Consider the following 54,974-nt stretch of genomic DNA (forward strand, 5'->3'; position numbering starts at 1 on the left):
GGCCCAGGTCCACCAGATGACGCCGAAGACGGGATCCCCCACGAGGGTGAACTGGAGGGCGCCTATCACCACGGCACACGTCGCGACGAACAGCGAGAACCAGCCCAGCCCCTCGCCACTGATCCCGGTGATCTGGAGGATGCCTACGTACAGGTAGGTGAACCCGAAGAGATACAGGCCGGCCGCACCGAAGATCGTCGGGAGGTCGTTGTCGGCCTGTACCAGGATGATCGTCGGGAAGACCACCTGCATCGTCCCGACGAAGAAGTTGAGGATGGCCGCTGATCTGCCGGGGACCACCCCGATGAGCATGAGCCCGTTGATGAAGAGGACGGCGCCGACGTACAACAGACCAACACTGCTCATGGTCGCTCCATTGCGAAACGAAGAGTGGGAAAGTGACACGGGAAGGCTGTCTCCGACTGCACCTGTGGGCGGTGCGGGAACAGCGGTCGGGATCACCGGCGTTCGGTTGTGCGGCGAGCCTAGCCCCGGGCAATTTCGCTGTCAACGGGGCGGTCCGGGTCACGAAGCCGGCCGGTCCCAGCAGGGCCGAGGGGTATGACTCCGCAGGTTTCAGATCTTCCATGTGGCCCACCTTCCACAGCATGTCGTCATGGAAACTCTCGTTGTAGTACGCGATCACGCGTCATTCGCTTCGGACTGGCGCGAATTGAACGATGGATCAGACCTGGACCTTGCTCTTGATCTGTGCGAATTCGTCAGCGCTGATGGCTCCAGAACCCAAGAGGGCTTCAGCTTTCGAGAGCTCCTCGCTGGGACTGACTGTAGCGACCTGCCTGATATACGCCTGGGCAGATTCATACTGTCTTTCTGATGCCTCGCGAGAGCGCTGTGCCATGCCCTTGCCACGAACGACCATGTAGACAAGCGCGGTCAGGAATGGGATGAAGATCATAAGAACGACCCACACGGCCTTCATCAATCCGCTCACCTCGTGGTCGCCGAAGAGATCCCGCATCACTTCGAACAGCACAAATAGATAGACGATGAAGAAATAGGCCATGAAGAACCACCAGATAATGTCCCAAAAACTTTCCCAAAGACTCATGTGAACTCGCTGCTTTCGAATCGCGCAGCCACTTTCGTCGCTGCTTCAATTGCGTGAATGAGCTTGAAAGCGATCCGGCGTTGCTCTCCGAAGTTGTCCAGGCTCCGTTACGAACGCAGCCACTGTTGCGTTCGTACGACGCCGGCGGCTGCCGGTGCCGGTCGACCACAAGGCGTAAGGACATGATCTGCCTGCACACCGGACGGCACCTCACCTATCGGGGGTTAGATTGCTCTACAGCTGAGTTCCAGGCCGGCGGTAAGTCCTAGGCGGAACGAGCATGTTCGAGGTGTGCGCCGTGGATCTGAATGGCCTCTTCGTCGGAGAAGGGTGGGGAGAAGCAACGGCCAGGACCACCCGGACCAGGTGATCCCACCATGCCCCCGTCGTGGTGCCATGGGCTCGGAAAGGACGACCCATGTGCCGATGGCTGGCGTACTCCGGAGGTCCTCTGAACCTGGGAGACCTACTGTACAAACCCGCCCGATCAATCGTGATGCAAAGCAAACACTCGCGGATGGGTGCCGAAACGACCAACGGGGACGGATTCGGGGTCGGGTGGTACTCGAAGCTACCCCGTCCCGGCGTTCTCCATAGCACCGAACCAGCGTGGAGCGACCACAACCTGCGAGCGCTCTCGGAGCAGGCGTGGCCCACCCGTGTCAGCGTCGATACCGCGAGCGCCAGGAGGACAACGCCCGCCGCGATGATCACGACGTTGCCGGCCCATGCTGCTGCGGCCCTCACGCCCCTGGGCAGCATGGGGACCCGGCAGGCGGCGCAGTGGGGGTGATGTCGGTGGGCGTGATGTCGGTGGGCGTGCCGGCGTGCTCGTCCGCGATCCCCTGTCTGACACGTTCCGGCATGGCCGGGTGTCGGCCAGCTGTGTTGTCGTGCTCCGGTGGGATCATTACGGAGTGTCTGTTCCCGAACTGCGTCCGCTGCCGGCAGGCGAGGTGGAGTTGCATGACGCTCGACGTCGACGCAGGTGGTCCGTGCAGCTCGAACCGTACGAGATCGGGGCCTTCCCCGTCTCCGAGGCCCAGTACACGCACGTGATGGGAGGTGCTGGATCGGCGGTGAGCTCGCCCATCGTGGACCTGAGCTGGCTGGACGCCGTCAGGTTCTGCAACGCGGCGTCGATTCACGCCGGGCTCCCACCCGTTTATGTGCTCGATGAAGGCACTGTGACGTGGCAGACCGAAGCTTCGGGGTACCGGCTGCCGACGGAAGCCGAGTGGGAGTATGCCTGCCGTGCCGGCACGAAGGGGCCGCACTACCAGTCCCTCGAGCGCATCGCGTGGACCGCCGATGATGAGGTGGACCGGCCGCAGCCCGTCGGGTCGAAGCAGGCCAACGCCTTCGGGCTGTACGACACCCTCGGCAATGTCTGGGAGTGGTGCTGGGATCTGCTCGATCCAGCGCGCTACGGAGACTACCGGGTCTTCCGCGGAGGTGGATTCGCTGACGAACGGTGGAGCGTCCGCGCATCGACCCGGCGGGGCGGAGCGCCTGGGATGAGTCATCCCGACGTCGGCCTGCGGCTGGCGAGAGGCACGCTCGATGCAGGCCAGGCAGCACAGGGCTGGTCAGCAAGGACAGATGCCGAACGAGGAGCCATCAGCGGAGCGTTGCCGTCAGGTTGGACCCCCCGACGGTCCTGACCCGGACGAGCACCGCCCAGCAGCCGAGTGGCGTCGGTCGTGGGTCGTGCGTCGTGCGTCGTGCGTCGAGTGATCCTTCGGCGTCCGTCAGTCGGTACCTGCCGATGGGCCGGCAGTCGTCCTTGGAGGAGCCTTCACGGACCACGGCGGTCCTATCGCCGGAACGGGCGGATGGACGGGATCGAAGGCGGGCCGTCATGGTCCGAAAATGAAAGAGTCGACGATCGGGCCTGCACCGGCCTGGTCGAGGTACTCGTTGAGGGTGTGCGGCTGGAGCAGGGCGGTCACCTCGATCGCGACGTTCCCGCCCTCCCAGTCAAGGAGGATGAGGCGCATTTCCAGGGGGATGCCGATGACGTGATGGAAGTCGGAGATCCCGCCTCCGATGAGGACGGGAACGGCGTCGGTGGCACCGGGCGGACAGGAGTTCTCCCATCCATCGTCGACCCTGAGGTCGAGCGCCACTCCGGTGAGCCCGCCCACTGTCACCGGAACGTCCCGCCCGATCTCGAGGCCCGGTATCGAGCGGTAGTAGGCAGCGAGTTCCTCGGCGCTCGCGCCGATTCCGGGTTGCGCTTTCTCACCGCAGGGAGCCGGTGCACGGACGTCCTGGTAGATGCCGATGTAGCTGCCACCCCAGGTAGCCTCCTCAGGATCATCGACCCTGCTCAGCAGCACCTGACCCGGTAGGTCCTCACGATTCGTCCAGCCCTCGGCCACCGTGTACGCGAGCGCTGGTTCGAAGGACGTCGTCGCATAGTCCCCCGCAGCGAGAGTGCCCAGGCACACACCACCGTGTGAATCCGGACATACGAACGCGTCGGATTTCTCCGGTGTGTCCAGCGTGGCTCCCGCGGGTGCCGCGGTCCGAGCGGCAGCGGCAACCTCGTCATCGTCCAGGGGACGAGGCCATGTCCGCACGTCCGTGATGATCCCGTCGAAGAAGTCAGAGGGCTGTCTGCGCGTCTGGGCCCGGCCGAACAGCAGCGGACCGCCTGCCTGGTACACACGGTCCGTGGCGATACCCTGGTCACTCACCGGGTAGCCGTTGAGGAAGAATCGAGCCCGTCCACTGTCGGCGTCGTAGACCCCGGCGAGATGCACCCACGTGTCCGGTTCCACGCTCACCCGGGTCTCCCGATCCCTGTTGGTCACGAAGTCGTCTCCGTTTCCATCGTCGGGCTTGACCGAGAAGGACCAGAATCCTTCGGCGACGCCCAGATAGAACGCACCGGCGACGTCTCCCGCCTGGCTGAGGACCACCGAGTACTCGGCGGGTTGCCCCACCGGGCGAGCCCACGCGCTGACGGTGAAACTGGAATCCGTGGCGATGGGGCCAGGCGGGGAGGTGCTGGCGTAGGAGGTACTGCCCACCCGCAGGCCCTCGCCTGTCCATCGGGCTCCGTTCTCGGCGGATAACGCTCGATCTCCGACCGACGGATCAGGGCTCGTCAGCGACCAGACATTCTCGGCCCCCGATTCCTCGGGGGCGCCACAGGCGTTCAGGGTTCCGACCAGGATCCCGACGAGGAGCATCACGACGGCACGCGGCCGACCGTGAACTCCTGATCGCGAGGACGCGGCCCGTCCCGCGGTGATATCCCTGCTGAACATGATGATCTCTCGTCATTGTGGGAAGGCTCGAGGAGAACGTCCGATGATGCGGACGACGAATCAGGTGCGTCCAGGAGACCATGACCGGGTCACCGACAGGATGAAGGCGGGCTGTCAGGGTACGCCTGACGCACGACCATGAACAGGGCGGAGCGCGCAGCAGCCATCATCGTCGCTTCGTCGCGCGCCCGGTCCCATCGGGCACGCCAGATCGGTGCCGATTCTATGTCTGCGTGGAGGACGCGGGTAGGGTTGCGGCAATGTCGTTAAGCAGTGGCGGCGGAGCTGGCCCGGGCAGTGATGCGCCCGGTTCTGCTCCAGCTCGGTGTACGAGCTCAGTGCACGCGACGACCGAGGTGGCATCCCTCATGACCTCGAACAATGAAGCTTTTTTCGAGACGGCGCAAGCCGGATTCAGCACACGTCACGAACACCATGCACAGCAATGGTGGCAGGGCCGTGAGACTGGTGGCCCCGAGGTGGAGACGGCGGCCATCCTGCAGGACCTCGTGCTCGACAGCGCCGATGTGACGGAGTTCCTGACCGGGCTCGCAACCCTCGCCGCCACGCGCCTCTCAGGCCCTGGGGACCCTGGCCACGGGATCGCGTGCGGGGTGACGCTGCTGCGACCCCGCAAGCACGGGACGGTCGCCAGCAGCAGCCCATCAGCCCACTCGATGGATGAACTCCAATACGGATTCGGTGACGGCCCCTGCCTGACAGCTGCACGCACCAGGACGACGGTGTACGTCGAGGATGTGTTGTCGGACAACCGGTGGACGGACTACTTCCAGGCAGTCGTGGCTCACAAGGTCCGGTCCATCCTCGCTGTGCCGATCCTCCTCGACGGTGAGGCCGCAGCGGCCCTGAACCTCTACGCCCCCACAGCGGATGCGTTCGACGCGGGGAGCATCGACGATGCGCAGCAGTTCGCCCGGGAGGCTTCGCAAGGCCTCCGGCTTGCCGTGCGGGTCGCGCACCTGACCGACGCCGGCCAGAACCTCACGACGGCGATGCAGTCACGGACAACGATCGATCTTGCCGTCGGCATCATCATGGGGCAGAACAGATCGAGTCAGGAACAGGCCATGATGATCCTGAAAGCCGCTTCCAGCGCCCGAAACATGAAGTCGCGCGACGTCGCCGCCGCCGTCGTGCGGTCCGTCAACGCCAAGGACCCGACGACGCACTTCGACCAGTGACGCCGAAGACAATGCCCCGTCATGTAAACAATTCTTGACACAGCTCAGGGGTAGGCATAGCTTGACCGTGTCAAATAATTTTTACATGGGAGTGGCTGTGTCGGCACAGGAGAAGAGCGCCTGGATCCTCGGGATCGTTGCGGTACTCGGGTACTCGATCTACCTCGGTCTACTGCTCGGCAGCGGCTTCGGCGCACTGACGGACCGCCCCTACGCGCCGATCATGCTCTGGACCATCGGCGGCGGAATCCTTGCCGGCATCGTGATCAACATCCTCGTCGGCATCGTCTCCGGCATGTTCCGCCGGGATGCCCGACGCGTCGATCAGCGGGACCGGCAGATCACGCGATTCGGCGACCAGGTCGGCCAGTCGTTCGTCATCCTCGGCGCTGTCTCGGCGCTGTTGCTGGCGGTGCTCGAGGCGGACTTCTTCTGGATCGCGAATGTCATCTACCTGGGGTTCGTGCTGTCCGCGATCCTCGGATCGATGACCAAGGTCGTAGGGTACCGGCGAGGGCTGCCGGAATGGTGAAGCCCACCCGCGTACGCAACAGGATCCGCACCCTGCGCGCGACCTACGGCGAGATGACGCAGGCCGAGCTGGCCGACCGGATCGGCGTCACCCGCCAGACCGTGATCGCCATCGAGCAGGGCCGCTACTCCCCCACCCTCGAGCTCGCGTTCCAGATTGCGCATGTCTTCGGCGTCGGACTCGATGCCGTCTTCCAATATCCGGACACCGACGAAGGAGCATCCACATGAGGGCGATCACGCAGGATCGATACGGAGACGCGGAGGTGCTGCGCCTCGAGGAGGTCGAGCGGCCGGAGCCCGGACGCAAACAGGTCCTCATCCGCACCCGGGCGGCGGGCGTCGATCCCGGCGTGTGGCACGTCATGGCGGGCCTGCCCCTCGGCGTGCGGCCGGCCTTCGGCATCCGCGGACCGCGCCAGCGCACCCGCGGAACGGATGTCGCGGGAATCGTGGAAGCCGTCGGCCCCGAGGTCAGCCGGTTCACGCCGGGCGACGAGGTCTTCGGCGTCGGATCCGGCAGCTTCGCAGAGTTCACGCTTGCTTCGTCGGAGAAAGGGCTGGCACGCAAGCCTGCCGGGCTGAGCTTCGCCGAGGCGGCGATTATCCCGGTCTCCGGCTGCACAGCGCTTCAGGGTCTCCGCGCGGGCGGCGTGGCAGCAGGCACACGCGTGCTCGTGCTCGGCGCTTCCGGCGGCGTCGGATCGTTCGCGGCACAGGTGGCGAAGGTGTTCGGCGCCCACGTCACCGGAGTTGCAAGCACGAACAAGCTCGACTTCGTCCGCGACCTCGGCGCTGACGAGGTGCTCGACTACAAGCAGCAGGACCCTGTGGACGGCACACGCCGCTACGACCTCATCCTGGACACCGGCGGCAACCGCCCGCTGCGGAACCTGCGGCGGGCCCTCGCCCCCGATGGAACGCTCGTCATCGTCGGCGGTGAGGGCGGCCGCGGATTGCTTGGCGGTTTCGAACGGGCGATGCTCGGCGCGCCGGCTCTGTCGCTCGTCACACGTCAAAAACTCCGGGGTCTCATGGCGACCACGAGCCACGACGATCTCGTCACACTCACCGAGTTGGTCGAGGCGAGTGGGCTTCGCGCACCACTCGATCGCACCTTTCCCCTCGAGGAGGCTCCGGACGCCATCCGCTACCTGCATGAAGGGAAGGTGCGCGGCAAAGTCGCCATCACGATCTGACTCCTTGACCGCTGTCGTGGTTTGCGTTGCCCGGGCCCGCTCTCGGGGAGCTGATCCATGAGTTAAGGCGTTGCGAGGACGAGCGCCATGCTGAGAAGGCCCATGATCAGCGTCGTTGCAGTGACCAGTCCGGGGAGCACTCCATCTCGTCGGCGCAGTGGCGCGACCGATCCGGTCACCGGGCGGTGATGGGGCGGGTATCGTCGTCGCGCCTCGGCGAGGAGCAGGAGGGAGGAGATCACGCCCAGGAGTGAGGGGGCGAGCATCCAACCCCCGAGGACCTCGGGCAGTACCCGTAGTGAGACGAGTGAGGCTGCTGTGAGCACGAGTGCGGTGCGCCACCAGGCCATCACGGTGCGCTCGGGCTGGAGACCGCCGTCAGCGTCCTGCGCGCCCGGGGGTGTGCTGCTCATGCAAGGATCACGCCGAGGAACACGAGCAGCCCGCCCGCAATGGCCGCGATGCTCATCGGCAGTGCGAGGAGTGCCGGTGGCAGGGGGTCTTGCTGACGGATGGCTCGCTCCGCCCGGTACCAGCCGAGCCAGGCCTGGAGGGAAGCCGCGATGCCGGTGAGGATCAGGAGCAGTGCTGCCGCTAGTTGCAGGTCCGGCTGTAGGCGCAGGTTCAAGGCGCCCAGAGCGACGCCGCCTGCAAGGAGTGCCAGTGAGGTACGAATCCAGGCGAGGAAGGTGCGCTCGTTCGCGAGCGAGAAGCGGACGTCGGGTTCGATGCCGTGGCCGTACACTCCTGTGGGGAACCGCTTCATCGAGTGCTCGCAGCCCGGGCGAGGGTGATCGCGGTTCCTTCCTCGCACACGGCACCGTGGAAGGCATCAATCACACTGCGGTCGATGTCACGGCTACGGGAGGCGTGGCTGAGCACTTCCAACGGCGCGATTCTCACGGGATCTTCCTCCTGGGCCAGCAGCTCCTCATCCGGAAATCCTCTCATCGACTGAAGCTGGACAGCTTCACCCCAGAGGAGTGACATGCCCCAGGCGAACCGCCCCCGGAACGGTGGAGAACGCCCTTGCCATGATTGCAGTCGACGACAACCGATGATCAGGGCCGCGGAAGTGTGAGTCCGATAGAGCGCACGGGTAGCGATGTCAGCCCCACCATAGGGTTCGCTTCCCACTTGCTCGCGGGCTTTCATCCGGAAAAGGTGAGGTCCTCACTGCCCGGCGGACGGTCGCTGCAACAATTGCCGCAGCGGCCGTCCGCCGGGCAGTGACGCCGGCAGACGTCAGCGATACGGACGTAGACCTACGAGGGAGCTTCCAGTGTCACAATCACACCCTTTCCTTACCTGCCTCGCTGCGACGGGAGTAGTGGTCATGGCGCTGACGGGCTGCGGGTCCGATGCGCCAAGCAGTACGCCGACCAGCACTGAAAGTCCCAGCACCAGCCCGAGCCCGAGCAGCAGCCCGAGCACCAGCAGCAGTCAGGATCAGGCCGACGAGGAACGTCTCTGTGAAACCGCTACGGCTTTCGACGGCGCGGTGACCGATTTCGTGACGATCCTTACCCCGGAGGTCACGATCGAGCAGCTCCGGGAGGGTCGGGATGAGGTCAAAAGGACCTACACCGACATGGAGAGGGCCGCGATGGACGTCGCCGCGGACCGCCTCGCCGACGTCACTGCTGCTGAGAAGCAGCTTGAGGAATCCGTCGCGGATATCCCTGATCAGGCCACGGTGCGTCAGGCGGTCGGTTCGCTCCGAGACGAAGCAGCCGAACTTCGGGCTGCCCTTGGTGGTCTCATCGAGGAGGTCCAGTGCCAGGACCCGGCTGCTTGAGGCAAAGTTGCACACCCCGAATATCGACCGGATTGCCGATGAAGGGGCTCGCTTCACCGCTACTACGGGGAGCAGGGCTGCACAGCCGGCCGCCGCCTTCATCTGCGGGCACAATCCCATCAGGACAGACCTGACGAAGGTAGGCATGCCCGGAGCTGCGCTTGGCCTGCAACCGGAGGATCCGACAATCCGTCAGCGCCGTCCTGGACCGGGACGCAATGAGCTTCGATGGATGGCGAAAATAGGCCTTTCCGCGAACGCACGCGGCATGGAAGACCAGTCGGATGCCCGGAGCCTCGCGTTCGAGCCGGACGGGTTCGTTGCTGACCCCTCAGCGGCGCGGACGTTCAGCGACGGTCACCGATGAAGCCCCGCCGCTCCATCTGGCGGTCGGGCTACTGGATAGTGCTTGTGCTCCTGGCACTGTCCTACACCTTCTGCGCGATCCAGGGTTCGCAGTATCCGAGCGTCTTCGCCCTGTTGTGGCAACTCGGCACCGTCGCCGCCACACTCAAGGTCGCTGAGGTCAGTGCGCGAGCCCGGTACACCGGATGGGTGGCACTGGCGGTGACCGGGCTGGCTCTGGTGGTGGTGTTGACCGAGGGCCTCGAAGGACGACTGCTCAACGTGTTGCTCACGTCGGCATCACTGGTGGCCTATCTCCTCGCGCCGGCGATCATCATCTCCCACCAGTCAGGACGAAAGCAGGTCGACGGCCAGACGCTGCTTGCTTCCATCGCTGCGTACATCATGGTCGGCATGTTCTTCACCTTCGTCTACAACCTGATCGGGCTCACGACCACAGAACCCTTGTTCGGCGTCGGTAATGACGATTCGCTGAGCAGCCAACTGTTCTTCTCCTTCACCACGCTGACGACGACGGGTTACGGCAATCTGGTTCCGGTCGGGGCCCTTGTCCAGACCGTCGCTATCGCAGAGGCGATCACGGGTCAGCTGTTCCTCGTGATAGCGGTCGCGGGAGTCGTCTCCGCCTGGCGGCCACCGGCGCGGGGCTCAGCGTAGAAGCCAGTCGGCGCTAACCGGACCAGAGGCTGACCGATGAAGAGGAGGACGTAGGTCAACGAGTCGATCGCGACCGCGATTGTCAGGATCAGAGGAACATCCTCACCCGATGCGATGGAGATGCCGTAGGACTCACGCACACGGAACCACTTCTTGGATACGGTCGCGACTGGTCGATTGTCACGCTCGATCTGGTACTCGTGGTCGACAACGTTCCCGGGCGCCTTCATCTCGGCGCCGCTCCTCACCTGGATCGAGAAGCGATCCCGGATCCCCACCAATGCTTTGTGGATCGTCGCGGCTTGGCAGAGTTTCGATGCAACGCCTGACCAACGACAGCAACGGACCCGTCGACAGCAGTTCCGGCACGTAGCGGCAGGGGATTCTCCTTCGCCGTCGTCGCCACCGAAGGACGCTGTGCAGGCGTCGGGTGATGATGGCCTGTCAAATGGTCAGTCGATGCGCTTCCCGGTCTTCAGGACGCCGGCAAGGATGATGACGAACAGGCCGGCAAACGGTACGACGAGGAGCCCGTAGCGAAGGTCGGTGGCGTCGGCGATCGCGCCGACGATGGGTGGCGAGATCAGGAATCCTACGCGAAGCAACCAGCTGAGGATGGTCAGTCCGGCACCCGTTCTGAAACCGGGCAGCTCATCGGCAGCTTGCATTGCGGCCGGTATCAGGGTGGCGACGCCCAGACCGGCGAGGCCGAATCCGATGATGGTCGACGGGATACTCGGCACGAGGAGGGCTGTGCCCATGCCGGTGAGGACGATGATCCCGCCGAGGCGGGCGATGAGTTGTTGGCCGAACCTGTCGACCAGGCGGTCGCCGAAGAGCCGGCCGATGAACTGCATGCCCTGCAGGGCGATGAATCCGAGTCCGGCCGCGAAGGACGAGGCGGCGAGAGAACCGCTGAGATAGATCGCGGCCCAGGAACTTCCCGCGTCCTCTACCAGGGCTCCGGAGGAGGCGAGGATCACCAGTGCGGCCAGGACCGCGTACTTGCTGGTTGCAGCACGTCGTTTACGGACGCCTGGTTCCGTGGTCGTCGCCTCGCGGTGCGTGATGCCAGCGGCGGTTTCGGCGTGGAGGGGCTCAGGCCCCTGCAGCAGGAGACGGTAGATGCCGGCAGCTGCGGCACTGAAGATGAGGGCGGTCAGCCCCAGGTGCAGAGCGCGAGCCACACCGACTTCCGCGGCCAACGCGCCGAGAGCACCGCCAGCGACTGCTCCGATACTCCAGACGGCGTGGAACGAGTTCAGGATGGACCGCTTGTACAGTTTCTGTACGCGCAGCCCGTGTGAGTTCTGGGCGACGTCGGTGATCGAGTCCATGGCTCCGGCGATGAAGAGCCCTCCAGCCAGGACGGCCCAGCTCTGGCCTGTGGCTGCGACGAAGATGCCCGCCGCGGCCGCGAACGTCGCAGCGATGGCCACTCTCGAGGAACGGTACCGCCGAATCAGGACACCCGCGGTCAGACCTGCCAGCAAGGCCCCCAACGGGTACGCCGCGACCGCCGCACCGAACGCAGTATTCGTCAGCCCCAGCGCCTCCTTGATCTCCGGATACCGCGGAAGGATGCTGGCGAAGATGGCGCCGTTGGTGAAGAACAGGACGGAGACAGCGAACCTGGCCCGTGAAGCATCACGGGTGGGAGCAATCTGAGCGGGACGTGCGAGGACCATGAAGGGCCTTTCCTATGACAGGTCTGTAAGGGCGGGACGGAAGGGCAGGGGCGTCAGGCCCCCTACCTCACGAGCGGGCTCCGGAAACCAGCTGGATTCGACCCGGAGGGCTCGGCCGCAGGGTCCCTGCACCTGTTCGAGGTGAATACGGCGAACCTGATGCACCGCCCTGGCACGGTGCTGTCGACTCAGCGAATACGTGCGAGATCCCGCCGGATATAGCGCAAGTGCGCCCACTCCTCCTCCAGGATCACGCGAAGGCAGTCACCGACGGTGGGCCGCCAGTCACCGCCGCCCCACGGGTCCGCGCGTTCCTCCGCGAGCACCTCCGGCGAGGCTGCGGCCAGGAAGCCGGTCACCTGCAGCTGCCGCTCGGCCCGCACGTCGAGTATCTCCTCGTATGTCGGCGGGTCGACGCGGAAGACCGACAGGTCGAAGCCCATCTCGCCCGCACCCGTGAAGGGCTGCCCGATCTCGTGGAACGGCTGCTCCATCCGAAGGATTCCACCGCGGAGCCACGCATCGGTTGCCAGAACGAGGTGTCGCAGGGTCTGGGCCAAGGACCACTCGTCCTCCACGCAGGCATCCACCAGCCCCGGCGGCGTACCCGTCACCGTGTCCTGCCACGCGGACTGCACAGCGACCCACCCCTCCCGTAGGCCTTCGGGCGTCTGCGCCTTCTGCAGCTCGCGGCCGGGGAACTGCCGGTTGAGTTCGGCATCCACAAGTGGCACCACGTCGACCCCGTTGACGAGAAGGCTGCCGAAAAACAGGTCGTGGCTGTCGATGTCGAGTCCGTCGACGTCGACGCCGCGCATCACCATGCCGCTGACATCGGAGAATCGGAGGGTGGCGCCCTTGAAGCTCGCCCTGACGAAGGTCGCGCCTTCGAAATCTTTCGTGCCGGAATAGGTCGTCATGGTCCCAGTATCACCGCTGTCGGGGACCACCCCTCGGGTCCCACGCGGGGACCACGGTCCGGCATCAAGCATGATCGGTTCGAGGGCTGCGGGTAACTCGAAGCCGATGAGAGGGGCGGGGTGCAATCGGTGCGGCCTCAGTACATGGCTCTCCAGGAGAGGACCGATGCTCCTGCTTTCAGTGCTGCTGCGGCGGGCACAACTCTGATCATGGTGTTGCGGACAGTGATGCTGATCCTGCTTTCGAGGCCGGCCCCCACTCGCCCAGCGCTTCGTGACTGTCGGGCTATCTTCTGCGTGCGGGGGCGGCGAAGTGCGTCGAACGTGCTCAATGCGGCCTGCAGGGACGCTCCCTCGTTGACGGGTCGTCCGATCAGAAGTCCGATGCATGCGCCGTCCTCCAGTGAAGAGTTCGCTCCCTGTCCCATCGTGGGGATCATGGCGTGTGCTGCGTCGCCGATGAGCACCACGCGTCCAAAGACATAGGTCCTGAGATCAGGGGCGAGGTCATGGACGTCGTGTCGCATGACCTGGTCGCTCGGCGTGTGATCGATGAGAGGTTGCACGGGGTCTGCCCATGTCCTGAAATGATGCAGAGCCGCGGTCTTCTCATCGGGCCAGCGATGGCCTTCCTTCGAGGAGGTGTACCCGTACCAGTACACCTGTGCAGGTCCGATACGTACGGCCCCGAACTCTGTTCCCGGACCCCATCGGACAGTGAAATCGTCGGTGACGAGCGCCGAGTCGGCGACGATTCCCCGCCACGATGATTTGCCACTGAACCGAGGCACCGTGGTGGGAGCAACGAGGCCCCTGACCGCGCTCCGAAGACCGTCGGCGCCGATGACAAGGTCGGCATCGTAGGACACGGCACCCTTCGCGCTCACACAGTTCACTCGCGCCCTGGCTCCGCTCGGTGTACCCGGGGTGACGCTGATCACCCGGGCACCAGTCACCAGCACGGCCCCTTGAGCCGCAGCAAGCAGCAAGCCATGAAGGTCCTGTCGGTGAATCCCGTAGATCTCCTGGCTCGAGTCCGATGGACCGGCGAGTGGAACGCGCAGCAGCCATGAGCCGTGTTCATCGGTGGTACCGGCCATACGTACCCGATGACCGGAAATGCGGACAGCGGCGTCAACACCAAGAGCTGCCAGAGCCGACATCCCATTGGGAGTGATGGCCAGGCCTGCACCGACCTCCGTGAAGGCCTGAGCCCGCTCGAGCACGGTCACCGTCCAGCCCTCACGTACGAGCGAAACCGCCGCAGCCAGACCGGCAACGCCCCCGCCGACAACTACTGCGTGGTGCTCGACCGTCATGACAACACCCTTTCACTGCCTCGCTGCCCGAGCCTACGCCGAGCAGCACCGATTGATCGCCGCCGTCGGGCCGTGACCGCTCGGTTCGTGAGTGGGCTCCTCTGATCTGGTTCGCCTACGTGCCCGCCACCAGCAGGGCAGTATCTGCGCGGCCGGCGGCGGACCACCATGGACGCTCCTGATGTCTGAAAGGGAAGATCCGCTCGGGTTTCTAGCGGGTAGTGCGGCCTTGAGTGGCGGAGGTGACGAGGTCGCTCCTGGTCAGCGTCGCGCCTGTGCGTAGTGCTGCGGCCCAGGTTGCGGTGTCGGTGACGGCGGCCCAGTTCGAGTGCAGGACAGCCATGAGGGTTTCGTGGACCTGGCGTGCAGGTGCGGTACCGGCGTCGTTGGCGAGATCGATTGCTCCGGTTGCATCGGAGAGGACCTCGACGGCGAAGCCGAGGGGCTCGGCGGCCGCAGCGGAGGCGATCACACAGTTGTTGGTCATGTAGCCGACCAGAGTGATCGTGTCGATAATCTGGTCACGCAACCAGGCCTCGAGGTCTGTGTCCGCGAAGATGCTGGAGAACTGCTTGCTGATGCGCTTGGTTGCGGCGTCCTCGTAGACGGCTACCGTGGGATGGTTCTGCCAGGTCGACGATTCGGAGGCGAACACGGGTGCTCCTGCCGGGAGTTCGTGCTGGACGAGCACCACAGGCGTGTCTGTTTGCCGGGCCGCGTCGACCACCGTCTGGATGCGGGCGATGGAGTCCTCGCGAGCCGGGAACTGGATAGGGAGTAGTCCGTCGAAGTATTCCTGCTGGGCGTCGATGACGATGAGGGCTCGGCGTGGTGCGGTCATGAGGACCTCTTTCTGGGGGGCTGATCGGGAATGCGGGATGTGCAAACTGTGTGTGATCCGGGAAGTCGGCTCTACTGCACGGCCAGACGCGACGACCACTCCTCACGGCAAAACAGATTGTTTGACATGATGCGAGCCTAACACCCATCTCATGTTTAAAAGTCACTGATAACATGAGAACCATGTCTGAATCACTGCTGGCTGCCGCCCCGGGCGCGCAGGATCATCCGAGCCTCGCTCTGGTCAACAGCGCAGGCGATGTGGCGGGCGGCAAGGGCTACGACGAGATGAGCACCCCAGGGGCCGCAACGGGCTGGCTGATGGCACGTGATCTCGTCGGACCGGAAGCCGTGCTGCACGAGCATTGCCACGGCCGGCTCGTGGCGCTCCGCTCGGATCTGCGCGATCTTTTCACCGCTCACACCACCGGGGACGTCCCGACGACGTCCTCGGTGCAGGCTCTGAACTCTGCCCTGACCTGCGTCCCCGGCGCTCTGCTGTTGCGGTTCGATCCACAGGCGGGATTCACCCGTCGCGCCGACCATCCCGTAACTCAGGTCGTGGAACACGTCATGGCCTTGATCGCCGACGATGCAGCCTCGCTGCTCAGCGGTGACCAGGCCTCGCAGCTCGCGTCCTGCGATGCAGACTCCTGCCGGCGGTTCTTCGTTCGCACCCACGCACGACGGCAGTGGTGCTCAACGCGGTGCGGCGACCGGGTCCGCGCCGCGCGTGCCTACTCACGCAGACGTTCAACCTCCAGCGCGTAAACGGTGTGATGCACCCCGCTCAGCGGTGGCGTCCTCCCGGATCTCCGCTCATGCCTGTCTCACGTGGGGGCTCTCCTCCGAGACGAGTCGGGTGGCTCACCCGTGCTCGTCCGATCACGAGGCGATCCGGCCGAGCCGCCCCAGGAGCCGAGTCTGTCGGTCGGCATCCTGGGGAACGGGTACAGCCGGCCCGCAGATACCGTCCATGTGCAACGCGCTCCCGAAGCTGTCAGCGCCGGCCTCGATGCGTTCCATCTCGTCGCGGGTGAGAACCTCCGTCCTACCTGTGGCTCGCGCAATATCCCAGCGGTGAACGAGCATGTCCCACACATAGAATTGTTCCAGGGTTGCTCCAACGGTGGTGGGCCCGAAGAAACCCTCGTACGAGACATCGACGATGTGGTCGCGGCTCACCAGGCTGGACACCCGGTCTGTGTGGTCTCGGAATCCGCTGGCAGGATCGGTCAGGTCAGGGGCCGGCCCGAGGTCGTGCCCATGTTCCGTCAGCAGGTTCCGCTGCGTGTCGATCATGTGCGCGACGACGTCACGCGCGGTCCATCCCGGGCAGGGGGAAGGGTTGGCCCATGCTTCGGCCGGAACAGCGCTGAGAAGAAGAGATAGAGGGCGGAGGGAGGTCTCGTAGGCGAGTGAGGTGGAATTCATGTGCTCAATGGTGTCGTGTACGGCATTCTGGGTCTTGATGGAACCCGACACAGCACCGCATGCTCTGAACGAGATCGAACGGGCGCACCTCAAGGCTCCCGACGACACATCGCACGTGATGTACCGGTATCCGGCTCCGTCCGAACTGGCCGGCCTGGTGCAGCGGTTCTGGATCCCGGTGTGGGCCGTTCCTGCGGGGGAACAGTCCGTGCAGCAGGTTCTGCAGTACCCGGTGTCGTTGCTCGTCATCGCATCGGATTACGCCCGCTTCTACGGTGTCACGACCGGGCTGTCGCGAACTGTGCTCGCCGGCAACGGGTGGGCCGCCGGCGTCATGTGCACTCCGGCCGCCGGCTCACTCATCTCCCGGGGTTCGATGGCTCGCTTCACGGACATGCACGTCGATGTTTCGGACGTCCTCGGCCAGGCGGGCACGGACCTGACCACCCGTGTCCGAGCAGCGATGCTCGACGACCCGCACCTCTCCAGCGCGCACCAGGCCGTGATGAACGCGTTCAGTGATGCCCTCCGGCCTCTGCTGCCCGTCGATCCGGAGGGTGAACTCGTCGACCGCGTCGTGGCACTCGTAGAGGAACGCCCCGACGTGCTCACGGTCGCCCAGCTGTGCGCCGAGATGAAGCTGCCCGAACGCGCCCTGCAACGCCTCATCCGTCGACGACTCGGGTTGACCCCGAAATGGCTCATCCAGCGGCGTCGCCTCCAGGAAGCCGCGGAGCGACTGCGCACCACGGAGGGAACCCTGGCCGGCACGGCTGCGATGCTGGGCTACGCCGATCAGGCCCACTTCACCCATGATTTCTCCCGCGTCACTGGAACCACGCCAAGCAGGTTTGCCGCCGAGCACCGAACGACGAGCACCCTTCCATGAAGAAGGAATCGCTGTGCGTCAGGTGCGCCGATGAGCTGGATTGCTCAGACGGTAGTGCTCATCCGCCCTGCCGCAGCTGCTGATCGCGCCGCGCGCTCCGCCACCCGGAATCAGCTGGTTGCGCGGCTCGGAGGATAGCTTCCGCCGTGGGGCCCCTATCTGCGTCTCCCCTCGACGGACTCCGGCGACCCTTCCCCTGACGGCGCTGGGGGCTGTTGTTCCCGTTTAGGGTTGAAGCATGGCTGCCGTGGGGGAAGTGCTTGAAGCTGATGATCTGCTGGTCGGCTATGCCGGCACTCCTGTGTGCGGTGAGGTCTCCTTCGTCATCGGTCCGGGTGAGATCCTCGGGGTGGTGGGCTTCAACGGCGCAGGTAAGTCCACTGTCGTCCGGACCCTCGCGGGTCGTCAGGATCCGCTGGCGGGTGACGTGCGGATCCACGGACTACCGGTGATGCCCGACGCTCTGGTGTTCCGCCGGCAGGTGGCCGCGGTGTTCGACGAGGACGTGTTCTTTCCGTCGTTGACGGTCCGGGAGCACCTGCTCCTAGTGGCTCGGGGTCATTCGGTGGCTGCTCCTGAAGAAGCAGTGGATGCGGAGCTGGACTTCTTCGGGATCGCGGACAGAGCCCTCGCGGTCCCTGATGCGTTGTCCTCCGGGCAGCGCCGGCGCCTGCTTCTAGCCGCCGGGTTCATCCGGCCGTCGTCACTGTTGTTCCTCGACGAGCCCGAGCAGCGCCTGGACCCGGTGATGCGTGACGCACTGTCCCGGCGGATCCGGGAGCGCGCTGCTGCCGGGACGGCGTGCATGCTGGTCACTCACGACCCCCAGTTGCTGGTCAGCACGGCGACGTCGTGTCTGGTCATCGACGAGGTGTGCGCGACGGTGGGTCCGGAGCGGGGAGCGCAGATCATTGCGGGTTCCTGACCCGGTGCGGGCTCCGGCGTCAGGATGGTCGGCGCCGGACCGGGAAACGGCGCGTCTGGCCCGGGACGTGGTCGCCTTCACGCGGCAGGCATCCCGCCAGTACAACAGAGCCCGCTCATCAGTGCGCGATCTTTTCGTCGATGTGTACTCGAACGCGTTGGCGGGCGTCTGCTTCGCCATGATGGTGGCGTCGCTCGTTGTGGCGCTTCGGGACGAGATCGCACACAGGAACATCGGCGGAGCGAGCCTCGTGGCCGCGCACTGGCAGGTACTACCCGCCGGCATCCTGTGGATGGTTCTGACCTACCTGGCGTTGGTCGGAATAGTGCTGTTGGCTCGCAGGCTCGGGCCTGTCGTCGTGGGTCAGGCGGAAGGAGCGTGGTGGTTGCCGCTGCCGGTCGATCGCCGACCGATGGTCCTCCCGTCGTTCCTCCGCCGGCTGGTCGGCGTCGGTGTTGCAGCCTGCATCTCCTATGTGCCGTTCAGTCTCCTGACCGCGCTCGACCGGTCACCCGTGGAGCATGCGAGCTCGGCAGTGACCTTCAGCGGAACCGCTGTCGTGGCTGTTGCCGGCGCGGCTGTCCTGCAACTGCGACCGGCGTACAGGCCGTACCGGGTAGGGATCCTCCTGGGCCTTCTGCCCCTGGCAGTCCTGCCGTTCCTTGCTCCCGCGATATGGCCGCTCGTCCTGGTCTTCAGTCTCGCGGTGGTGCTCGGTGCGTACGTGGCCCCTCGCGTCGGTGACGTCCATGGCGTCGAGTTGCAGCGCGGCGGCGCTGTCTCGGGCCACGCGGCTGCGTCCATCTTCTTCATCGACATCAACGAGCTGCGCCGCTCACTGGTAGCCGCACCCTCGGTGCGTCTCAGCCGCCGCGGCTCGCGCTACTACGGCCGCCCTACCCGCCGGGCCTACACTGCGATGCTGCGCGCCGACGTCGTGGCATACCTGCGCCTGCAGCCATCGCCCACGGTCGCCCTGGTGTGGTTCGGAATCTGCGTCAGCGTCACCCTTGTCACCCCAGCCCTTCCCGTGGTCCTCCAGCTGGTCATGATCCTCATCGCAGGCTGTGCTACGACAGCAGGAACGGGGACCGTTGCGCGACGGACGGCAGTCGTTCCCGAAGTCGACGCGCTTCTACCTGTCAGCCCGGTTCTGGTGCGGTGCAGCCGGATGCTCATGCCCGCGCTGACCATGGGTGCGTGGATGGGCGGCCTCACCGGAGTGCTGATGGTGCTGGGGGCCGGCCCGCCGAGCCTCGCGCTCCTCGGCGCCCTCGCGGGCCTGGGGATGGGGGCCGGCGCTGTCCGCGCGGCAACACGTCCCGCTACGGACTGGACCACACCGCCGGTAGAGACTCCTTTCGGCCCCGTACCCAGAACCCAGATGTCCTCGCTCCTGCGCGGAACAGACACGACAGTGCTCGCGATGGCCCCGCTCCTCCTCACCCTCTACCTGGGCGCGGTCCACCCTTGGCTGATCCTCGCCCAGATCATCGCCAGCGCCACCGCCATCATCGTGCAGACGTCGACCCCAGCCGTGCGCTGAAGAATCGCCCAGCGGGACATTCCGAGTTCTACGTGCCGGTGTTCGCGCCCGGGCCGGCAGTCGCAGGGTCGTGTGGTTTCCGGGCGATGATCGTGTAGGTGCACGGAACGAGGTCGCGCTCCGGCTCTGGCCAGGCGAAGCCGTCGGGTACTTCGACCATACGGGGTGAGAACCTCCACGGGAGTGTCGTGCCTTCGTCGACGCGAAGGACCTGCAGGCCTGCTCCGATGAGGGAGTTCAGGATCTCGGACAACAGATGCGGCCACTGGTAGGTCCGGGTATGGGCAACCGTTCCGTCTCCTGCGTAGGTGGTTTCCTCATCCCATACCTGAGCCTGACCGGTGCTGAAGTACGGGTACCGAAGGTGCAAACCGTCGGCGTTCTCGTCGAGTGCTTCGAGGAGAGGATGCCCGTCCCGGATGTAGAAGGTGCCGCCGGCTCGGAGGAGTCCGGCTACCTGTGCCGCCCAGCGGTCCAGGTCCGGTAGCCAGGTGATGGTCCCGATGCTGGTGTACACGAGGTCGAAGTCGCCCGAGACAGCGGCGCGGGCATCCAGCACATCGGTCTCGACCCACGTCGCATCCAAGCCCAGCCGCTGCGCCAGGCCGGCTGCGGAGGCGAGGGCGCCGCGGGAGAAGTCGACGCCGGTGACGCGGGCTCCTGCCCGGGCCAGGGACAGCGTGTCGGTCCCGATGTGACACTGAAGGTGGCAGACATCCAGTCCTGTAACTGTGCCCTTCGGGAGGAAGGGCGCCAGAGCGGTCAGGTCTATTCGGACGACCGAGCTGAGATGGTCGGGGTCGTCGAAATCGCTGATCTCGTAGGCCTTCTCGTGCAGAGGTACCCTGTCTTCCCAGTTCTCCCTATTGCTTGTGCGTGCGTCATCCCAGTCGATCGAGGTCCGGTCATCGCCCATGAAGCGAGCCTAAGTGAGGGAGCCCACGATAGCGTGGCACTGATTGCGGGTTCTGGTCAGCCACGTCAAGCCCAGGCCCCACAGGGCCGGGAGGCCGGCGCTGGATGCTTCGAGCGAAAGCCGGTACTCCGGAAACGTGATCATCAACGCAAGCAGGACGGCTCCCGCACAGCAGTCCAGGGCCGCACGCCAGGGACGGCGGGAGTAATGATCCAGCAGCAGGAGAACGGCGGGCGTGATGACGCGGGCCTTTACGTCCTCCGCCGCGGCGTTACGAGCAGGACTCCCCCACGACGAATCCGATACTGCGTCTAGCGAAGCCGGCCCCATACGGCCATCATTCCACCGGCAGACCGAACCTGGCACCCTGCCCACTGCGGCCGGACAAGCGTCCGCGAACGACCGCCGTTGGTGGTTGCTCGTGGGGTTCGATGTCACCTTTGGGCGCGCCGTGACGCTCTCGGGCCCGGTGCGGGGTCAGTCTGGTGCCAGGATCTTCCGAAAAAGAAGGGGAGAACCATGAACTTCTCGAAGTGATCGGGCATTACTGAGTGTGAACACAGACGCGGAGATAGTTGAGCGGTCACGCTCCGGCCCGACAGCTTTTGGGGAGCTCTACGACCGGCACAGCCCGGACATCTACCGGTACGCCGCCCGTCGAGCCGGTGATTTCGTGGCGGAAGACGTCATGTCGGAGACATTCCTGATCGCCTTCGAAGGGCGTTTCGAATTTGTCGGACCGGCGGGTGCGGTACGGCCGTGGTTGTTCGGAATTGCCACGAACCTGCTGCGCAGACACCATCGGGCAGAGGCACGCGTGCTACGGGCCCTCGTAAAGCTGGGCGGACGCGCTGAGGAGCCCGATCTGCTGGGCGCCGTCGACGAACGGCTTGATGCCCCCGGCACCCAGGCCCGGATCGCCCAGGCCTTGCAGGATCTTCGCGCCATCGACCGGGATGCGATCCTGCTGCTGGTCTGGGCGGGCCTGTCCTACGAGGACATCGCCACAGCTACAGCTGTGCCTCTGGGAACGGTCCGTTCCCGTATCAATCGTGCCCGGCGCAAGCTCCGCGAAAACCTCACTCTTAGCGATCAGGAAGACGGTCATGGACGATCTGCAGTTGCTCCGCAGCACGCGTAACGACGTTGGCACCATCCCCACCGCCACGCTCGCTCGAGGACGTGAGTGCCTGATGCGCGCAGCCCACAGCGAGGAGGCCCTACAACCGCACCAGGAACAAGCTGCCGCGCATGCCGCCTCTCATGTTGCCCGTCGGAGGGTCAACCCGTTGACGGTTCGTCGCGGCTTCGCCCTGGCAGCGGCCGCCGCGGTCTTCCTCACAGGAGTGCTGGTCGCCTCTGATGTCGCTCTACCTGATCGGCAGCCCTCGAGCGCTGCCGCAGCAGTACTCGAGGACGCAGCCGCCGCAACAATCCGGACGTCGGACCCCGTCGTCCTCCCCGGCCAGTACCTCGAAGTCGAAACCGAAGCCCTCACCGGGGCCAGTAGCGTCGCGGACGGCCGGCAGGTGTCCTGGTACAACACGACAACGGACAAGCTCTACATCCCCGCGGACGCCGACGGCGAGTGGATCTGGAACAGGCAGGCACCCGTACCCACCGAATCGGCTCCCGAGGTTGTGAAGGAAGCAGCCCGGCTGCAGCCGACCGTGGACCCTGCGACATACGCGGCACTCACCGGAGTCTTCCGCGCACCCGGTGGAGCGTTCGGGAGCGGAGAGCAGTACACGATCATCGGGACGCCCCTGACGGAGACCGGTGATCTACCCCGCGACCCGCAGGCACTGCTGGACAGGATCTACGAGCACACGAAGGGAGCCGGAAAGAATCCGGACCTGGAGGCCTTCGAAACCATCGCGGAGTCCCTGCGCACCGGCATCATTCCCGCCGACCTACGGGCGGCCTTCTACAGGGCCGCGGCACTCATCCCCGGGGTCGAGGTCATGGACAGGCAGGCGACCATCGATGGCCGCGCAGGCATCGCGATCGGCAAAGCAGCCCCTGGGGGCGGGTCCCGCCAGGACATCATCATCGACCCGACATCAGGCCTGGTCATCGGCGAACAAATCGTCATCCTCAAGGACTATCCGGGGACACCTGCCGGCACCGTGGAGTCCTGGACCTCCGTCCAAACCTCCGTCGTGGACTCAGCCCCATGAGCCCGGGCCCTTGAACGTACTGACCATGCGGAGGACGTGGGTAGCGACGGCCCGGAGCAGCGCCGGAGAGAACCCGACAATCTACCTACTTCTCGACGGAATCACCGGCGAAATGCCAGGTGTCCTACGCCGTCTACTTCCGCTACATGTTGCGGAAGCCCTACCGGACCTCGGTCGATTTCATGGACGGACTGGCGCCCAACTCCGTGGCGTCGATGTGGCGCATGACCAGAGCCGCAGAAATGAGGGCCGCGGAAAAAGGCAGACAAGCCAAGGGTGCCAGCAGGTACATCTGGGTCAGAACGACGAAGAACGCGTTCTCACCATTGAAGGTGGTTGCGCCGAAGTTCTGCATGAACAGGTTCGTGAAGAGCATCGCGAGGATGCCGACCACCCCGACGATGATTCCTGCCCGCAGTGTTCGCCTATACATGCTCGATGGTTCTGTTCCGGTCACTTCTCCCCCAAGGATTGCAGTCGGCGCCTCCAGGGCTTCACCTAAACACGTAGCAGGGGCTGGAGCAAGCATCATGGCAGGGCACGAGGCTCAGATGCCACGACGCCAGTAGCCCAGCGTCATGACCTCGGCGCGTCGCCGTATCCCCTTTCCGGACGGCCCTTGCATCCGCTGAGCCGAAGATAGAACAGTTGGGCAGATGCGCTCCCACGTCCTTTTCATCAGCGGTCGTTCCGGTGTCGGCAAGTCCACCGCTGCCCTGACCCTTCACGAGCAACTCATCGATCATGACGTTCAGCACGCGGTCATCGAAGGCGACTATCTCGACCTCGCCTATCCCGCTCCACATCTCGCATTCCCCGATGCCAATCTCACCGAGCAGAATCTTGCCACCATGTGGGCCCGCTATCGATCGCTGGGCTACCGCCGACTCGTCTATACCAACACGGCGGCCGTCCTTGAACTGTCGAGCCTGGTGGCAGCGATGGGCGATGACCCACTCGTCACAGCGGTTCTGCTGCGCAGCAGCGACGAGCAGGCGCGTCCGCGGCTGGAGCGTCGGAACCATCGGGTACTAGAACCTGCCCTGCTCGATCACGGTGCCGCTATGGCGGACAGGCTCGATGAGCAAGCGCCTGCGTCCGTGCACCGGATCGATACCGACGAACTCGACCCGTCCGATGTCGCGACCCGGCTGCTCTCCCTCACTGGATGGGCGGAGGCCCGTCCTCTCACCGGGCAACAGCGCCGACCTCAGGGATGAACCCGAGCTGGATCCCGGGAAGTTCCTCGAATGCCGGCCTGGCGAACCAGTATCCCTGGAACAGGCGGATGCCCTGTGCCTTGAGGAACAGGAACTCCGCCTCGGTCTCGATGCCTTCTGCGAGCACCGTGATGCCGAGGTCCTCGGCGATGCCCACGATGCCGGCGATGACGGCCTGGCGGGCCGGGCTGCCCTCGACCCCCCTGACGAGCTTCATGTCGATCTTGATCAGATCAGGCTGGAACTCGACCAGGAGCCCCAATCCCGCATGACCGGCACCGAAGTCGTCGATGGCGGTGGTGAAACCGTGCTTGCGATACTCGGTGATGATGTTCGTCAGGTGAGCGGTGTCCGCCACCTCCTCGTTCTCCGTGAACTCGAACATGATCGACGACGTCGGGAAACTGCACCGGGCGGCTGCGAGCAGGGTCGCCCGCAGGCAGGCAGCCGGTTCGTACACCGCATTGGGCATGAAGTTGATCGACAGCTTCAGATCGTCGCCCGCCGGGAACAGCCGCGATGCGAGCTCGATCGCCTTCACACGGCAGTCCTGGTCGAAGCGATACTTCTGCTCCGGCGAGATCCGCGAGAGGACATCGAAGGCGCTCTCCCCCGACATCCCTCGGACGAGTGCCTCATAGCCCCAGACGCGGTCGTCCACGGCGTCGTAGATCGGCTGGAAGGCCATGCTGAACTCGAAGTCGAGCCTCGCGGATGTCGCGCAGCCGTTGCATGCCATACAGAACGCCCCCTCACTGGTCTCGTCCAGCCTAGAACAATCAGTTCAGGACGAGACCGAGGCACGACAACCAGGATGATCCCTGATCCGGCGCCAGGGCGCCGCCCGATCAGGAGCCCGGCTTCTCCTCGATGACCTTCAGCACCGCGGCGTCATCGAGCTTCTGCCACGGCGACGCGTCCGAGCCCTGCTCGGCCGCCTCCGGGCTGTCACTCTGGCTCCACCACTTCGCCTCGTACACGCGGCCCTCCACCAGAATCCGGTCGCCGCGCTCGTACACGGCCTTCGCGTCCCACTCGGGATAGAGCCCCGCCGGCGCGGTGACCGCGGGGACCGGCCGCTCGTTCGGCAGCACCGGGCCCAGCAGAGTCCACGGGGTCTCCTCCGCCTGCAGCACGGGATCGTCCGGCAGGTCGCCCTGCGTCCAGTACTTCGCGGTGTACACGTTGCCGTGCCACACCACGCGGTCGTCCTCGCGGTACGTCCCGACGTCGGACCAGACCGGGTAGGGGCTCGTCTCGGGATCGTCCTCGACCAGTGCTTCCGGTGCCTCCTCGACCACGGGCTCCTCCGCGAGCGTCGCGGCCCGGCCCTCGAAACCCTCCCCCAGCAGGGGCGCGAACTGCAGGCCCTCCTGGTCGATGCCGCTGCACGCGTCCGAGACGACTGTCCTGTCCGCGTAGTTCTCGCTGCACGTGCCGTCGCGGTTCAGCGACCACATGGACATGCGGCCCACTCCGCGCTCGGCGGCGAAGGCATTGAACGCCTTGGCGTCGTCGAGCGTGAAGACCTCGCCCTTGACGTCGTTCTGCCCGATCATCGGCGTCAGCCCGACCTTCCGCCACGCGGCCTGCGGGCCGATCCCGATGCCCGCCCGCTCGTACAGCACCTGTAGTTGGCGGTGCGTGGCGTCGGCGGCGTTCTGAGACGCGGTCAGCATGCTGGTGCCCTCGGGCCGGCTGCCACCGTAGTCCATGGTCATGACGTTCACCCCGGCGAGATCGACGCCGGCCTCGAGGAACTGTGCGACGGCGGCGGTTCCGTCAGCGGTCAGCCCGCTGGGTGCGACCGGCAGGGTCAACCAGACGTTGAGCGGGGTCTCCGTGCCGGCCCGCTCGGACTGCAGGGCGGCGAGGGCCTCCGCGCGGCGCTGCCCGGCTTCGGTGTCCTTCAGGTTCTCGCCCTCGATGTCGAGGTCCACGGTGGCGAGCTTGTACCGGTTGACGACGTCCGCATATGCGTCCTTCAAATCGTCGGGATCCGTGCAGGCGGTGGCGAGCTCATCATTGAGGAGGCCCCCGAACGACACGACGACCTCCCCGCCGTCCTGCACCAGCCGGGCGACGCGACGGTCCAGGTCCAACCCGGCCTCGGCCTCGTCCAGCCCGTAGAAAGTTCCCCAGGACGGAGTGCACGGCTCGGTCTTCGACGCCACGATGAAGGACAGCACCACGCTCCCGCCGGTTTCCACCGCCGGGTCCTCGAACTCGTACGACGGTGTTGCGGTGACATCCACGTACCCCGCGAAGAACGCACCCGTGCTCTCGGCGGCCCGCGCGTCCTCCCACCGGTCGAAGCCGGTCAGGCCGCCGACAGCGAGACCGCCGACGACGACGGACAGGAGGGAGAGGCGCAGGACGGAGAGTTTCCGGCCGGGAAAGCGAGCAGACACATGGACCCCAGATGACAGCCTCGAGAAAGGCGGAAGAGCGCACCCAGGGTGCGCGAGACGCTTGAAGCGTAAGGGAAAATGCCGTCGCCGTCATTCTTTTGCCTAACGCCGACGGCGCGCGGGCCGATGGTGGAGAGTGACGCTGCGTATCGCGGGGGCGACGTCGTGCGTCCACCCGTCCGCCTACTGCCGAGGTAGCCATGTCCAGATCCAGCGATGCCACCGAATCCGCACCCAGGCCACGATCGCGAGCCGATTCCGAGGCGGCCGGGACCGTGGGCGCGACCGCCGTGCCGTCCTCGGGCGTCGCCGCTGCCGCCGTCCTCGAGCAGGTGGCCGCCGCTGCTCCCGGTGCCGCACCGGCCCGGCGTCGGCAGTGGGGCGCCGAGCGGCGCTCGGAGCCGCTGTCCATCGTGCACCCGGCACCGTCGTCGCGGAAGATCGCGCTCGGCCGGATCGGCATCGTGGTCACAGTGCTGGCGTGGCTCACCTACATCGTCACGACGATCCTGCGGCAGTTCGCCAACAATCCGAACGCCGGCTTCCGGTTCCAGATCGAGGCGACGTCGTACCTGATCGTCGTCACGTTCCTGACGTTCTCGGCGCTCATGTACCTGCTGGCGCGCCAGGGTGCGCTGTACCGGTTCCGTGACCACCGGCGCGTACCGCGTGGCGAGCTGGACCGGCACTTCGCGCACCACGAGGAGGGCATCACCGTCCTGGTGCCGTCCTACGCGGAGGAGCCCGCCGTCGTCCGCGCCACGCTCTGGTCCGCAGCCCTGCAGGAGTTCCCCAACATCCGGGTGGTGCTCCTCCTCGACGACCCGCCCCACCCCAAGGACCCAGTCGTCCGCGAGCGCCTGGACGCCACGCGGGCCCTGTCCTTCGAGATCGAGTCCGCCCTCCTCGAACCCTCCACCCGGGCGACTGCTGCGCTCGCCGCGTTCGAGGCGCACCTCGCCGCGCGCGATATCGACACCCCGCCGTCGTGCGATGACCTGCCCCCACTCATCGCCGCGTACGAGGCCGCCGCCGTCTGGCTGGAGGAGATGGCCGACGCAGAGACCGTGGACGACCACGTGGACGAGTTCTTCGTGGACCTCGTCCTCATGGGCCTCGCCCGCGAGCTCCGCCTGACCATCTACGCGCTCGACGCCGCACTGGTGCAGGAGCAGTGCCCCGAGCCGGACCGCATCCGCGAGCTGTACGTACGGCTCGTACGGATCTTCAACACGCGGCTCGAGACGTTCGAGCGGAAGGCCTACGCCTCCCTCTCGCACGAGGCGAACAAGGCCATGAACCTCAACGCGTACATCTCGCTGATGGGCCAGCGATGGCGGAAGGAGCAGGTTGCCACAGGCACGGTGCTGCGGCCCCTCGCAGACGGGGAGGGCGGTGAGGACGACGACATCCTCGACGTCCCCGACTCCACGTACCTGCTCACGCTGGACGCCGACTCGCTGCTGCTGCGCGATTACTGCCTGCGCCTCGTGCACCTACTCGAATCACCCGGCAACGAGCGGATCGCCGTCACGCAGACTCCGTACTCGTCCTTCCGTGGTGCACCGACGCGCATCGAGCGGGTGGCGGGCGCGACGACGGACATCCAGCACATCCTGCATCAGGGCATGTCCTACTACGGGGCGACGTTCTGGGTGGGTGCCAACGCCGTCATCCGGAAGCGGGCGGTGGAGGACATTGTCGAGGTCGAGAACGTGGGCGGCTTCGAGATCAAGACCTACATCCAGGACCGCACCGTCATCGAGGACACCGAGTCCAGCGTGGACCTCGGCACGCACGGGTGGACGCTCATGAACTACCCCGAGCGCCTCAGCTACAGCGCCACACCGCCCGACTTCGGGTCCCTCGTGGTCCAGCGCCGGCGCTGGGCGAACGGCGGCCTGCTGATCCTGCCGAAGCTGTGGAACCAGCTCCGCCGGCGCCGCCACCTCCGCGAGCAGGTGCTGGCCCGCGAGGTGCTGCTGCGCGTCAACTACATGGCGTCCATCGCGTGGGCGAGCTTCGGGCTGCTGTTCCTCCTCGCGTACCCCTACGACAGCAGGCTCCTCAGCCCTGTCGTGTTCCTCGCGGCCGCGCCGTACTTCCTCGCGATGGGCAGCGACCTCCGCGACTGCGGGCACCGCTTCTCGGACATCTTCCGGATCTACGGCTTCAACCTCGTGCTGCTGCCGGTCAACCTCGCCGGCGTGCTGAAGTCCATCCAGCAGGCGTTCACGGGCGAGAAGATCCCGTTCGTCCGGACACCGAAGGTGAAGGACCGCACCGCGGCGCCGGGCCTCTACGTGGTGATCCCGTACCTGATCGTCGCGTTCTCACTGCTCACCCTCGCCCGCGACGTCCTGAACCAGAACTGGGGCAACGCCGTCTTCGCCGGCCTGAACGCCGTCCTGGCCGCCGGCGCCATCCGCGCCTACATCGGGATCAAGAACTCCCTGGTGGACATGTGGCTCGGCGTTTTGAACTGGCTGTACGTGGCGCCGCGGACGAAGAAGGTCGAGGAGTCGAAGGTCGTCCCGAAGACTGCGGCCGAGGCGGACTGGTCGTCGATCCTCTACCACGGCGACCGCCGCCTGAACCGTGACCTGCGCTCGGGCAACGACCGCCGCCGTCGGGCCGGGGTGCGCTAGAGCGCCTCGGCGAGGCACTCCGAGATCGTACCGAACGACGCGCGAATACGATCGCTCATGGAACACTCTGAAGTCGTGAGAACACATCCGCTGTGGAGGCCGTTCCGTGATGACGCCAACTACCACCGTCAGACCACCCGCACCGCGTATCGCCAAACACCGCCCGGTCCCCCGGAAGCACACCGGATAACGTGGGCGACCCAGTTCGCCCTCATGCACCAACTCATCAGTAGGACGATTCCCGACCAGGTAATGCAGATCCGTCATATCGGCTCGACGGCCGTACCGGGCCTCCTCGCCAAGCCCGTGATCGATATCGATCTCACGGTCCCCCACGTTGCCTATGAAGCCGCGTACGTCCCCCTGCTCGAGTCAGTAGGCTTCCGACTCATCTTTCGAGACGACGTGGCCGGTGACCCTCACCGACAGCTCAGCTTCGGTGACCCCAACACGAATCTCCACATCTGGGAGCCGAACGCTATAGAGCCTCGTCGACACGAGATGTTCGTCGCGTGGCTCCGGTCCGACGTACAGGATCGACAGCGCTACGCCGAAGCAAAACAAGCGGCCACGGAAGGTGACGGGAACCGTCGGTACAACGACCTGAAAGCTGCGGTGGTCTACGACATCTACGAACGGATCTTCCTCTCGGACACAGGGCATGTTCATCACCCTCGACCCCGCCGCTGACGGCGCACGACCTTAGGAGGGCGCCATTAACGGCTTCCGAGAGCGTTCTCCCGTCCTCCGTGGCGCAAGTATCGCACCCGTATCAAGATCCGCAACGGGTCCTGAGTGGATGATGTACGCGCACGGCCCGAGCGAAGGACAAGGCTGGTTTCTGCCGTCAGCTACTTCCACCACTTCAAGGCCGCTTGTAAAATGTCGGTTGGAGAGCCGGGAAGCCTGGTCGGCCCGCAAACGGAAACGCCTGCGGCATGCCATGGCAACCGTCGTGGCGTGTTGGCCGTGACCAAGGAATGGATCCTGTCATGCAGTCAGACTCATCTCCCGTCATCAACACCTCACGCCTCGCCAAGAACTTTGGACGGACGGCCGCGCTTGCCGGCCTGGACCTGTCCGTCCTGCCGGGCGAAGTCCACGGATTCCTGGGGCCCAACGGGGCCGGAAAATCCACCACCCTCCGCATCCTTTTAGGACTTATCCGCCCCACGTCGGGAACCGCCCGACTGTTCGGCATCGATCCCTGGGCCGAGCCGGTGCGGTCACACCGGGATGTGGCCTATGTTCCCGGGGACGTGACTCTCTGGCCCAACCTGACCGGCGGCGAGGTCATCGACCTGCTCGCCGGACTGCGCGGTGGTGCGGATGAAAACCTACGCCGCCAGCTCATCGACGAGTTCGACTTCGATCCGCGGAAGAAGGCGCGGACCTACTCCAAGGGCAACCGGCAGAAGGCTGCCCTGATCGCAGCCTTTTGCCGCCCAACCAGGCTCTACCTGCTGGACGAACCAAGCTCGGGCCTGGACCCGGTCATGGACGCCGTATTCCGTCGCCATGTCCGCCGGGTCACCGCAGACGGGGCGACAGTGCTGCTCTCCAGCCACATCCTGGCCGAAGTGGAACAGCTCTGCGACAGGGTGACCATCATCCGCTCCGGAGTGGCAGTGGAATCGGGGACCTTGGCCGAACTCCGGCACCTCACCCGCACGCGCTTCCGTGTCACGTCGGCGGCGACACCTGAGGTGCTGTCCACATGGCGGGTAATCCATGACCTCCGCGTTGACGGGACAACCATACAGTTCGACGCCGACCCAGCCGACCTTAACTACGTGCTGGATGCTTTGGCTACAGCGGGCGTCACGGGCATCACGGCCACACCCCCTTCCCTGGAGGAGCTGTTCATGCGCCATTACGGCGTGCAGGATGCCGGGCAGTCCAGCCACAGGAGCCAGAACGGTCAGGTGCTGTGATGAGCGCTGTGCTCCGGCTGGCCCTGCTCCAGGCCCGCAGGGACCTCGGGACTCTGGCCGCCTGGATCCTCGGCATCGCCGGCCTGGGCTACGCGGCCGCTACCGCTGTCATCACACAGTTCGGCGGGGACGCCGAGCGCGCCGCCCTGATTTCCGTGGCTGCCGCCAGTCCGGCATTCCTCTTCCTCCGGGGGCTACCCGACGGCATCAGTTCCGGAGCGGTCACCTTCTTTCAGGGGTATTCGTTCACCGCAGTGCTCGCCGGGCTGATGAGCGCATTCCTGGTGGTCCGGCACACCCGTGCTGACGAGGACCACGGCCGGTCCGAGCTGGTCGGTTCCACCCGGGCAACCCGGGTGACGTCCCTGTACGCAACCCTGCTCCTCGGCACCTGCGCCAACGTGGTCCTTGCCCTGGCCGTTGCCGTCGGTTTCATCGGCGCCGGCCTACCGGCACAGGGATCGCTCCTGGCGGGATCAGCTGTTGGCGCCGTGGGTCTGTTCTTCATGGCGGCCGCCGCCCTGGTAGCACAGGTCATGCCCTCCGCCCGGAGCGCCAACGCTACGTCCGCGGCGCTAGTGGGTGGCGCCTACCTGATCCGCGGTACCGGTGACGCCCTCGGCACAGCCGACCCATCGCTGCTGCACGTTACCGCAGCCTGGCCCGCACTGTTCTCACCCATCGGCTGGGGCCAGCGCACCCGGCCCTTCACCGAGACGGACCCGCTGCCGCTGGTCATAATCGGCGCCGCTGCCTTGATCCTGGCAGGGATTGCCGTGGTGCTGCGCAACAGCAGGGACCTGGGCACCAGCTACATCACGGCGAATCAGTCAGGCGCCGAACGGGCCGGCACCGGCCTGGCGTCGATGCTGGGCCTGGCCTGGCGGCTGCAACGCGGAAGTCTGGCCAACTGGTCCTTCGCCACCGCTACGCTGGGGGCCGTGGCCGGCGGTCTGGGCCCGGTGGTCCGCGACGCACTGGAAGGAAACCCGTCCCTGGCCGATCTGATGAGCCGCCTCGTCCCCGGTGACGCGGGCCTGGTTGACCTGTTCACCACGGCCATGCTGGGCATCGCCGGGATTATGGCCGCTGCCGCCGGGATCGAAGCGGTCCTGCGGCTTCGAACGGAAGAGGCAGAAGGCCGGGCCGAACTTCTCCTGTCCGTACCGGCGTCACGATTGCGCTGGATCGGCAGCACCCTCGCCGTCGCAGCAATCACGACGACCGCCGTAGCCGCTGCCGCCGGATTCTCTGCCTCGGTTGTCCTCGCCCTGGGACAAGCAGAGGGAAGCAGCCCCGGCACAGCCCTGGCCGCAGCACTCGCCCACATCCCTGCGGCGCTCATCTTCCCTGCCCTGACCCTGCTCGCGTTCGCTGTCGTACCCCGGTGGAGCAGCGCTGCCGCCTGGGGCTCCTTGGCAGCTGCGCTGGTCCTCGCACAGTTCGGAGAACTGCTCGGCCTGCCCGTGTGGGTCCAGGATCTGAGCCCGTTCCGACACTCTTCAGCCATGCCCGTTGAAGCCTTCCATCTGGAAGGCGCTTTGCTGATGGTAGCTGTGGCAATCATCATGGCGGCTGCGGCCACCCGCCTCATCCGGGAACGGGACGTGTCGGTTTGAGGCCCGCACCGGCAGAGGTGCCAGCTGCCGGATCCCACCGATGATCTTGAACCCGCGGCATGCGAGATGGCAGGACGGGCGCATCACCGCGCCCGTACTTGCCATTGCTAGCACGGATAAGCCTTGATTGCAGCGCGTGGTCCAACGCCGGGACAGCGGGATACGCATGCGGTCGTCATCGCTGCCTGTGTTCGCTGGGGGTGCATCTAGGAAACAGTGAAAGGGGCGGGCACCGTGAGCCGCCCCTTTCACCGTCGAATCGGCGGGATCCGTTGGTCTCTTGGATCTGGCGGATGCTCTCAGGTCAGTGGTGCCCGGCTTCTGTTGTACCGAACATCAGGGTCCGGCGTTGGACGTCGTAGTAGACGGTCTCCGCTGAGGAGAGCAGGTCCTGGAGGTTGTCGGCATCATCGGCGTCGATGGTCAGGACTTCTTCCCATGCTCCCTGGTCGAGGACCAGTTGCAGGGTCCAGGATCCGGGCTGGCCCGGATCACCGGCTACCCAGCTGAATTGGTAGTGGCTGAGTTGGCGGACCTTGATGCTGTCATCGGTAACGGGCTGATTCAGGTTTTGTGCCATGGTGACGGATTCCTCCTTGCACGACCCACCAGGGTGGTGGGTGCTGTGGGTGGTTCGGACAGATACCGGAAAAACCCGTTCGTGGTGAGGAAGTGCATCGGGCTCGCCCGGATGCCCCCAACGTAGTGCCACAGTCGGCGCCGGTAAACACTCGGCCCCAGCGCCTGGGCGCCTTGACGGAAGACACCGTGAAGCACCCGGCGGCCGCCGTTCGTGACCACGACGATCGATGATCTGCGGGATTTCGGTGTCGCAGTATCGTGCGAGCAGCTCACGGATAGGACGAGTGATCGTTGCCCCCCCGTGCTGGGTACAATATCCGTCGGTCATCGCTTACGCGGGCCACCGGCCTTCGTAAGCGTTTTCTCCACTCCAGGATCTGAAATGAGTACCTGATGAACAGCAGAATCACCCCGTCCGAACCCTTCCCCGAGGACCTGGACGTCTTGGCGGACTCAGAAGTCGAGGTGCTCAACAGCAAGCTTCACCGGGAACTCGACCACGAGTACGTGCACGAGGACGGGCCCGCCCCGGAAACCGAGAGCCGGCTCGAGGAAGTCACCGAGGAACTGGATTTCCGCGACCTCGTTTCCGAGAGCCCGAAGGATGCGGGAACCGATCAGACTTCGGCCGATCTGGTGCACGCGAACGCGCCTGATCGTGCCCTGCGAACGAGCACCGGCGCACCAGCATGGGGCGCGAGTGACCCGGGTGCCGAGCATCATGCCGAATGAGCAGGAGCTCAGGCGCGAGGTGACGCAGGACACCGTGACCGCGATGCTGCAGGACATGGTGTTGGACAGTGCGGACGTTCAGGAGTTCCTTGACGGGCTCGTTGAGGTCGCTGCAAAAGCTTTCACCGGCGCCTACGGTGAGGTGTTCTGCGGGGTGACGTTGCTGCGCCCGCGGTCGATGATCACGGTTGCCAGCAGCAGTGCCGAAGCGCGACGGATGGATGAGATCCAGTACGGGTTCGATGATGGTCCTTGCCTGCGCGCCGCCCGTGAGGGCTACACCGTCCACATCCCCGATTTCCTCACGGAGACACGTTTCCCTGAGTACCGGGAAGCCATCGCGTCCTATGGGATCCGTTCCGCCCTGGGCATTCCCATCAGGCTTGATTCCGGTGCCAGCGCAGGCCTCGACTTCTACTCCACCCGGCCGAACACGTTCGACGAGAAGGGCATCTCTGTCGCCGAAGGGTTCGCCCGGGACACCTCGCGGTCGCTGCGACTTGCCGTGCGCATCGCCCAGCTCGGTGACGAGGTACGGGACCGGCAGACGGCGATGGAATCCCGCACAGCCATCGACATGGCCGTCGGCGTGATCATGGCACAGAACCGGTGTGGGCAGGAGGAAGCCATCGCGATCCTGCGCCGGGCATCGAACGCCCGGAATGTGAAGCTCAAGGATCTGGCCGAAGGAATGCTGGCCTCTCTCGGTCAGACCAGCCCGATTCGCACCCATTTCACCTAGGCGGCCCCTACCCCTGCCTCTGCCCGCTGTCTCCTGCCCGCGCGGGCGGACACCGTCGTCGACCGGACTTACGCGTCAGGCGTTGATCTCGTCCTCGACGAGGCGAGCCAGATTCCGAAGGAAACGTTCGTCGTGACCTGAGAAGTCGCGAGGCTTCTGGTCGATGACGCACAGGGTGCCGACGATCCACCCGCCGGGGCCTCGTAAAGGGTGGCCGGCATAGAAACGGATCAACGGCTCCCCCACGACCAAAGGGTTGGTGCTGAAGCGATCATCCTCGAGTGCGTCCGTGACGATCAGCGGCCCGGCGCTGCGGATCGTCGCGTGGCAGAACGTGATCTCCCGGGGCAGGTTCTGCTCAAGCGGTCCGATCACGGACTTCAGGAACATGCGCCGGTCATCGAGCAGCGCAATGACGGATGTGCCGACCCGGAAGTAGTCCGTCGCCTGCTGCGTATACCGGTCGAACCGGCCCTCGGGAATGGAATCCAGCAGACGCGTCCTGTCCAGCGCAGCCAGTCGCTCCGTTTCCTGCTCCCCTGCACTGAACAAGAACGCACCTGCAGCACCGAGCGCTCTGCGTGAGCCCTCGACCGAAGCGTCAGCGTCATCCTCGGCATCGAAGGGCACCCGCAACTGCACCGCTCTCGACTCGAGCAGCTCGTTCGTGGCCTCCGCGAGGAGATTCCGTTCAAGTGGTGAGGGCACCAGAAGACCGGCAAGATACGACTGGACCTCGAACAGCGAAATTGAACCGCCCAGGCCGTAGTACCGCACCCACAAATCCTCGACGCTCACATGCGCCTCGGAAAGCGCGAACGTCGTCATCCTGACCTGCACTAGCCCATCCACAGCGACCTCCGCGGCCATCATCACCCAGCACCCGCACCGCCACTGGCATCACTCGCCCGAGACCCTCGATCATCAGCGCACTTAGTAGTTCAGGCTACCGTCTCCTCCCCGATCAGGACGAGTGTCGGCGGAAAGACCGGCCGCCCGAGGTACATCCGCCGCATGGAAGTAGCGGCTCCCCGGTACACCTGCCGGCGCACATGCCGCCCCGCCGGATGGGCGTCACCCCGCGCGGATCTACGGGACGGGACCAGCCAGACGAGGAGACGGAGGCGACCACCTCGACCTGGCTGGCAAGTGCGGCGGTGAACGCGTGACCGGGTATCTGTTGCTTCCGCAGGTAGCGCCCCGGTCGCAGGTCTTTCTCAGGCTGGGGCGGGTCCAAGGCGGTTGATGATGGCGATCAGCTGGTCACGGAAAATCTGATCGGACAGTCCTGCTGATTCCGCTGCAGTCTCACGCATCTGATCAATGTCCTGCACTACCGTCTGGCCTCGGGCTGTGATGCGGGTACGTATCGAACGTGCATCCAATGTGTCGCGGGCCCTGGATACCAGCCCTTTGAGCTCGAGCTTTTCCAGGACTCGTCCCATGGTTTGACCCTGAACATGCATCAGGGCGGCAAGGCGTATCTGGCTGATCGGGCCACTGTCGGACAGCGCCTTCAGCGTGGTCGCACCGGCATGGGTGACGTTCTGGTCCGCCAAGCGCTGGTTCTGGTCCTGATCGTTCAATCGGGCGGCCGTACTCAACAAGCGACTGGTCGTCCAGTGTGCTGTATTCACGTACACCTACTCTCTTTCCTGACTCACCGTACGCTCTGCCCTCAAATAGCACCCACGTACCGTGACAACTCACACGTCGTATTCATCCACCTGACCGCGTCCGGCTCGTCCCTAACGCCCGCGGAACAGGGCGGGCCGGAACGGATAGTTGATCTCCCAACTGTCCCCGGCGGCGTCGGGATCCGTTACATCTCCGCGCGTAGTGTGGGCAGTGTCTCAAGGTAATAGTGGTGTACGTCTTCTGGGTGCCACGTCCCGGGTTTTCCGAGCGTTGCTGTCCAATGAACGCCGATCTCCCGACGAGGAGAATCATCATGAACGACATCTCCCGCTCGGCCGGAGCCTCCGCAGACCGTCCCGAGGGGTCGGCTGGGAAGCAACGCCGCGATCCTGCCCCTGCTCTGTCGGCGCGTACAGCCACTTTCCTGCAGAACCTGGTCCTGGACAGCAGCGATGTCGATCAGTTCCTCACCAACCTGGCACAGGTCGCTGCCCGGCATCTGTCCCGACTGGACCATGAGGTCCTATGCGGGGTGACGCTCCTGCGCCCCCGGCACGCGAGAACCCTGGCCAGCAGCCGTCCATACGCCCTTGAACTGGACAGGATCCAGTGCTCCTTCGGTGACGGACCCTGCCTGGAAGCTGCACGGATCGGCGCCCTCGTCCATGTCCGCGACACCCGAACCGATGAACGGTGGCCACAGTACTTCGAGACCATCACTCAGCACGGGATACGAGCCATCCTCGCAGTACCGATTGCACTGGAGGGCGAGGCCGGATGCACGATGAACCTCTACTCCACCACTGTTGACGGGTTCACGCCGGAAGCCATCAAGACCGCGGAGACGTTCGCCCGTGACACCGCACAATCGCTGCGCCTGGCTGTGCGCATAGCCCAGTTGTCAGACAAGGCCGAGAATCTCAACGCAGCACTGCAGTCACGGACCACCATCGACCTCGCGGCGGGAATCGTGATGGGGCAGAACCGGTGCAGCCAATCAGCAGCTATCGAGATCATGAAAATCGCTGCCAGCCATCGGGAGATCAAACTCCGCCACCTCGCCGCCAACATCGTGTCCAGCATCAGCGCGGAACCCCCCGCCACCCACTTCGACTGACACCCCCGCGTGCCACCCCCGGCCCATCCCGCGTTGCCGCCCTTGGGGTCATCCACGTGTGGGTGGGCGGACCGCCTCGCGCGAACCCGTCCCGCCGTGTTCTCGTCTTCGGCACAGCACGCAAGGCTGTTGGGATACGAATCCGAAACTGGAAGAGCAGGCGGAGCAGTGGCTATGCGTCGATGAGCGTACCCGTAGTGTTGCGCCTATCAGCGGCATCCAAGAACACAACGAAGTGCAGGAGGCATCATGCCCAATGTCGAGACCGCTGCGGCGAAGGCCTTACAGGAGGCCCTAACCGCCGAAAAGGGTCGGTCCGCCGCGATTCTCATCCATGACGGGCCACTGCGTCAGACCATCCTCGGGCTCAAGGCGGGTCAGGTTCTCGCCGAGCACAACTCACCACCTGCTGCGAGCATGCACCTTCTCCGGGGACGGGTGCGTGTCACCGGTCAGGACCAATCCGAGGTAGGCACCGGGGAGATCGTCGCTCTGACTCACGTGCGTCACGGGGTGGAGGCATTGGAGGATTCCGTGTTCCTGCTGACAACGGTCACCAGCCAGGCCGGCGACAGCCACGGCGGCGACCCCACCGGGAAGCATTCCTGATATGAGGGACCACCGGTTGGTGCCCGGACGATCAAGAGATCCATCCTTGCGTCATCTCACCGTGCGGTCACTGTGTGCTCAGTGTGCGGTCATCCTTGCGCTCCACCGCACCACCCGCCTCAGCACCCGCCGCACAGCGCATCGAAGGGACCGGGTGCACACTAGGGGTACCTGGCTGTCATCGGACGCGGCACGTGAAATCTCACCAAGGCACTGCAGCAACCCGACATAGGAGTATCACCATGAACACCTCCAGCACCTCACTCAAACCAGTCCTCGTCGGATACGACGGCTCAGACGGATCCCAGCGGGCGGTGCGCTGGGCCGCCCGGCATGCCTCAGCAACCGGAGTCTCCCTGCTCGTCGCCCACTGCTCGGTATGGCCGCTCTTCACCAACAACCTCGGCCCGGTAGGAGGCATCAAGGACAGCGGCCTGCAGCGCGAAGCCGAAAAGACACTTGCTGAAGGCGTGGAGCATGCTGTTCAGGCGGCACCGCATATCGAAGTCACACAGCGCCTCGTCACCGGATTCCCGGCCGAGGTACTGACCAAACTCTCAGCAGACGCATCATTGCTCGTCACGGGAACCCGCGGTCTGGGTGGTTTCGCAGGATTGCTCGTGGGGTCCGTCAGCCTGCACCTGGCCGCCAGTGCATCCTGTCCGATCATGGTCGTGCGCGAAGACCAGCCCGCCCAGGGCAATGTGCTGGTCGCCGTGGATGGATCACCTGAAAGCGACCGCGCAGTGCTTCAAGCCGCGAACCTGGCGGACACCCTGAACCAGTCCCTCAGCCTTCTCCATGTACTCCCCTACCGCCGTAACTCTGCGGAAGTCGCCGCCGACGCCGAACGGGACCCCATCATCCAGCAATCCTTGAACCTGCTGCCCACCGATACGAAACTCACCATCGCCGAGGAAGCCACGACGGCCACCTCGACACCGGGAGCGATCGTGGAACGAGCCCGCACCGCGTCCTGCGTCGTGCTCGGAGCAAAGGGCCGCAACACCCTCGGAGCCAGACTCGGATCAACAGTCCACGCCGTCCTGCACCACGCCAAAGGCAACGTCCTCATCGTGCGCTGATACGCCACTTCTTCAAAGCGGCTGGTCGATCGAAGGCCGGGAGCTGAGACAGGCTAGGGCCTGCCTCGCCATGCTCAGCGCCCGCCCTCCGAACAGCGCGATTGAGGTCGAAGGCCATCCCGTAGGAGGAACGCCTTGCGGGCTGCCTTCCATGCACCGACGATAAACACCATTGCGGTCACCTCCAGTCCTGATCGGCGCACGATCACTAGGGCATTAGCCGATCCTCGAGCGTGTGCAACTCAACTCGTGCGTGACGACTTCCCTATTTCTGGCCGTGCTGTGCAAACCCGGACTAACGGAATTCCCGAGTTCACTGCTTTTCGTAGTCCGCTCGTGGCTGCGGTTCCAGGGTTCGTGCTCGCACGGCACCTTTGTTTCGGTAACCCTCCTCCTGATTGGGATATCCGTGACCCGCGCAGTTCGTGAAACATGGTCTCCAGCCACCTGCTCGAGCGGTGCTCAGGGCATTGGTATCAGCGGCTCCCTGCAGGGGCAGCTGCGTTGATTACCTCGAACCTTGCCGCACATCGCCCAGCCCGTACTCCTGGCCTGCTTCCGACCTTGCACGCGTACGCGGCGGCGCTCAATGCCTTCTCCGGTCTGGCCACGCAACCGGTTGAAGTTTCCATTGCGCCGGATCATCCAGTACGGGTGAGGCGCCGGCTGAGGAAGGGGGCCTATGGTCTGGGCCTGGGACTGTCTCAGCGCCGGCGTGACGAACACTTCGGTAACTAGGAAATGACGACAGTACATAGGCGACGAAGCTGGACGACTACTCGATGAAGGATGGAATGATGGCTGAGCGTGTGAACAGGTACCAGCTGCCGATCGTGGACAGACCCGTAGTGACGGACACACCAATGGATGCTCGGGATGCGCACAAGCCGGTTCCGAAGCCTCCTCTGCGACCGCCGAGCGGAGCGCCGAATGTATTGGTGATCCTTGTCGATGACATGGGGTTCGGGGTGAGCAGCGCGTTTGGGGGGCCAGCCAAGATGCCTCAAGCGGAACGGATGGCTAGAGAGGGTACGTCCTTCACACGGTTCCATACGACCGCATTGTGCTCCCCTACCCGTCAAGCGCTGTTGACTGGGCGGAACCATCACACCGCGGAGATGGGGGCTTTGGCCGAGCTTGCAACGTCTGTACCTGGGTATACCGCTGTACGGCCGGACAGTTGTGCGACGCTTGCGCAGGTTCTCCGGATGAATGGATACTCAACCGGAGCTTTCGGAAAATGGCACCAAACTCCGCCATGGGAGACAAGTCCGTCCGGTCCATTCGACCGGTGGCCGACCGGTGAGGGATTCGAGAAGTTCTACGGTTTCCTCGGCGGCGACACCCATCAGTGGGTCCCGGCTCTGGTCAATGGCACTCATCACATCGAGCCTCCACGTACGCCTGAGGAGGGTTATCACCTCACGGAGGACCTGGTTGATCAAGCGATCGCGTGGATCGGCAATCTCGAATCGTTGACACCCGACAAGCCTTGGTTCACCTACCTGCCCTTCGGGGCGACCCACGCCCCGCATCACGTTCCGAAGGAATACCTGGAGGCGGTGCGGGGAGCGTTTGATCACGGTTATGACCGGCAGCGGGAGATCACATTCGAACGTCAGAAAGAGATGGGGATCGTTCCCCCCGAAGCGGTGCTGACCGCACAGAATGAGCACATCCCCTCCTGGGGAGAGCTCAGCGACGATGACCGGGTGGTCGGTACACGACTCTTCGAAGCGTATGCGGCGATGGCCGCCCACACTGATGACAACCTCGCTCGCCTGATGGGCTTCCTCGAAGACATCAAGGTTCTCGACGACACCCTTGTGCTCTATGTGCTCGGGGACAATGGGGCGTCGACCGAGGCGGGCCCGTTTGGCACTTTCAATGAAATGGCCTACCAGAACAATGTGCTGATGACCACTGACGACATCAAACCGCACTTGGACGAAATCGGCAGCCCGACGTCGTTCAATCACATGCCGGCCGGATGGGCTCAAGCGATGAATACCCCATATCAGTGGAGCAAAATAGTTGCATCCCACTGGGGTGGCACCAGGACCGGAATGATCGCCCGGTACCCCGATCACGTACCTGCGGGAGAGAAGCGGTCGCAATTCACCCACGTCATCGACATCGTGCCCACCATTCTGGAGCTCGTGGGAATCCCTGAACCGCAACTCGTGAACGGAGTGCCGCAAACTCCACTAGAGGGGACGAGTTTTGTATACACCTTCGATAAGGAGGCGGCAAACGTCACGGAGCGGCACACCACCCAGTACTTCGAGATAGGCGGCAATCGAGGCATCTACCACGAAGGATGGACAGCTGTGACGCAGCACTTCCTGCCTTGGCCTGACGCCAACGACCACATCCCAGCACTTACAGACGACACGTGGGAGCTCTACGGACCCGACGACTGGACTCAATCAAACGACCTCGCCGCCGATCAGCCGGACAAGCTCCGCGAACTTCAGGACCGCTTCCTGATCGAGGCTTCCAAATACAAGGTTCTTCCCCTGGACGATCGACAGCGCGAACGGTACGATCCAAAAACCGCCGGACGACCGGACTTGATGCAAGGACGGACAACGTTGACGCTCCGCCCGGGAATGACCCGGCTGAACGAAAACACTGTGCTCAACGTCAAGAACACCTCCTTCACCGTCACTGCGACAGTGACCCTGCCTGACGAACCTGCCGAGGGGGCGATCATCGCGCAGGGCGGAGGATTCGGCGGATGGGCGTTCTATTTCCTCAATGGCGTCCCCAGCTATTCCCACAACTACGTCGGGATGGAAATGATGACCGTTCGTGCCACCGGACCGATCGACCCCGGAGAGCACGAGGTGGCTCTCCGGTTCGAATACGATGGCGGCGGTGCAGGAAAGGGCGGCGACGTCGAACTTACCTGCGACGGCAACGTTATTGGCCGCGGCCGGCTGGACAAGACCGTTCCAGCACTGTTCTCCTTCGATGAAGGACTCGACATCGGCCTGGACAGCCTGGACCCGGTTGTGCGTGACTACGCGGTACCTGGAGGCGCCTTCACCGGCACCATCAAGGAAGTCGTCGTGGACATCGCCCCTGAATCGTTCCACGACGAGGAGCTGATTGTCCACGCCCACTACCGCAGGCAATGAAGCCTTACGACGCGAAGCAGCGCACCAGAAACGTACCCGTATCCTCGTCGTCTGCCATCAGGCGACCCCACCACCAGCTTCTATCGGGGGAACCTAGCGAACTCGGAAACCCCGCAGAAAGTTTGATAGAGGGGTATGAGACGTATATGGTGCGGGCCCTGACCGCCGAATGCATGTTGGACCGGTCGCCCAGCTCGCCCAGCTCACCCGGGAGGGAGGAAGTGAGAGAGAGTGGACGGAGTCACGATTGAATGATGAGCCCATCGCAGGAGGACAACGTCCGTTCATCGTGCTGCGCGCCTACTGCGTCCACCCCGCCGCACCATCCTATGGAGCCGGCGACGGAAGCTTCCCAGAACCAGGTGCTGGACAAAACCCTTGAGGCGGCGATTCTTGCCAGAAGCCGCACGCTTGAGCCGACTACAGTGACGAACCGACAGTTCTCCGGCTTCATCGCAGACTCAGGGTATCGGACCGACGCGGAGGAGTGGGGGGCGTCATTTGTCTTCCATCTGTTGCTTGCTCCTACTGCTCCAGCCACCCAGGCGGTTGTAGGCGCCGAGTGGTGGCGACTGGTCCCGGGCGCCACATGGCAACATCCAGAAGGTCCTGGATCCGACATCGGCGACCGACCTGACCACCCCGTCGTTCACGTGTCTTGGTATGACGCGATGGCCTACTGCGCGTGGGCGGGCTTAGTGCTGCCTACCGAACAGGAATGGGAGTCCGCTGCCCGGGCCGGCCACAAACGTCGAGAGTTCCCATGGGGTCATGAGCTCACCCCCGGTGACACGCACATGATGAACGTTTGGCAGGGGACTTTCCCGTCACACAACAGCGGAGACGACGGCTTCATTGGCACGGCGCCCGTTCGGTCCTTCCCCGCCAATGACTACGGTCTATACGAGATGACGGGGAACGTCTGGGAGTGGACAAGCAGTCTTTTCGACCAGGAACAACGCGTGCTGCGCGGCGGCTCGTACCTCTGTCACGCCTCCTACTGTAGGCGATACACCGTCACCGGCAGGATGGGGAACACGCCGGACTCGACAAGCGGGAACATGGGTTTCCGCTGCGCCTCTCTGGCCGGGCCGGATCCATGCCGCAACTCATCGGACCGGCAGACCGCGCTTGGGTCGTCGCCTCCGAGATCGATCACGCCTCCACGCTCACCGGCGGTGAGTTCGAGCTCATCAACCAGGTCATGAGGATTCGGCGTTGGAAGTGGTGCTCGTAGAACCGATTACGGACCTCCCCAGGGACTCAGACGACGTCGATCTACAGGTTTCCTGACCACTACGTCGGTCAGCGTGCATTTCTCGGGCTAGCCTGCGCCGATGCGGTACTCAGGGCTCACCCGAGTTCTTGCCGGGGTCAGCCCGAAAATGCTTGCCCAGACGCGCGAGGTCTGAATGATCCACCCGCGATCGTGAGCCAGTCCGGCATCGACTGATGACTCGATCCGAGGATTACCGAGGACCAGCAAACCGGGGAGAGGGCGTACGCGCCCAACAACATCGACCGCGGGCACCTCGTACGCGGAGCGTCTGCCGTCTGGGGGTGACACCCGGGTCGAAGCGGTCCGGGTGAACACGGACACCTTCCACGACGCCAACGCCGCCCCACAGGCCGCGAAGTTCAACCAGGGCCTCGAGCTGCGGCTCGGCCTGGAAACCTACCTGCTGGACAACATTGCCAACGACGGCCGGCGCCTGATCGTGTTCACCCGGGCCATCTTCAGCGCCGAACTGTTTCCGCTTCAGTCAAAGTCACCGCTCGTCAGTTTTCCGGCCGTTGTGAATGGTGAGTGATAGCAGGAAGGAAGCCACAGCGAAGGTGGCAAGGAGGCTCAGTCCCACGAAGTAGCTGTTGTCCTGGGCGTCGTAGGTGGCGCCCATGACCAGTGTGGGGGGAAGTACCCGCCAAGGCCGCCGGCGGCGGCGACTATACCGCCGACGGTCCCGACGTCTTTTGGAGCAGCGGCTCGACCGACCCAACCGAATACCCCTCCAGTACCCAACCCCAGGAACAGTGCCATCAGGAGGAAGACGGGTCCGTAGACCCGTTCCTGTCCTGGTTGGTAGGCCACGATCATCGCCAAGACGGCTACGCCTGCGAGGGACGTCAGGGTGACAGTTCTGGGACCGATTCTATCGGCGAGGGTTCCTCCTATGGGTCGTGCGATGACCGCGGCCAGGGCGAACCCAGCGGTCCGCGTGCCTGCGGCGGTCGCATCAAACCCGTATACGTTGTCGAGGTATGTGGGTAAGTAGTTCGAGAATGCTACGAATGCGCCAAAAACCACGCCATAGAGGAAACACAGTTGCCAGGTCGCCTTCAGAGTGAAGGCATGGCTGATTTTGGGCCATACCGGCTCTGGTGTTTTGGCGGAGTATGCGGGCGAGTCTCGCAGTACAAGCCAGCACACGACGGACATGAGTGCGACGATCGCCGCGATGAGGACGTGTGTTCCCATGTAGCCGATGCCTGTCATCAGGCGAGGGGTGAAGAAGGCGGAGATTGCTGTGCCGATCATGCCAGCGCCGAAGACGCCGGTCGCAAACCCTTTCCGGTTTGTTTCGTACCACGCCGAGCAGAAGGGGATGCCTACGGCGAAGACGGTGCCGGCGATTCCTAACAGGAAGGTGACACCGATCAGAAGCATGTAGTTGTTGAGTTCACCAATGATTCCGGTCAGCAGTACAAGCGGCGCGGTAGCACCAAGCACGATGGTGAACATCACGCGGCCACCGTAGCGATCAGTGAGGGCCCCCACGGGAATGCGACAGATGGATCCGACGAGGATGGGCATCGCTACGAGAGCCGCCACTTGCGTGTCGCTGAGATCCATTTGTTGTGCGTAGCGCTTCGACAACGGGCCGACAATCGTCCAAGCCCAGAAGCCCACCGCGGAGGCCAGCGTCGCGAGGAGGAGGTTTCGTGTTTGCCCGGGTCGAAGGTTCAGCTCAGCGGTGCTAGGGAAGGTGGTTGGCGGAGAAGACGACATGGAGTCCTCAGAGGTGTTGATCGTTGGCAGTGTCAGCGACGGCTCGCACGGGATCTTTTCGGGTGCTTTTTCATAGGAGGACGCGTGTTGCCTTGGGCCCGGTCCGGCGTTCCTACTGGTTCCCAGCCCCGCCTGGTGAGTGCGGTGCCGTTCGGTCGTTGGTCGCGGGACCGGTAGACGATGTAGGGGCGGAAAAGGTAATGAACGGGTGCAGTGAATGCATGGACGAGGCGGGTGAAGGGCCAGACGGCGAACAGGGCCATGGCCCACAGAGCGTGGAGGTGGAAGCCGGGCCCGGCAGCGGTCATGGCGGCGATATCGGGCTGGAAGATCCAGATCGAGCGGAACCAGGGAGAGACTGTTTGCCTGTAGTCCACCACTGTCGTGTCGAGTAGGGACAGCACAGTGGTTCCCAACCCTGTGAGCAGGGCGGCCAGAAGCATGACGTACATGAACTTGTCATTCTTCGTGGTCGCCATGAAAACCGGGCCGGTGGTGCGGCGGCGCCAAATCAGGAGCACGATCCCGACCAGCGTCCCTATGCCTGCAATCGTGCCAAGGCCCAGTGCCACGATGTGGTGAGGGTGCTCATTGATTCCGGCGGCATCGGTCCATGTGCGCGGGATTACTAAGCCGACCACATGGCCTGCTAGCACCGCGAGAATCCCGAAGTGGAAAAGAGGCGAGGCGATCCGCAGGATACGGGACTCGTAGAGTTGGGATGAGCGTGTCGTCCACCCGAACTGGTCGTATCTGTATGGCCAGATCGTTCCGCCTATGAGTGCTGCGAGCACGACGTAGGGCAGCACACCCCAAAGCAGGATGTCCCCCACTCCCACGTTGATGTTTTCCGGAGGTGGCTTGACTGGAATCATGGGCTCTTCCTCTCGGCGAGGGGCAGAAGTCGAGGATCGTACGGGTCCAGTCCTACGCTTTCGGTCGGTGGCCCGTATCCAGCCATTCGCATAACCGCGTCACGGTCGTCAGGAGACACGCCTGGCAGGGTTGCGCATACGAGGGCGAGGGCGCGGTGGTGCGGGAGTTTGTCGTCCTGCAGCGACAGCCGCAGCAATTCGAGGGAGGGGCGGTAGCGCTGCAGGAGCTCATAGCCGTCGTCCGCGCTGACTTTCGCGGTGAACTCGAGCACCAGTGGGAGATAGTCCGGTAGTTCGGACTCATCCAGCTCGACTCCGTGAGCTCGGTAGATTTGTTTAAACGCGGCCAGTGCTTCTCCTCGACGGCGGGTGTCGCCATCGGTCCAGTAGGTCAGGTGCAGGCTGTGCCGTCGTGAGAGGTCGAACTCCTGTACGTAATCAGCCTGTACAGCAGGCAAGGGACGAGCCTTAAGCCAGGTGATGAGCTCCTCTATCCAAGACAACCTACTGACTGCGGTGAAGGTCCCTTCCCTGGAATCTCACATTCAGATCCAGCGTGAGGGCTGGGTGTGGCTCGACTCGGTCACACCCGAGTTCGACCGTAATCAGGACGACGACGGCGACAAAAAGTAGAACAACAGGTCCGGTGAATGAAACCGGGACATTTTGCGGGTGTACACCACATTTTTCTGACGCGATAGAGTGGAAGGCTGGGGATCATTGATTCATGTCCGATAACTCAGGAGTCGAAATGGCGCAGCGCGTACAGGTGGAATTGGTGGACGACCTCAACGGTGAGGTGGCACAGGAAACGGTTCGTTTCGGTATTGATGGCGACGAGTACGAGATCGACCTGACAACGGAGAACGCGCAGAAGCTGCGCTCAACCCTGTCCGACTACGCGGACAAAGCCCGCAAATCCAAAACCGGCCGCAAAGCTCAGGGCGGACAGAAGTCCACCTCGCCGTCTTCCTCGACAGACCGGTCCAAGCGCGAGAACACTCAGCAGATCCGCCAGTGGGCGCAGGACAACGGCTACAACCCCAGCTCCCGGGGGCGCATCACCCAATCGATCATCGACGCCTACAACGAAGCCCACTAGCGGGGTCGCCCGCTAGCCAGAGTCCCCGCCCGTGGCGCTCAACCGCAGACTACGGCGGGCGGGGTCTGGCGCTCTCGCATGAGCCTGGAGGATTGCCGCGTAAGCGCCACGTGAATTTGATTTTCACGTTGGAGGAGCAGGTCGATGTCTGGACTTGCGCCTCGTCCTCCACCTCGTGGTATCACCGCCACATCAGTCGGAGACGTACCGAACGATTCTGGCCGGCGACCCGACGACGACCGCGTTGTCAGGCACATCCTTCGTCACGACCGCTGCCGCTGCCACCACTGCATTTCGTCCGATGGTGACCCCTGGAAGGATCGTTGCATTAGCTCCGATCCAGACATTGGTTCCGAGGAGGATCGGGGCCGGGAAGAGGTCCGTGCGGCGACTCGGAGCGAGATCATGGTTGAGTGTCGCGAGCACCGCGTTGTGCCCGATGAGGCAGTCATCCCCGATGGTGATGCCACCCTGGTCCTGGAACATGCACCCGGCGTTGATGAAGACCCGTCGTCCAATGGTGATGTTCCTGCCGAAGTCGGAATGAAACGGCGGGAAGACTGTCACCGAATCGTCGACCGGCGTGCCGATCAGCCGGGAGAGGAGCTGGCGGACCTCCGCCGGGTCCTTCCATCCGCTGTTCAACTCCCCCGTGATGCGCAGGGCTTCCTGACTGGTTTCGTGCATGACCGCATGGAGAGGGGAGCCTCCCGGGATGGTCCTGCCGGCGTTCAGTTCATCGAGCAGATCATTCAGTGTCATCTGATTCACTTTCGGCTGTGGCTGTGGCTGTCGTAGGGTCACTCGTCGACCCGGATGGCGAGGGTGGTTCCGTCGGGGAGGCCCTCGATGGCCGGCACGTCGTCGAAGGTGCCCAGGGGGACGATACCGGCGTAGTAGCCGACGTGGTCGTAATAAAGGATGAGCCGCTGGTCCGGCACGTAATAGCCGATCATGCCGGGTTCGGCGCGACTCCCGGCTGGTGCGCCGTCCAGCTCGAGGGGCTCGGCGAGGTCGGCGACCTTTTCCTGGCCACCGAAGTCGCGGACGGGCAGGGTGAGTGGAAGCCTCTCCACCAGCGAGGCGGAGACCGCGCTGCTGTCGAGACGCGCCGAGATCGTCGAACCGTCGACCTCCAGCAGGAGCGGTGTGCGGCCGGCCGGAGTATCGCTGGTGGGGGCGGATTCCCCGGTGGGGCGGTCGGACGCAGTGCCTGGTACGGGTTCCATGGGAGTCTCCTGCCCTGGTGGGAAGGGTGCGGTGTCGGGATTCGCGTCGGAGGTTCCGCTGCATCCCGTCAGGGCAACGGTGACCACCAGGGCGACGGCGGCCGCCACGGCGCGGATGCGGAACGGGCGAGCAGAGGGCTTCATCGGCCGGCCGCCTGTCCGCCGTCGACGATGAGGGTGTGTCCGACGGCGAAGGCACTCAGTCGCGGGTTCATGGTGCACTTCTCGTTCGTCAGGACACGGTGGGCTCGGTATCGGCCTGGTACTGCCCGTCGGTGAGCTTCTCGCCCCAGACGGTCTCGGGCTCGGCGCCGTCGAGGGGCGCTTCCCAGAGGGCGAGGTGGCACATGAAGTTGTCCGCGGTGGCGCCGTGCCAGTGCCACTCACCTGCGGGCGTGTAGACGGTGCCGCCCGGGTGCAGTTCGATGAGTTCCTCGCCGCGTGACTGGACATAGCCGCGGCCTTCGGTGACGTGGAGGGTCTGGCCGACGGCGTGCTTGTGCCAGGCGGTGTGCGCGCCCGGGGTGAAGCGGACCAGGTTCAGCCGGGCGCGGGACGGCGCCTGGCCGGTGTAGTAGGCGTTGAAGTACACATCGCCGGTGAACCATTCCTCCGGTCCCTTCACCGTGGCGGTGCTGGGTTGCTTCTGCGTGCTCATGATGGGTTCCTTGTCTCTCGAGGGGTTGACGTGCGCCAGGAGAACCGCCTCAAAATGCCGACGGGGGTGCGATCAGGCGAGGCTCAGCAGGACCTTGGTGGCTCGACGTTCGGCCATGGCCTTGTAGCCTTCTGCGGCGTCCTCGAGTGGCAGGGTGAGGTCGAAGACCTTGCCCGGGTCGATGGTGCGGTTCCAGATGAGCTCGATCAGGTGGGGCAGGTAGCGGCGTACGGGGGCCGGCCCGCCGAGGGTATGGATGCCGGCGAGGAACAGTTCCATGCCGGGGATCTGCACGTCATGGTTCACTCCGACGTAGCCGAGGTGTCCGCCGCCGCGGGTGGCTCCGACGGCCTGCATGAAGGACTCCTGGGTTCCGACGGCTTCGACGACCGAGTGGGCTCCGAGTCCGCCGGTGAGTTCCTTGATCCGGGCGACGCCCTCTTCGCCGCGCTCCTCGACGATGTCGGTGGCGCCGTAGAAGCGGGCGAGTTCCTGCCGATCCGCGTGCCGGGACATGGCGATGATGCGTTCGGCGCCGAGTTGCTTGGCAGCAAGGATGGACATGAGTCCGACGGCGCCGTCGCCGACGACGGCGACGGTCTTCCCCGGGCCCGCTTGGGCGGCCTCGGCCGCGAACCAGCCGGTTCCGAGGACGTCGGAGGCTGCCAGCAGTGACGGGATCAGGTCGGCATCCGGCTGTCCTGGGGTGGCAACCAGTGTCCCGTCGGCGTAGGGAATGCGGGCCTTTTGGGCCTGGGTGCCGATCCCGCCGGCCACGAAGGAGGCGTGTACGCACTTGGACTGGAACCCGGCCTGACAGATCTCACAGGTGTTGTCGGAGATGACGAAGGATCCGACGACGAAGTCGCCGACCTCGAGGTTCTTTACCGCGGAGCCGATCTCCTCGACGATGCCCACGTACTCGTGGCCCATCAGGGTGTGATCGACCGGCTCGATCCCGCGGTAGGGCCACAGGTCGGACCCGCAGATGCAGGTTGCGGTGAGACGGACGATTGCGTCGGTCGGCTCGATGATGGCTGGGTCCTCGCGGTCCTCGACGCGGACATCGCCCGGGGCGTGCATGATGACTCCACGCATGGTGTTACTCCTTTGCTAGCGCGACTTCTTCTGGTTCGACTGGATGGTCACCGCATTCAGTCAAACCCCGATCCGTGAGGCGAGGGAGTCCCTGTCGAAGGATGTACTGGCAGGGCACCCCACGCCCGGAAGCAGCGATCTACGCTGGATGGCATGGACAATCGAGCCGAGGTCCGCGCCTTCCTGATGTCGCGGCGCGCGAAGGTGACACCCAAGGAAGCAGGGCTGATCGCAGGCCCCAACCGGCGTGTGCCGGGGCTTCGCCGCAGCGAGGTGGCAACCCTGGCCGGTGTCAGCGTCGAGTACTACTCCAAGCTCGAACGCGGCGCCATCGCCGGTGCGTCGTCCTCTGTCCTGGACGCTTTAGCCCGGGCCCTGCAGCTCGACGATGCCGAGCGGGCACACCTGTTCGACCTCGCCCGTGCGGCAGATGGCATACCCACCTCGGGTCGTCCGAGGCAACGCACCCCGCGGAAGGCACCCGCACGTCCGAGTCTCTTCTGGGCCTTGGAATCCGTCACGGACGGCGTCGCCTTCATCCGCAACCAGGGTCAAGACCTCCTAGCCGCGAACGCCCTCGGTCGCGCCTTCTACTCCCCCATGATCGGCGACGGCGGAATGATCCCGAACCTCGCACGCTTCCAGTTCCTCGACCCCGCCTCCCACGACTTCTACCCAGACTGGGACACCTTCGCCGGCATGTGCGTGGCCATCATGCGGGCCGAGGCCGGAAGAGACCCCCACAACCGCGCGCTACAGGACCTCGTCGGTGAACTCTCCACCCGCAGCGACACCTTCCGAGCCCTCTGGGGCGCACACGACGTACGACAGCACGCCACAGGAACCAAACGCTACAACCATCCCATCGTCGGAGAACTCACCCTGGCCTATGAGGAACTGCTCCCTACTGCCGAGCCAGGACTGGTCTTCATGATTTACACCGCCGAACCCGGATCGCCGTCGGCGGAGCGACTCCGACTGCTCGCTTCATGGGCTGCAGAACACCGGTCGCCGCGGACGACGTCAGGTGCTCGCATCACGGAATGACCGCTGCAGCGAGATCACATCGGTGAACATGGATGTCTTCGACGTCACCCTGACCGGCTTTCTCATCTGCATGGCAGTGGTCTCATACCCGAGAGACTCATAGAGACTGCGGGCGACTGCGTTGTAACCGAACACATTGAGCCCCAGAGTCGCGGCGCCATGCTCCGCCGCAGCGACCTCTGCAAGCTGCATCGCGGCACGACCATAGCCTTTGCCCCGGTAATGCTCATCGATCCTGAGGTCGGACACCCACCACGCGTCATCTCCGTCGAGTTGCGAGATCCAGAGGTACCCGATAACGATGCTCCCGGCGTCGTTGTCCGTGACTACCACGTCGTACACGAGCTGCCCTGATCCAGCGACTCCATCGGGAAAGGACGTATCAGTCGACGCACGGGCCCTCTTAGCAGCCGCCTCAACGGAATCACCTGAGCTGATACGGGACTGCTCATAGTCACGACGCACCGCCTCGATCCATACTGGAAAGCTTTAGGCCGGCATCGGACGTAACTCGATAGTCATCCGCTCACTGTAAGCGGCCCTCAACCTGGCGTCCTCACTTCGGGCCCGTCCTTTGATCCCCGGACCGCCACCGCTGATGGCGACCCTTGCCCGAGCCGCTTGTGGCCATCGCCCTATAGGACGTGATCAACCGGCGAGGTGCTGAATAACCGTGCCTCGGCGGTCGCGGAGCTGGACGTCCGCAAGGGCGCCATGGACGAGAAGATCGGCTTGCGCACGACGCCGCTAACCACGTTTGTTTCGGCATAGCGACACCGTAGTGCCGCTGTGAAGGACCGTCCCGCAGCAGGAAGTGCCTGCGAGCGCTGGAGCGCTTCATGTGCGAGGGTGTCGCCATGACTCTGAACGATGAGCTCGACCTGATCTTCGAGCGTCGCGACCGCGATGATATGCAACAGACCATCGATGCTTTGCTGCCCTTGTACGCGGCGCATCCTGAGAACGCGCGGGTGCTCTATGAAGTCGGCGGTGCTTACGACACTGCGGGACAGGAAGAGATCGCGCGAGGCTTTTATGAGGAGGCTCTTGCTGTCGGGCTCGAAGGTGACCTGTTGCGCCGGTGCTATGTCCAGTACGGGTCGACACTGAGGAACCTGGGCGCGTATGGCAAGTCGCTGGAGGTCTTCCGAGCAGCTCGTACTGCGTTTCCTGACTCGCCGGCACTCGGCGCCTTCGAAGCCATCACCCTGCATGCAGCGGGCCGATCAGACGAATCGGTCGCGTCTTTGCTTGACCTGGTGGTGAGCTTCGCTAGCACTCCCGACATCGAGCGGTACAAGCCGGCGCTCAGCGGCAATGCGGCCTACATCCGCGCACTGGCAGGCTAGCTCGAGTAAACGGCTGTCTCCGCCAGGGAGTCCCGTGCGGCTGATGGACCCGACGCTACCTGTGCCTCGCCGCGCTCCTACCCACAGCTAGCGACCAGATCCTCGACCCGCTAGCCGGTCCTTCAGTGGGACGCTTTGGCTTTTTGGACGTAGGGCGACAGAGCGGCTGTCATGACGGCGGCCAGGACGGCGTGTCCTTGATCGTTGGGGTGAAGCTGGCCCTCTTCGGGGTAAAGGTACGGCAGGTAATCCTCTCCGAAAACGCCTCGTTGTCCTTTGATGAACGGCAATCCAGCTTCCAGTGCACATTCACCGTGCAGGTCGAAGATGCGCCCGCCCTTCGGCGGCTCCTGAAGCGTGGAGGGCCAGTACGGCTCCGCGACGAGCACCTGGGACTCCGGCAAGGCATCCCGCAGCGTGATCATGTCCTGCATCATCACGTGTCGAAGTTCATTCTCCCGATCGGGGATGCACTCGTAGTCGTTCTGCCCCAGGGCAATCAGGGCTATCTGAGGCCGCGCGTCGATAACCATCTGCAACGGATGCAGGGGGAACGCGTCGGTATCGCGTCTACGGACGAAGCCCAGACCGTCCACCGAGAAGTTGTGCTCCTTCAGGTTGAGATTGGCACACGTGATGCTCGTCCAACGCTTACTGCGGTTTGAGACACCTCGCCAGCCCGTGCCAATGCTGTCTCCGTAGATCCCCAACTTCATAGTCACAGGCACACGGTAGCAATGCCCCAGTCGTTCCTCGGGCTCTTCGAAGGATCTTCGGCCGGCAGTGTGGGCTGGCCTAGATTGATCTGATGAGTGCAGATCTGGCAGGAATTGTCTTGGCCGAGGTGGAAGCAGCTCGAAATCGTGAAGCTGACCCCGTGCAGCAGGTCACCCTGCAACAGGTGTCGCTGCACCTCGAGGAGCACGGAGCCGCTGCACTTGCGAAGGCCCGTCACCCGGTCCACCTGACTGCCAGTTGCTTCGTCTTCGAGGAAAGGCTCGAGCACACCCTCCTGAGCTTCGATCGCAAGGGCCAGTTCTGGGTCCAGCTGGGTGGTCATATCGAGGTCGACGACCTGTCCCTCCGCGGTGCCGCCCGACGAGAATTCCGCGAAGAATCCGGTATCCGTGCCGGCGTGTGGCTGTCCACCCTTCCACTTGATGCAGACATTCACGATGTCTCCTCAGCCTTCGGAGCTTGTAGGACTCACATTGATCTGGCATTCGCAGCTGTGGTGCAACGAGGCACGGTGACCGCGCGGAGCGAGGAAAGCGTAGACCTGGGGTGGCATCCCCTCGATGGCCTACCGTCGGGGTCTGTGGCTGGGCTCGCCGAACGTGCTGGACGCATCCGGCGTCAGCTCATGGTCCATAAGTACCACCGGGCTTAGGACCGGCACGGCACCAGGCATCCGATCCGGTACCCTCTACTGCGCGTACGGGCAGGGTGGGGTGTTGCCGCCCGGGTCGGGTGGGGAGTAAGAAACAGTCTTATGATCCTTCCTGCTGTTCGCGATCCTCGTCTCGTGCCCATCCGGCGCGGTGGGCTGCTGGCAGAAGCTGATCACCAGCTCCTGGCATTGTGGGCGGCCACCTGCGCCGAGCACGTTCTAGGGCTGTTCGAGAATTCTTGCCCTGCGGATGACCGCCCTCGCGCGGCAATCCAAGCAGCACGAGCCTGGACGCGTGGCGAAGTGAAGATGATTGTCACCCGTGCAATCGGAGGACACGCAATGGGCGCTGCGCGTCCTTTGCGTGGTGCTCCACGGTTTGCCGCATACGCAGCCGGCCAGGCGGCCTGTGTCGCGCACGTTCCCGAACACGACCTGGGAGCGGCCGCTTACGCCATTAAGGCTGCTGCAGCTGCAGCTGCCCGCGATCAGGAACGGGACGCCGCGCGTGCTGAGCGCGACTGGCAGCGTCAGCAGATTCCCGGCCACCTCCACTCTCTTGTCCTCGAGGACCAAATCCGCAGGAACAGCATCTGCTGGTCCGTCTTCGAGGACGAAACTCCGCTGAGGAGCAGTCCGTGACCCAACCTCCTGTGAGCACGACCATCAGTGTCTGCGGCAGACGTGGTCGAAGCTCCCGTCCTTTCGATTCGTGGCGTCGGTCGGGTAGACGTTGACTAGTTCGATGTTCTCGAAGAGTGCCGATCCGAATGAGCCGACGAACAAGGTCGGTTGCGGTGTTGTATCCGAGACCAGTGCAGGAACAAGTAGCTGAGTGCGGGGTAGAGGGTGTGACGCGATTTTTCACCGGGCGACGTGTACTGGACGTTGTGCCTGCCGGGTTTTCAGGAAGACGATGAGCCCTGTCAGGAGGAAAGCGGGTATGCCGATAACGCTGAGCAGGATCAGGGCTTCGACC

The 54,974-nt window shown here is 64.5% G+C and carries 58 protein-coding genes and 4 pseudogenes (2 of these 62 only partly in view); 33 read left to right on the forward strand and 29 right to left on the reverse strand.

What is annotated here, in order from left to right; genetic code table 11:
• Positions 1-366: the 5' portion of an AmiS/UreI family transporter gene (locus tag AC4D2C_RS06250; RefSeq protein ID WP_490913453.1), read on the reverse strand. The gene continues 273 nt to the left of window position 1, outside the view; the window shows 366 of its 639 coding nt (coding positions 1-366); it begins with the start codon at positions 364-366; its stop codon lies beyond the left edge, outside the window.
• A gap of 319 nt (positions 367-685) precedes the next feature.
• The gene (locus AC4D2C_RS06255; RefSeq protein WP_490913454.1) at positions 686-1,072 is read right to left on the reverse strand and encodes a PLDc N-terminal domain-containing protein; all 387 of its coding nucleotides are present in this window, start codon (positions 1,070-1,072) and stop codon (positions 686-688) included.
• 517 nt (positions 1,073-1,589) lie between these two features.
• Between AC4D2C_RS06255 and AC4D2C_RS06260 the strand changes: the two genes are divergently transcribed.
• Entirely contained in the window at positions 1,590-1,865 is a 276-nt protein-coding gene (locus tag AC4D2C_RS06260) for a class II glutamine amidotransferase (RefSeq protein ID WP_490913456.1), read from the forward strand.
• 124 nt (positions 1,866-1,989) lie between these two features.
• Positions 1,990-2,736, forward strand: coding sequence for a formylglycine-generating enzyme family protein (locus tag AC4D2C_RS06265; RefSeq protein ID WP_490913457.1), 747 nt, complete (start codon positions 1,990-1,992; stop codon positions 2,734-2,736).
• 195 nt (positions 2,737-2,931) lie between these two features.
• Here AC4D2C_RS06265 and AC4D2C_RS06270 read toward each other — a convergent pair whose 3' ends face one another.
• Positions 2,932-4,350 (reverse strand): LamG domain-containing protein, encoded by a 1,419-nt coding sequence (locus AC4D2C_RS06270; protein WP_490913459.1) that lies wholly within the window; start codon positions 4,348-4,350, stop codon positions 2,932-2,934.
• Between the two features lie 368 nt (positions 4,351-4,718).
• On the opposite strand from AC4D2C_RS06270, the gene AC4D2C_RS06275 reads away from it, so the two are divergent.
• The 4 genes from AC4D2C_RS06275 to AC4D2C_RS06290 all read left to right on the forward strand — a co-directional run bounded on the left by AC4D2C_RS06275 (position 4,719) and on the right by AC4D2C_RS06290 (position 7,282).
• Complete coding sequence (locus AC4D2C_RS06275) at positions 4,719-5,552, forward strand: GAF and ANTAR domain-containing protein (protein WP_490913461.1); 834 nt, start codon at positions 4,719-4,721, stop codon at positions 5,550-5,552.
• A gap of 85 nt (positions 5,553-5,637) precedes the next feature.
• On the forward strand, positions 5,638-6,084 hold the full coding sequence (locus AC4D2C_RS06280) for a hypothetical protein (RefSeq protein ID WP_490913463.1): 447 nt from the start codon (positions 5,638-5,640) through the stop codon (positions 6,082-6,084).
• Positions 6,078-6,314 (forward strand): helix-turn-helix transcriptional regulator, encoded by a 237-nt coding sequence (locus AC4D2C_RS06285; protein WP_490913465.1) that lies wholly within the window; start codon positions 6,078-6,080, stop codon positions 6,312-6,314. The genes AC4D2C_RS06280 and AC4D2C_RS06285 overlap by 7 nt, the downstream gene beginning before the upstream one ends.
• Positions 6,311-7,282, forward strand: a complete 972-nt coding sequence (locus AC4D2C_RS06290) for an NAD(P)-dependent alcohol dehydrogenase (protein ID WP_490913466.1) — start codon at positions 6,311-6,313, stop codon at positions 7,280-7,282. The genes AC4D2C_RS06285 and AC4D2C_RS06290 overlap by 4 nt, the downstream gene beginning before the upstream one ends.
• Before the next feature lie 62 nt (positions 7,283-7,344).
• Here the strand turns inward: AC4D2C_RS06290 and AC4D2C_RS06295 are convergent, their stop codons facing one another.
• The 3 genes from AC4D2C_RS06295 to AC4D2C_RS06305 are packed head-to-tail and all read right to left on the reverse strand — an operon-like array spanning position 7,345 to position 8,272.
• Entirely contained in the window at positions 7,345-7,695 is a 351-nt protein-coding gene (locus AC4D2C_RS06295; protein ID WP_490913468.1) for a DUF202 domain-containing protein, read from the reverse strand.
• Entirely contained in the window at positions 7,692-8,048 is a 357-nt protein-coding gene (locus AC4D2C_RS06300; RefSeq protein ID WP_490913470.1) for a YidH family protein, read from the reverse strand. The genes AC4D2C_RS06295 and AC4D2C_RS06300 overlap by 4 nt, the downstream gene beginning before the upstream one ends.
• A complete protein-coding gene (locus AC4D2C_RS06305; RefSeq protein WP_490913472.1) occupies positions 8,045-8,272 on the reverse strand; it encodes a hypothetical protein in 228 nt (75 codons plus the stop codon). Before AC4D2C_RS06305 ends, AC4D2C_RS06300 begins: the two co-directional genes overlap by 4 nt.
• 511 nt (positions 8,273-8,783) lie before the next feature.
• Between AC4D2C_RS06305 and AC4D2C_RS06310 the strand changes: the two genes are divergently transcribed.
• On the forward strand, positions 8,784-9,080 hold the full coding sequence (locus AC4D2C_RS06310; protein WP_490913474.1) for a hypothetical protein: 297 nt from the start codon (positions 8,784-8,786) through the stop codon (positions 9,078-9,080).
• A 411-nt stretch (positions 9,081-9,491) separates the two neighbouring features.
• Positions 9,492-10,103 carry an ion channel gene (locus tag AC4D2C_RS06315; protein WP_490913476.1) on the forward strand — a complete coding sequence of 204 codons (612 nt, stop codon included), beginning with the start codon at positions 9,492-9,494 and terminating at the stop codon, positions 10,101-10,103.
• Here the strand turns inward: AC4D2C_RS06315 and AC4D2C_RS06320 are convergent.
• From AC4D2C_RS06320 to AC4D2C_RS06340, 5 genes and pseudogenes are all read right to left on the reverse strand, one after another.
• Positions 10,031-10,429, reverse strand: a pseudogene (locus AC4D2C_RS06320) (LURP-one-related/scramblase family protein); the annotation flags it as partial. The gene AC4D2C_RS06315 and the pseudogene AC4D2C_RS06320 sit on opposite strands and share 73 nt — an antisense overlap.
• A gap of 126 nt (positions 10,430-10,555) precedes the next feature.
• A complete protein-coding gene (locus AC4D2C_RS06325; RefSeq protein WP_490913477.1) occupies positions 10,556-11,791 on the reverse strand; it encodes an MFS transporter in 1,236 nt (411 codons plus the stop codon).
• Positions 11,792-11,979: 188 nt separating this feature from the next.
• Positions 11,980-12,711 carry a DinB family protein gene (locus AC4D2C_RS06330; RefSeq protein WP_490913478.1) on the reverse strand — a complete coding sequence of 244 codons (732 nt, stop codon included), beginning with the start codon at positions 12,709-12,711 and terminating at the stop codon, positions 11,980-11,982.
• Positions 12,712-12,848: 137 nt separating this feature from the next.
• Complete coding sequence (locus AC4D2C_RS06335; RefSeq protein ID WP_490913480.1) at positions 12,849-14,030, reverse strand: FAD-dependent oxidoreductase; 1,182 nt, start codon at positions 14,028-14,030, stop codon at positions 12,849-12,851.
• A 211-nt stretch (positions 14,031-14,241) separates the two neighbouring features.
• Positions 14,242-14,871, reverse strand: coding sequence for an isochorismatase family protein (locus tag AC4D2C_RS06340; RefSeq protein ID WP_490913481.1), 630 nt, complete (start codon positions 14,869-14,871; stop codon positions 14,242-14,244).
• A gap of 182 nt (positions 14,872-15,053) precedes the next feature.
• On the opposite strand from AC4D2C_RS06340, the gene AC4D2C_RS06345 reads away from it, so the two are divergent.
• Complete coding sequence (locus AC4D2C_RS06345; RefSeq protein WP_490913483.1) at positions 15,054-15,641, forward strand: CGNR zinc finger domain-containing protein; 588 nt, start codon at positions 15,054-15,056, stop codon at positions 15,639-15,641.
• A 114-nt stretch (positions 15,642-15,755) separates the two neighbouring features.
• Here AC4D2C_RS06345 and AC4D2C_RS06350 read toward each other — a convergent pair whose 3' ends face one another.
• A complete protein-coding gene (locus tag AC4D2C_RS06350) occupies positions 15,756-16,355 on the reverse strand; it encodes a maleylpyruvate isomerase family mycothiol-dependent enzyme (RefSeq protein WP_490913485.1) in 600 nt (199 codons plus the stop codon).
• Here AC4D2C_RS06350 and AC4D2C_RS06355 point away from each other — a divergent pair.
• The 3 genes from AC4D2C_RS06355 (at position 16,342) to AC4D2C_RS06365 (ending at position 19,664) form a co-directional block, all read left to right on the forward strand.
• Positions 16,342-17,193, forward strand: coding sequence for a helix-turn-helix domain-containing protein (locus tag AC4D2C_RS06355; RefSeq protein WP_490913487.1), 852 nt, complete (start codon positions 16,342-16,344; stop codon positions 17,191-17,193). The genes AC4D2C_RS06350 and AC4D2C_RS06355 overlap by 14 nt on opposite strands.
• A gap of 238 nt (positions 17,194-17,431) precedes the next feature.
• The gene (locus tag AC4D2C_RS06360; RefSeq protein ID WP_490913488.1) at positions 17,432-18,118 is read left to right on the forward strand and encodes an ABC transporter ATP-binding protein; all 687 of its coding nucleotides are present in this window, start codon (positions 17,432-17,434) and stop codon (positions 18,116-18,118) included.
• Between the two features lie 121 nt (positions 18,119-18,239).
• A complete protein-coding gene (locus tag AC4D2C_RS06365) occupies positions 18,240-19,664 on the forward strand; it encodes a DUF6297 family protein (RefSeq protein WP_490913490.1) in 1,425 nt (474 codons plus the stop codon).
• Positions 19,665-19,692: 28 nt separating this feature from the next.
• Here AC4D2C_RS06365 and AC4D2C_RS06370 read toward each other — a convergent pair whose 3' ends face one another.
• Positions 19,693-20,580 carry a class I SAM-dependent methyltransferase gene (locus tag AC4D2C_RS06370; RefSeq protein ID WP_490913492.1) on the reverse strand — a complete coding sequence of 296 codons (888 nt, stop codon included), beginning with the start codon at positions 20,578-20,580 and terminating at the stop codon, positions 19,693-19,695.
• A gap of 553 nt (positions 20,581-21,133) precedes the next feature.
• Here AC4D2C_RS06370 and AC4D2C_RS06375 point away from each other — a divergent pair.
• Entirely contained in the window at positions 21,134-21,721 is a 588-nt protein-coding gene (locus AC4D2C_RS06375; protein ID WP_490913493.1) for an RNA polymerase sigma factor, read from the forward strand.
• Entirely contained in the window at positions 21,687-22,760 is a 1,074-nt protein-coding gene (locus AC4D2C_RS06380; protein ID WP_490913495.1) for a CU044_5270 family protein, read from the forward strand. Before AC4D2C_RS06375 ends, AC4D2C_RS06380 begins: the two co-directional genes overlap by 35 nt.
• 160 nt (positions 22,761-22,920) lie before the next feature.
• Here the strand turns inward: AC4D2C_RS06380 and AC4D2C_RS06385 are convergent, their stop codons facing one another.
• Positions 22,921-23,193 carry a hypothetical protein gene (locus AC4D2C_RS06385; protein WP_490913496.1) on the reverse strand — a complete coding sequence of 91 codons (273 nt, stop codon included), beginning with the start codon at positions 23,191-23,193 and terminating at the stop codon, positions 22,921-22,923.
• Positions 23,194-23,416: 223 nt separating this feature from the next.
• On the opposite strand from AC4D2C_RS06385, the gene AC4D2C_RS06390 reads away from it, so the two are divergent.
• A complete protein-coding gene (locus AC4D2C_RS06390) occupies positions 23,417-23,980 on the forward strand; it encodes an adenylyl-sulfate kinase (RefSeq protein WP_490913498.1) in 564 nt (187 codons plus the stop codon).
• Here AC4D2C_RS06390 and AC4D2C_RS06395 read toward each other — a convergent pair.
• Positions 23,949-24,719, reverse strand: coding sequence for an EAL domain-containing protein (locus AC4D2C_RS06395; protein ID WP_490913499.1), 771 nt, complete (start codon positions 24,717-24,719; stop codon positions 23,949-23,951). The genes AC4D2C_RS06390 and AC4D2C_RS06395 overlap by 32 nt on opposite strands.
• A 109-nt stretch (positions 24,720-24,828) precedes the next feature.
• The gene (locus tag AC4D2C_RS06400; protein WP_490913501.1) at positions 24,829-26,391 is read right to left on the reverse strand and encodes a chitinase; all 1,563 of its coding nucleotides are present in this window, start codon (positions 26,389-26,391) and stop codon (positions 24,829-24,831) included.
• Positions 26,392-26,591: 200 nt separating this feature from the next.
• On the opposite strand from AC4D2C_RS06400, the gene AC4D2C_RS06405 reads away from it, so the two are divergent.
• The 4 genes from AC4D2C_RS06405 (at position 26,592) to AC4D2C_RS06420 (ending at position 32,592) form a co-directional block, all read left to right on the forward strand.
• On the forward strand, positions 26,592-29,039 hold the full coding sequence (locus tag AC4D2C_RS06405; RefSeq protein ID WP_490913502.1) for a glycosyltransferase family 2 protein: 2,448 nt from the start codon (positions 26,592-26,594) through the stop codon (positions 29,037-29,039).
• Between the two features lie 57 nt (positions 29,040-29,096).
• Complete coding sequence (locus tag AC4D2C_RS06410; RefSeq protein WP_490913504.1) at positions 29,097-29,729, forward strand: GrpB family protein; 633 nt, start codon at positions 29,097-29,099, stop codon at positions 29,727-29,729.
• A gap of 302 nt (positions 29,730-30,031) precedes the next feature.
• On the forward strand, positions 30,032-30,973 hold the full coding sequence (locus AC4D2C_RS06415) for an ABC transporter ATP-binding protein (protein ID WP_490913506.1): 942 nt from the start codon (positions 30,032-30,034) through the stop codon (positions 30,971-30,973).
• Positions 30,973-32,592: an ABC transporter permease gene (locus AC4D2C_RS06420; RefSeq protein ID WP_490913508.1), complete on the forward strand. Its 1,620-nt coding sequence runs from the start codon at positions 30,973-30,975 to the stop codon at positions 32,590-32,592. Before AC4D2C_RS06415 ends, AC4D2C_RS06420 begins: the two co-directional genes overlap by 1 nt.
• Positions 32,593-32,896: 304 nt before the next feature.
• On the opposite strand, the gene AC4D2C_RS06425 is transcribed toward AC4D2C_RS06420, so the two are convergent.
• Positions 32,897-33,172, reverse strand: coding sequence for a hypothetical protein (locus AC4D2C_RS06425; protein WP_334210065.1), 276 nt, complete (start codon positions 33,170-33,172; stop codon positions 32,897-32,899).
• Positions 33,173-33,567: 395 nt separating this feature from the next.
• On the opposite strand from AC4D2C_RS06425, the gene AC4D2C_RS06430 reads away from it, so the two are divergent.
• Both AC4D2C_RS06430 and AC4D2C_RS06435 read left to right on the forward strand, forming a co-directional pair.
• A complete protein-coding gene (locus tag AC4D2C_RS06430) occupies positions 33,568-33,906 on the forward strand; it encodes a hypothetical protein (protein WP_490913510.1) in 339 nt (112 codons plus the stop codon).
• Complete coding sequence (locus AC4D2C_RS06435; protein WP_490913512.1) at positions 33,896-34,648, forward strand: GAF and ANTAR domain-containing protein; 753 nt, start codon at positions 33,896-33,898, stop codon at positions 34,646-34,648. The genes AC4D2C_RS06430 and AC4D2C_RS06435 overlap by 11 nt, the downstream gene beginning before the upstream one ends.
• 75 nt (positions 34,649-34,723) lie before the next feature.
• On the opposite strand, the gene AC4D2C_RS06440 is transcribed toward AC4D2C_RS06435, so the two are convergent.
• Both AC4D2C_RS06440 and AC4D2C_RS06445 read right to left on the reverse strand, forming a co-directional pair.
• Positions 34,724-35,476 (reverse strand): GAF domain-containing protein, encoded by a 753-nt coding sequence (locus AC4D2C_RS06440; RefSeq protein ID WP_490913514.1) that lies wholly within the window; start codon positions 35,474-35,476, stop codon positions 34,724-34,726.
• Positions 35,477-35,865: 389 nt separating this feature from the next.
• The gene (locus tag AC4D2C_RS06445) at positions 35,866-36,285 is read right to left on the reverse strand and encodes a MarR family winged helix-turn-helix transcriptional regulator (RefSeq protein ID WP_490913516.1); all 420 of its coding nucleotides are present in this window, start codon (positions 36,283-36,285) and stop codon (positions 35,866-35,868) included.
• Positions 36,286-36,599: 314 nt separating this feature from the next.
• Between AC4D2C_RS06445 and AC4D2C_RS06450 the strand changes: the two genes are divergently transcribed.
• From AC4D2C_RS06450 to AC4D2C_RS06480, 7 genes and pseudogenes are all read left to right on the forward strand, one after another.
• Positions 36,600-37,403: a GAF domain-containing protein gene (locus tag AC4D2C_RS06450; RefSeq protein WP_490913518.1), complete on the forward strand. Its 804-nt coding sequence runs from the start codon at positions 36,600-36,602 to the stop codon at positions 37,401-37,403.
• Positions 37,404-37,652: 249 nt separating this feature from the next.
• On the forward strand, positions 37,653-38,012 hold the full coding sequence (locus AC4D2C_RS06455) for a cupin domain-containing protein (protein ID WP_490913520.1): 360 nt from the start codon (positions 37,653-37,655) through the stop codon (positions 38,010-38,012).
• A gap of 242 nt (positions 38,013-38,254) precedes the next feature.
• Positions 38,255-39,097 (forward strand): universal stress protein, encoded by an 843-nt coding sequence (locus AC4D2C_RS06460; RefSeq protein WP_490913522.1) that lies wholly within the window; start codon positions 38,255-38,257, stop codon positions 39,095-39,097.
• Between the two features lie 797 nt (positions 39,098-39,894).
• Positions 39,895-42,240, forward strand: a complete 2,346-nt coding sequence (locus AC4D2C_RS06465; RefSeq protein ID WP_490913524.1) for an arylsulfatase — start codon at positions 39,895-39,897, stop codon at positions 42,238-42,240.
• 329 nt (positions 42,241-42,569) lie between these two features.
• Positions 42,570-43,307, forward strand: a pseudogene (locus AC4D2C_RS06470) (formylglycine-generating enzyme family protein); the annotation flags it as partial.
• Positions 43,308-43,339: 32 nt separating this feature from the next.
• Positions 43,340-43,477: a hypothetical protein gene (locus AC4D2C_RS06475; RefSeq protein WP_490914060.1), complete on the forward strand. Its 138-nt coding sequence runs from the start codon at positions 43,340-43,342 to the stop codon at positions 43,475-43,477.
• Positions 43,478-43,826: 349 nt separating this feature from the next.
• The gene (locus AC4D2C_RS06480) at positions 43,827-44,051 is read left to right on the forward strand and encodes a DNA/RNA non-specific endonuclease (RefSeq protein WP_490913526.1); all 225 of its coding nucleotides are present in this window, start codon (positions 43,827-43,829) and stop codon (positions 44,049-44,051) included.
• Here the strand turns inward: AC4D2C_RS06480 and AC4D2C_RS06485 are convergent.
• The 3 genes and pseudogenes from AC4D2C_RS06485 to narJ all read right to left on the reverse strand — a co-directional run.
• Positions 44,010-45,247, reverse strand: a pseudogene (locus tag AC4D2C_RS06485) (nitrate/nitrite transporter). The gene AC4D2C_RS06480 and the pseudogene AC4D2C_RS06485 overlap by 42 nt on opposite strands.
• A 32-nt stretch (positions 45,248-45,279) precedes the next feature.
• Positions 45,280-46,122, reverse strand: coding sequence for a respiratory nitrate reductase subunit gamma (narI, locus tag AC4D2C_RS06490; protein ID WP_490913528.1), 843 nt, complete (start codon positions 46,120-46,122; stop codon positions 45,280-45,282).
• Positions 46,119-46,613: pseudogene (gene narJ, locus AC4D2C_RS06495) on the reverse strand (nitrate reductase molybdenum cofactor assembly chaperone); the annotation flags it as partial. The pseudogene narJ and the gene narI, both read right to left, overlap by 4 nt.
• Positions 46,614-46,873: 260 nt before the next feature.
• On the opposite strand from narJ, the gene AC4D2C_RS06500 reads away from it, so the two are divergent.
• On the forward strand, positions 46,874-47,224 hold the full coding sequence (locus AC4D2C_RS06500; protein WP_490913530.1) for a histone-like nucleoid-structuring protein Lsr2: 351 nt from the start codon (positions 46,874-46,876) through the stop codon (positions 47,222-47,224).
• Between the two features lie 192 nt (positions 47,225-47,416).
• On the opposite strand, the gene AC4D2C_RS06505 is transcribed toward AC4D2C_RS06500, so the two are convergent.
• From AC4D2C_RS06505 to AC4D2C_RS06520, 4 genes are all read right to left on the reverse strand, one after another.
• Positions 47,417-47,986, reverse strand: coding sequence for a DapH/DapD/GlmU-related protein (locus tag AC4D2C_RS06505; RefSeq protein WP_490913532.1), 570 nt, complete (start codon positions 47,984-47,986; stop codon positions 47,417-47,419).
• Between the two features lie 38 nt (positions 47,987-48,024).
• Positions 48,025-48,453, reverse strand: a complete 429-nt coding sequence (locus tag AC4D2C_RS06510) for a cyclophilin-like fold protein (RefSeq protein ID WP_490913534.1) — start codon at positions 48,451-48,453, stop codon at positions 48,025-48,027.
• A 232-nt stretch (positions 48,454-48,685) separates the two neighbouring features.
• Positions 48,686-49,111, reverse strand: a complete 426-nt coding sequence (locus AC4D2C_RS06515) for a (R)-mandelonitrile lyase (RefSeq protein ID WP_490913536.1) — start codon at positions 49,109-49,111, stop codon at positions 48,686-48,688.
• Between the two features lie 72 nt (positions 49,112-49,183).
• Complete coding sequence (locus AC4D2C_RS06520; RefSeq protein WP_490913538.1) at positions 49,184-50,209, reverse strand: zinc-dependent alcohol dehydrogenase family protein; 1,026 nt, start codon at positions 50,207-50,209, stop codon at positions 49,184-49,186.
• A gap of 153 nt (positions 50,210-50,362) precedes the next feature.
• On the opposite strand from AC4D2C_RS06520, the gene AC4D2C_RS06525 reads away from it, so the two are divergent.
• A complete protein-coding gene (locus tag AC4D2C_RS06525) occupies positions 50,363-51,256 on the forward strand; it encodes a helix-turn-helix transcriptional regulator (protein ID WP_490913540.1) in 894 nt (297 codons plus the stop codon).
• Here AC4D2C_RS06525 and AC4D2C_RS06530 read toward each other — a convergent pair.
• Positions 51,233-51,598 carry a GNAT family N-acetyltransferase gene (locus AC4D2C_RS06530; protein ID WP_490913542.1) on the reverse strand — a complete coding sequence of 122 codons (366 nt, stop codon included), beginning with the start codon at positions 51,596-51,598 and terminating at the stop codon, positions 51,233-51,235. The genes AC4D2C_RS06525 and AC4D2C_RS06530 overlap by 24 nt on opposite strands.
• Positions 51,599-52,113: 515 nt before the next feature.
• On the opposite strand from AC4D2C_RS06530, the gene AC4D2C_RS06535 reads away from it, so the two are divergent.
• Positions 52,114-52,605 carry a tetratricopeptide repeat protein gene (locus AC4D2C_RS06535; RefSeq protein WP_490913544.1) on the forward strand — a complete coding sequence of 164 codons (492 nt, stop codon included), beginning with the start codon at positions 52,114-52,116 and terminating at the stop codon, positions 52,603-52,605.
• Positions 52,606-52,727: 122 nt separating this feature from the next.
• Here the strand turns inward: AC4D2C_RS06535 and AC4D2C_RS06540 are convergent, their stop codons facing one another.
• Positions 52,728-53,321, reverse strand: coding sequence for an SGNH/GDSL hydrolase family protein (locus AC4D2C_RS06540; protein WP_490914023.1), 594 nt, complete (start codon positions 53,319-53,321; stop codon positions 52,728-52,730).
• A 92-nt stretch (positions 53,322-53,413) separates the two neighbouring features.
• Here AC4D2C_RS06540 and AC4D2C_RS06545 point away from each other — a divergent pair, with 92 nt between their 5' ends.
• Both AC4D2C_RS06545 and AC4D2C_RS06550 read left to right on the forward strand, forming a co-directional pair.
• Positions 53,414-53,995 (forward strand): NUDIX hydrolase, encoded by a 582-nt coding sequence (locus tag AC4D2C_RS06545; RefSeq protein ID WP_490913547.1) that lies wholly within the window; start codon positions 53,414-53,416, stop codon positions 53,993-53,995.
• A gap of 102 nt (positions 53,996-54,097) precedes the next feature.
• A complete protein-coding gene (locus tag AC4D2C_RS06550) occupies positions 54,098-54,637 on the forward strand; it encodes a putative immunity protein (protein WP_490913549.1) in 540 nt (179 codons plus the stop codon).
• Between the two features lie 222 nt (positions 54,638-54,859).
• On the opposite strand, the gene AC4D2C_RS06555 is transcribed toward AC4D2C_RS06550, so the two are convergent.
• Positions 54,860-54,974, reverse strand: the final stretch of a protein-coding gene (locus AC4D2C_RS06555; protein ID WP_490913551.1) for a hypothetical protein. Its footprint extends 500 nt past the window's final position; only the last 115 of its 615 coding nucleotides appear in the window; the start codon falls outside the window, past its right edge; its stop codon occupies positions 54,860-54,862.

It is taken from the genome of Arthrobacter sp. TJ-240, from assembly GCF_058269195.1.

Coding starts and splice junctions, on each gene's coding strand:
- AC4D2C_RS06255 (WP_490913454.1), bottom strand. CDS start 1,072: ATGAGTCTTTGGGAAAGTTTTTGGGACATTATCTGGTGGTTCTTCATG.
- AC4D2C_RS06260 (WP_490913456.1), top strand. CDS start 1,590: ATGGGTGCCGAAACGACCAACGGGGACGGATTCGGGGTCGGGTGGTAC.
- AC4D2C_RS06270 (WP_490913459.1), bottom strand. CDS start 4,350: ATGTTCAGCAGGGATATCACCGCGGGACGGGCCGCGTCCTCGCGATCA.
- AC4D2C_RS06275 (WP_490913461.1), top strand. CDS start 4,719: ATGACCTCGAACAATGAAGCTTTTTTCGAGACGGCGCAAGCCGGATTC.
- AC4D2C_RS06280 (WP_490913463.1), top strand. CDS start 5,638: ATGGGAGTGGCTGTGTCGGCACAGGAGAAGAGCGCCTGGATCCTCGGG.
- AC4D2C_RS06285 (WP_490913465.1), top strand. CDS start 6,078: ATGGTGAAGCCCACCCGCGTACGCAACAGGATCCGCACCCTGCGCGCG.
- AC4D2C_RS06290 (WP_490913466.1), top strand. CDS start 6,311: ATGAGGGCGATCACGCAGGATCGATACGGAGACGCGGAGGTGCTGCGC.
- AC4D2C_RS06295 (WP_490913468.1), bottom strand. CDS start 7,695: ATGAGCAGCACACCCCCGGGCGCGCAGGACGCTGACGGCGGTCTCCAG.
- AC4D2C_RS06300 (WP_490913470.1), bottom strand. CDS start 8,048: ATGAAGCGGTTCCCCACAGGAGTGTACGGCCACGGCATCGAACCCGAC.
- AC4D2C_RS06305 (WP_490913472.1), bottom strand. CDS start 8,272: ATGTCACTCCTCTGGGGTGAAGCTGTCCAGCTTCAGTCGATGAGAGGA.
- AC4D2C_RS06325 (WP_490913477.1), bottom strand. CDS start 11,791: ATGGTCCTCGCACGTCCCGCTCAGATTGCTCCCACCCGTGATGCTTCA.
- AC4D2C_RS06330 (WP_490913478.1), bottom strand. CDS start 12,711: ATGACGACCTATTCCGGCACGAAAGATTTCGAAGGCGCGACCTTCGTC.
- AC4D2C_RS06335 (WP_490913480.1), bottom strand. CDS start 14,030: ATGACGGTCGAGCACCACGCAGTAGTTGTCGGCGGGGGCGTTGCCGGT.
- AC4D2C_RS06340 (WP_490913481.1), bottom strand. CDS start 14,871: ATGACCGCACCACGCCGAGCCCTCATCGTCATCGACGCCCAGCAGGAA.
- AC4D2C_RS06345 (WP_490913483.1), top strand. CDS start 15,054: ATGTCTGAATCACTGCTGGCTGCCGCCCCGGGCGCGCAGGATCATCCG.
- AC4D2C_RS06355 (WP_490913487.1), top strand. CDS start 16,342: ATGGAACCCGACACAGCACCGCATGCTCTGAACGAGATCGAACGGGCG.
- AC4D2C_RS06360 (WP_490913488.1), top strand. CDS start 17,432: ATGGCTGCCGTGGGGGAAGTGCTTGAAGCTGATGATCTGCTGGTCGGC.
- AC4D2C_RS06370 (WP_490913492.1), bottom strand. CDS start 20,580: ATGGGCGATGACCGGACCTCGATCGACTGGGATGACGCACGCACAAGC.
- AC4D2C_RS06380 (WP_490913495.1), top strand. CDS start 21,687: ATGGACGATCTGCAGTTGCTCCGCAGCACGCGTAACGACGTTGGCACC.
- AC4D2C_RS06385 (WP_490913496.1), bottom strand. CDS start 23,193: ATGTATAGGCGAACACTGCGGGCAGGAATCATCGTCGGGGTGGTCGGC.
- AC4D2C_RS06390 (WP_490913498.1), top strand. CDS start 23,417: ATGCGCTCCCACGTCCTTTTCATCAGCGGTCGTTCCGGTGTCGGCAAG.
- AC4D2C_RS06395 (WP_490913499.1), bottom strand. CDS start 24,719: ATGGCATGCAACGGCTGCGCGACATCCGCGAGGCTCGACTTCGAGTTC.
- AC4D2C_RS06405 (WP_490913502.1), top strand. CDS start 26,592: ATGTCCAGATCCAGCGATGCCACCGAATCCGCACCCAGGCCACGATCG.
- AC4D2C_RS06410 (WP_490913504.1), top strand. CDS start 29,097: ATGGAACACTCTGAAGTCGTGAGAACACATCCGCTGTGGAGGCCGTTC.
- AC4D2C_RS06415 (WP_490913506.1), top strand. CDS start 30,032: ATGCAGTCAGACTCATCTCCCGTCATCAACACCTCACGCCTCGCCAAG.
- AC4D2C_RS06420 (WP_490913508.1), top strand. CDS start 30,973: ATGAGCGCTGTGCTCCGGCTGGCCCTGCTCCAGGCCCGCAGGGACCTC.
- AC4D2C_RS06425 (WP_334210065.1), bottom strand. CDS start 33,172: ATGGCACAAAACCTGAATCAGCCCGTTACCGATGACAGCATCAAGGTC.
- AC4D2C_RS06430 (WP_490913510.1), top strand. CDS start 33,568: ATGAACAGCAGAATCACCCCGTCCGAACCCTTCCCCGAGGACCTGGAC.
- AC4D2C_RS06435 (WP_490913512.1), top strand. CDS start 33,896: ATGCCGAATGAGCAGGAGCTCAGGCGCGAGGTGACGCAGGACACCGTG.
- AC4D2C_RS06440 (WP_490913514.1), bottom strand. CDS start 35,476: ATGACGACGTTCGCGCTTTCCGAGGCGCATGTGAGCGTCGAGGATTTG.
- AC4D2C_RS06450 (WP_490913518.1), top strand. CDS start 36,600: ATGAACGACATCTCCCGCTCGGCCGGAGCCTCCGCAGACCGTCCCGAG.
- AC4D2C_RS06455 (WP_490913520.1), top strand. CDS start 37,653: ATGCCCAATGTCGAGACCGCTGCGGCGAAGGCCTTACAGGAGGCCCTA.
- AC4D2C_RS06460 (WP_490913522.1), top strand. CDS start 38,255: ATGAACACCTCCAGCACCTCACTCAAACCAGTCCTCGTCGGATACGAC.
- AC4D2C_RS06465 (WP_490913524.1), top strand. CDS start 39,895: ATGGCTGAGCGTGTGAACAGGTACCAGCTGCCGATCGTGGACAGACCC.
- AC4D2C_RS06475 (WP_490914060.1), top strand. CDS start 43,340: ATGCCGCAACTCATCGGACCGGCAGACCGCGCTTGGGTCGTCGCCTCC.
- narI (WP_490913528.1), bottom strand. CDS start 46,122: ATGATTCCAGTCAAGCCACCTCCGGAAAACATCAACGTGGGAGTGGGG.
- AC4D2C_RS06500 (WP_490913530.1), top strand. CDS start 46,874: ATGGCGCAGCGCGTACAGGTGGAATTGGTGGACGACCTCAACGGTGAG.
- AC4D2C_RS06505 (WP_490913532.1), bottom strand. CDS start 47,986: ATGACACTGAATGATCTGCTCGATGAACTGAACGCCGGCAGGACCATC.
- AC4D2C_RS06510 (WP_490913534.1), bottom strand. CDS start 48,453: ATGGAACCCGTACCAGGCACTGCGTCCGACCGCCCCACCGGGGAATCC.
- AC4D2C_RS06515 (WP_490913536.1), bottom strand. CDS start 49,111: ATGAGCACGCAGAAGCAACCCAGCACCGCCACGGTGAAGGGACCGGAG.
- AC4D2C_RS06520 (WP_490913538.1), bottom strand. CDS start 50,209: ATGCGTGGAGTCATCATGCACGCCCCGGGCGATGTCCGCGTCGAGGAC.
- AC4D2C_RS06525 (WP_490913540.1), top strand. CDS start 50,363: ATGGACAATCGAGCCGAGGTCCGCGCCTTCCTGATGTCGCGGCGCGCG.
- AC4D2C_RS06535 (WP_490913544.1), top strand. CDS start 52,114: ATGACTCTGAACGATGAGCTCGACCTGATCTTCGAGCGTCGCGACCGC.
- AC4D2C_RS06540 (WP_490914023.1), bottom strand. CDS start 53,321: ATGAAGTTGGGGATCTACGGAGACAGCATTGGCACGGGCTGGCGAGGT.
- AC4D2C_RS06545 (WP_490913547.1), top strand. CDS start 53,414: ATGAGTGCAGATCTGGCAGGAATTGTCTTGGCCGAGGTGGAAGCAGCT.
- AC4D2C_RS06550 (WP_490913549.1), top strand. CDS start 54,098: ATGATCCTTCCTGCTGTTCGCGATCCTCGTCTCGTGCCCATCCGGCGC.